Raw genomic sequence first — 40,905 nt, 5'->3', positions numbered from 1 at the left:
GACAGCGGCGACAGCGGCGACAGCGGCGACAGCGGCGACAGCGGCGACAGCGGCGACAGCGGCGACAGCGGCGACAGCGGCGACAGGATTGTGCTGGCCGTGGTGGAACCCCGGCCCTCGCCCGACGCCGAGGGCGCGCGGGCTGCCGTCGGCGACATCCTGGCCCTGCTGCAGTCCTGGCTCGCCAACGAGGACCACGCCCGCTCCCACCTGGTGATCGCCACCCGGGGTGCCGTCGCCGCCCGGCCGGACGAACCCGTGGCGGATCCCGTCGGCGCCGCGGTCTGGGGTCTCGTCCGCACCGCGCAGCTCGAACATCCCGGCCGGCTCGTCCTCCTGGACCTCGACGATCGTCTCGGCCTCGGCGCCGCGGTCACCCACGCCGTCGCCGCTGCCCTGGCCAGCGGCGAGACCGGCCTGGCCGTGCGCGACGGCCGCCCGCACGCGGCCCGACTCGTCCCGCTTCCCGAGCCCGGGACACCCGCCCTCATCCCACCCAGCAGGGACATTCCGGCCGCCGAGGATGCCCCGTCCACCACGGACACCCCGGCTGTCGACAGCGCCGTGGACGACAGCGACAGTCTGCTGCCGGGCGGCTGGGATCCGGACGGGACCGTTCTCATCACCGGTGGGACCGGCCTGCTCGGCGGGCTGCTGGCCCGGCATCTGGCCGACGTGCACGGCGTGCGTCACCTGCTGCTGGTCAGCCGGCGCGGGGCCGCCGCGGATGGGGCATCCGCGCTGGTCAGCGAGCTCGCCGCGCGGGGCAGCCAGGCCAGGCTCGCCGCCTGCGACGTCAGCGACCCGGCCGCGCTGTCCGCACTGCTCGCCGGGATCGCGGCGGACCGCCCGCTGCGGGCGGTGATCCACGCCGCCGGCGGCCTGGACGACGCCCTGCTCGGCTCGCTGAGCGCCGACCGACTCGACGCGGTGATGCGCCCCAAGGCCGACGCCGCCTGGCACCTGCACCGGCTGACAGCCGGACTCGACCTGCGCGCCTTCGTGTTGTTCTCCTCCTTCGCCGGCGTCGCCGGCAGCGCGGGCCAGGCCGGGTACACCGCGGCGAACGCGTACCTCGACGGGCTCGCCGCCTGGCGCCGCGGCCAGGGCCTGCCCGCGACCTCGCTGGCCTGGGGGCTGTGGGAGACGCGCGGAGAGATGACCGGGGTGGTCGACGACGCCCGCCAGGCCCGCCTCGGCCGCGAGGGACTGGCGACGCTGGCGACCGCATCGGGGCTCGCACTGTTCGACGCGGCCCTCGCGGCGGATCGTGCCCTGGTGGCGCCCGTCCGGCTCGAACTGCCGGCCCTGCGCCGCCGGGCCCGCGCCGGTCTGCTGCCCGCGCTGTTCACCGCCCTCGTGCCGCCCGTCCCGGCCGGGGCAACGCCTTCCCCTGACGGTGCGGCCCGGGCCGCGCTGTGGGACCTGGGCCGGCTACCCGAGGCGGAGCGGGACCGGGCGGTGCTCGACCAGGTCCGCGCCACGATCGCCGCGGTGCTCGGCCATGTCAGTGCTGCCGCGGTCGGCGCCCACCGCACCTTCACCGAGCTCGGGTTCGACTCGCTGACGGCACTCGAACTGCGCAACCGGCTGGCCGCCGCCAGCGGCCTGACCCTGCCGGCGACGCTCGTGTTCGACCGTCCCACCCCGACCGCGATGGCCGACTACCTGCGCGAACGCCTACTGCCGGCGGCCCCCGCCGACCCGGCCGACCGTCCGCTCGACGAGGTCGAGGCCGTGCTGTCCGCGTCCTCCGACGCGGCCCGTCGGGACGTGCTCGCCCGGCTGCGGGCGATCGTCCACCGCTGGGACGGTCTGGAACCGCACGCGGCCGATCCCACCGGGATCGCCGAGCAGCTCGCCTCCGCCGACGTCGGCGCGATCTTCGAATTCCTCGACAACGAGATCGGCCGCGGATGAACCGCGCCTCCCGCGTCCCCTCGGCCCGGCGATCCCTCCCACGGCGATCCCTCCCACGGCGGCGTCCCGCGTGGCGATGCCACGGCAGGGCGACGCCACGCCTGGCCACCGCACGGCGAAGGTCCGCAAGGCTGCTCAGGAAGGCGAAGCCGGATGCCCAGTGAAGATCAACTCGTCGACTACCTCAAGCGTGCCGCCAGTGAGCTGCACCAGACCCGCCAGAGGCTGGCCAGGCTGGAGGCCGCCCAGGGCGAGCCCATCGCCGTGGTGGCGATGAGCTGCCGGTTCCCCGGCGGGGTGCGCACCCCGGAGGACCTGTGGGAACTCGTGCTCGCCGAGCGGGACGCGACGAGCGAGTTCCCGGTCGACCGGGGCTGGGACGTCGAGTCGCTGCACTCCCCCGACCCCGACGCGCCCGGCACCTCGACGACGCGCCGCGGCGGCTTCCTGCACGACGCGGCGGAGTTCGACGCGGGCCTGTTCGGCCTGAGCCCGCGCGAGGCGACCGCCACCGACCCGCAGCAACGGCTGCTGCTCGAGATCGCCTGGGAGGCCTTCGAGCGGGCCGGGATCGCCCCGATGTCCCTGCGCGGCAGCGACACCGGTGTGTTCACCGGCGTCATGTACAGCGACTACGCCTCCCGGCTGCCCCGGGTGCCGGCCCAGTACGAGGGGTTCGTCGGCAACGGCAGCGCGGGCAGCGTCGCCTCCGGCCGCGTCGCGTTCACGTTTGGCCTGGAGGGGCCGGCGGTCAGCATCGACACCGCCTGCTCGTCGTCGCTGGTCGCCGTGCACCTGGCCGGCCAGGCGCTGCGCCGCGGGGAGTGCACGCTCGCCCTGGCCGGCGGGGTGACGGTGATGTCCACGCCGGGCCTGTTCGTCGAGTTCAGCCGGCAGCGCGGGCTGTCCGCCGACGGCCGCTGCCGCTCGTTCGGCGCCGGCGCGGACGGCGCCGGGTTCGGGGAGGGCGTCGGGCTGCTGGTGCTGGAACGGCTGTCCACCGCGGTGGAACGCGGTCACCGGGTCCTCGGCCTGATCCGCGGCTCGGCCGTCAACTCGGACGGTGCGTCCAACGGCCTGACCGCGCCCAACGGCCCCGCCCAACAGCGGGTGATCACCCAGGCGCTGGCCGCCGCGGGCCTCGCCGCCGAGGACGTGGACGTCGTCGAGGGGCACGGCACCGGCACGGCCCTCGGTGACCCGATCGAGGCGCTGGCCCTGATCGAGACCTACGGCCGCCGGCACAGCGCGGCCCAGCCGCTGCGGCTGGGCTCGGTGAAGTCCAACCTCGGCCACACCCAGGCCGCCGCCGGCGTCGCCGGGATCATCAAAATGATCATGGCGATGCACCACGGCACGATGCCCCGCACCCTGCACGCCGAGCAGCCCTCGCCGCACGTCGACTGGTCGGCGGGAACAGTCGAGCTGCTCGACGCGTCGGCCCCGTGGCCCCGCACCGGGCGCCCCCGGCGGGCGGCGGTGTCCGCCTTCGGCATCAGCGGCACGAACGCCCACGTCATCCTCGAACAGGCACCGCTCGCCGGTCGCGGCACGGAGGTGACCGGCGACGGGTCCGACGGCACGCGCGGCGGGCCGGAGGGCGGCGACGGCGGGGCGGCCGAGCACGGCGGGGCGGCGCAGGACGGCTCCGCGGTCCGCAACGGCGCCGCGGCCCTGGACAGCCCGGCGGTTCCGGACAGCCCGCCGGCACCGGTGCCGGCGTTCGCCCTGTCCGCGCACGGCCGCCCCGCGCTGGCCGCCCAGGCCCAGCGGCTGCACGACACCCTCGCCGCGCACCCCGGGCCGTTCGACCTGGGCGCCCTCGCCAGCACGCTGGCCACGGCCCGATCCCCACTCGGCGACCGGGCGGCCGTCGTCACCGCGGACGCCGACCGGCTGCGATCCGCCCTGGCCGCGCTCGCCCGCGGGGACCATGCGCCCGAACTGGTCGGACCGGCCACGGCACGCCCGCCGGGACGCGTCGCGTTCCTGTTCACCGGCCAGGGCAGTCAGCGTGCCGCCATGGGCGCCGAGCTCTACCAGTCCGAGCCGGTGTTCGCCGCCGCCCTGGACGAGGTGTGCGCCCGCTTCACCCCCCATCTCGACCGCGACCTGCGTGAGATCATGTTCGCGCCACCCGGGTCCGCGGACGCGCCACTGCTCGACCAGACCCGCTACACCCAGCCGGCGCTGTTCGCGCTGGAGGTGGCCCTCTACCGCCTGCTGGCCAGCCGGGACCTGCGTGCCGACGTCGTGGCCGGGCACTCGATCGGCGAGCTGGTGGCGGCGCACGTGGCCGGCGTGCTCGATCTGGACGACGCGGCCACCCTGGTCGCCGCCCGAGCCCGCCTGATGTGGGAGATGCCGGCGGGCGGATCGATGGTCTCGGTGCGCGCGGGTGAGCATGAGGTCCGGCCGCTGCTGGCCGCCCACGAGGGTCGCCTCGACATCGCCGCGGTGAACGGCCCGGCGACCGTCGTCCTGTCGGGCGACCGGGACGCGGCGACCGAGGTGATGCGCACGCTACGCGGGCTCGGCCACCGCACTCGACGGCTGCGGGTCAGCCATGCCTTCCACTCCCCGCACATGGACGGCGCACTCGACCGCCTCGCCGCGGTGGCCCGCGACCTGACCTTCCACGAGCCCGTCCTTCCCGTGGTCTCCACGGTGACCGGCGACCTCATCTCCGCCGAGCGGCTGCGCTCCCCGGCCTACTGGTCGCGCCAGCTTCGCCAGGCCGTCCGCTTCGGCGACGCGGTCATCCACCTGCACGGATCCGGCGTCACCGGCTTCATCGAGATCGGCCCGGCGGCAGTCCTGACCCCGCTGGCTCAGGAGACCCTCGCCGCCCACGCCGACCGGCCAGGAACGGACGACCCGGTGTTCCTGCCGGTGCTGCGCGCCGACCGGCCGGAGCCCTGGTCGCTCGCCGCGGCCCTGTCCCTCGCGCACATCCACGGCCTGCTCGCCGCGGCGCCGGTCCCCGGTCCCTCGGGCGCCGGGCCGTCAGGCGCCGGGCCGTCAGGCGTGCCGGCCGCCGAACCAGGCACGGGCGCCACCGGCCACCTGGCCGCACCGGCGGCCCCAGCGGGTTCGACAGCCCCGGCTGGCCAGGCGGGCGGGCCCATGCTGGAGCTGCCGACCTACGCCTTCCAGCGACAGCGTTACTGGCTGGACGCCGAGGACACCTTCGGCGGTATCGACGTCGGAATGGCCGAGCACGAGCGGCCCTTCTGGGAGGCGGTCGCCACCGGAAACCTCGCCGGACTCGCCGACGCACTGGCCGCCGACGACGCGCAGCACGCCGCCTTGCAGACGCTGCTGCCGGCCCTGGACGCCTACCGGCGAGCGCCCGCCTGGTTCTACCGCGTCGCAGCCTCTCCCACCGGCGGCGACGATCCGGCCGGCGGGACCCTCGCCCGCGCCCGCTCCCAGCCCGGCGCCGAGCGCGGCTGGCGGCCGCGCGGCACCGTCCTGGTCACCGGCCCCGACAGCGCTCTCGCCGGCCAGGCCGCCCGCTGGCTCGCCCGCAACGGCGCACGGCACATCCTGTTCGCCGCAGGCCCGCGCCGAACCCCGGCACCAGTCCCGGACCACGCCGCGGCCGAAGCCCTCGCGGCAGCGGTCGCCGTAGCCGGCTGCCGCCTGACCGTCCTGCCGACGGCCGACGGCCCCAGCGCCGACGACCCCAGCGCCGATGGTCCCAAGGCTGCGGGCCTGGCCGACCAGCTCGCCGCGCTGCCCGACGACGAACCGCTCACCGGCGTCGTGCACGCCACCGACGGGACCGGCACGGGCCTCGACCAGCTCGACGCGCTCACCCATGGACGGGAGCTCGACGCGTTCGTGGTGTTCGTCCCGCTGCCCGCCGACTTCGCCGCCACCGGGCGTCTCGTCGCGCCTCCGGTGGCCGAGCGCATAGCCGCCCGGGCCACCGCCGGGCAGCCGGCGCTGTGCGTCGCCTGGGGTCCATGGACGACCGACACCAGCGCCGGCACCAACGCCAATACCGGCGCCAACGTCAATACCAACGTCAATGGCAGCGCCAACGTCGATGCCAGCGCCAACGTCAGCATCGATACCGATGCCGATGCCGGCGGCGACCCGGCCGCGACGCTCGCCGGGGATCGTGCGGGCCTGCGCCCGGTCACCGCCGCCACGGCGATGCGGGTGCTGGGCGCGGCGGGCACCACCAGCAGCCCGTTCCGCCTGGTCGCCGACGTCGACTGGCCGAGCTACCTGCCCGCGCGACCGGCCGCGTTCTTCGCCGGGGTTGCGGCCCAGGGCCCGCTCGCGCCAGCGGATCTCCCCCCGCTGCTGGAACACCTCGCCACGGCGGACCCGGCCGAACGGGAAAACCTCGTCCTGGCGACCCTGCGCAGCCAGGCCGCGGGCGTGCTCGGCCACAGCGAGCAGTCGATCGACGAGGCCGCGAGCCTCATCGAGCTCGGCTTCTCCTCGTTCACCGCCCTGGAGCTGGCGGGCCGGGTGCGGGCCGCGACCGGCGTCGAGGTCCCCGCCACCGTGGTCTTTGACCATCCGACCCTCGTCCAGCTCGCCCGGCATGTCAGCGATCTGCTGGCCGCGGGTCCCGCCGCCAGCACCCGGCACGCCCCGGGCGAACCCGTCACCGCGGAGGTTGTCGCACCGTGAAACAGACCGTGATCGTGGTGGGTGGCGGCCCCACCGGCCTCATGCTCGCCGGCGAGCTGCGCCTGCACGGCGTGCCCACCATCGTGCTGGAGCAACGGACCGAGCCCGCCCGGGCGTCCGCGGGCCAGGCCGTGCACGGTCAGACGCTGCGGGCGCTGCGCCTGCGCGGCCTGCGTGACCGGATCCGCCCGCAGGAGATTCTCCCCTGGCCGCGCACACCGTTCGCCCTGATGTGGCTCGACATGACCGGCGCGGACGCCGACGACGTGACCTATGGTTACCCGCAGTGGCGCCTGGAGCGCCTCCTCGAGGAGCGGGCCGTCGAGCTCGGCGCCGAGATCCGCCGCGGTCACACCCTGACCGGGCTGCACCAGGACGCGAGCGGCGTCGTCGCCGAGGCCCGCACGCCGGCGGGCGACCTTGAGCGCCTGCCCGCCGCCTACCTGGTCGGCGCAGACGGGCAGCACAGCGCGGTACGGCGGCACGCGCAGATCAGCGTGACGTCGTTCGGGCAGAGCCACCACGGCCTGTTCGGAGACCTGGAGAAGACCCGCGGCGAGCACGTCGAGTTCGCCTCCGAGGTCACCGCGGGCGGCATGTTCGGCCTGGTGCCCCTCACCGCCGACCGGGTCCGGGCGATGACGATCGAGTTCGGCCGCAGCCCGTCCACGAGTGAGCTGCCCGTGACCGACGCGGAGCTCGCCGCGGCGGTCGAGCGGGTCACCGGCGGGCCGCGGCGGCTCGGCCCGATCCGCTTCGCCGGCCGCTTCGGCGGCCCGGTCACCCTCGCGGACCGGTACCGGTCGGGCCGGGTGTTCCTCGCCGGCGACGCCGCCCACGCGCTGTTCATCTCCGGCACCCAGAGCGTCAACGCGGGCGTGCACGACGCCGTCAACCTCGGATGGAAGCTCGCCGCCACGCTCGCCGGACAGGCCGCCCCCGACCTGCTCGACAGCTACCACCAGGAGCGCCACCCCGTGGGCCGGCGGGTATGCCGGCACGCCGAGGCCTCGATGGCGCTGCTGCACCCGCTCGACCGGGTCGGCGTGCTGCGCGAACTGGTCGGTGATCTGCTGCGCTTCGAGGACGTCAACCGCCACCTGCTACGGATGGCCTCCACGGTCCGCTACCCCCTACCCGCCCCGGACCGCGGGGACCCGGCGGCGGCGCTGGTGGGCCAGCCCGTCCCAGAGGCACTGACCGACGAGGCCGCCGACGACGGCCCCGGCGCTCTCGCCGAGGCGCTACGTGCCGGCCAGGGGGTACTGGTCGACCTGGCCCCGGTCGAACCCGCGGGCGACGACCCCGACCCGGTCGGCCTCCAGGCTCTCGCGGACGCCTGGCTGCCACGCGTCCGCCTGGTCCGGGCCCCCGCGCACCCGCAGATCCCGGCCCGGGTCCTGCTGGTCCGTCCCGACGGCCAGGTCGCCGAGGCCCTCCCGGACCCGGTCACCACCGACGCTCTGCGCACCGCCCTGGCCACCTGGTTCGGCCGCCCCGTCACCGCCGCGGCACACTGACACCTCCGCGGGCCCAATCAAAGCCACCCAATCAAAGCCATAGGTGGGTCTCTACACTTTCGCAAGAAGGTATCGACGAGCGGACGCCGGTCCAGTATCGGGGCGTATGTCGAACATTCTTGCCGCGATAGCCGCCAGCCTGTCCCCGACGCCCGTCACCCGCTCACTGATCGCCTACGACCACGGAGCCGTCAGGACTTACTCGTCTAGGAGAGCTTGCGGCGGTAGGCCACCATCGCGAAGGTGGCCGCGACGATGAGAATGCCGACGCACCAGGCGAGGGCGGTCCAGATGTTGGTGCCGACCGAGCGCTGTGCGAGCAGGTCGCGGATCGTGTTGACGATCGAGGTTACCGGCTGGTGTTCGGCAAAGGCGCGCACCGGGCCGGGCATCGTCGCGGTGGGCACGAATGCCGAGCTGACGAACGGAAGGAAGATGAGAGGGAAGGAGAACGCGCCCGCGCCGGCCTCCGTCTTCCCGGCGAGACCGGCGATCACCGCGATCCACGTCAACGCCAAGGTGAACACGAGCAGGCTGCCCGCAACCTCGAGCCAGTCCAGCACTCCCGCCCCCGAGCGGAAGCCCATGAGGAGAGCGACGCTCACAACGATCACGAGCGAGATCAGATTGGCGACGAGCGAGGTCAGTACGTGCGCCCACAACAGGGCCGACCGCGCGATGGGCATGGACTGGAAGCGCGCGAAGACCCCGCTCTTCAGGTCGGTGAAGACGCGGAGCGCGGTGTAGGAGACACCCGACGCGACCGTGATCAACAGGATACCCGGGAGCATGTAGTTCACATAGTGACCCGACCCAGTCCTGATCGCGCCGCCGAACACGTAGACGAACATCAGCATCATGGCAATCGGCATGATCGCGGTCGTGATGACGGTGTCCAGGCTACGCATGACGTGCTTGAGGGATCGTCCCAGCAGGACGGCGGTGTCGCCGAAGAAATGTTTGTTCATGGTCGCTCAATCACTCGTCCGAGCCAACGTCTCGGTCGTCTCAGCGTCGCTGTCCTCGCCACTGTCACCGTTCTCGTCGTCGGCACCGACGATGGCGAAGAAGACGTCCTCGAGTGTCGGCTGCTTCTCGACGTACTGAACCTTGGCTGGTGGGAGCAGCTGCTTGAGTTCGGTCAGGGTGCCGTCCACGATAATCCGGCCCCTGTGGAGGATCGCGATGCGGTCGGCGAGCTGCTCGGCCTCTTCCAGATACTGCGTGGTGAGCAGCACCGTCGTGCCCTGATCAGCGAGCTTCTTGACGGCTTGCCACACCTCGATGCGCGCCTGGGGGTCGAGCCCGGTCGTCGGCTCGTCCAGGAAGATGATCGGCGGATTCCCGATGAGGCTCATCGCGATGTCGAGCCGGCGGCGCATTCCGCCTGAATACGTCGACACCTTCCGCACGCCCACGTCGACCAGCGAGAAACGCCGGAGCATGTTGTCGGCGATCTTTCCTGGGTTCTTGAGATGCCGCAGCCTGGCGATCAGGACGAGGTTCTCCTGCCCGCTGAGCATCTCGTCGACGGCCGCGAACTGCCCGGTGAGGCTGATGGCCTCACGTACCTTGGCCGGGTGCGTGGCCACGTCGTGGCCGTGGACGTTGACACTCCCCGCGTCGGCCTTGAGCAGGGTGGACATGATTTTCACGACCGTCGTCTTGCCCGACCCGTTGGAGCCGAGCAGTGCGAAGATGCTGCCTCGCGCCACGTCGAAGCCCACGCCGCGCAGCACGTGTAGGTCCTTGTACGACTTCTCCAGATCCCGGACCCGGATCGCCGACTCAGGGATCGCGCTCACGGTCATTGTCCCTCCTCCGCGCGCGTGATGTCGGCGATAAGTCGCTTCCGCGAACGGTCAGGGACGTAGCCTCCGGAGGAGTAGTTCTGGACGAATGTCTCGACGAACTCCACCGGGTCCTTCCCGACGATCTCGCGGATCGGCGTTTCGTCCGCCGCGGCTCGCTCGAACAGGTCCGCGAGGTCTTCGAACTGCAACGCCACACGTTCGCCGTCGGACGGCACGAACAGCATCATGTAGCGCTCGATCGCCGCGACCGCCGCGCGATAGTTCGGCGGGAGTTCTCGGACACGCGCCCTGTACTGCCGCCACCGTCGCTTAGGGCCGATAAGCTTGCCGATGAAGCCGCCCTTGTCATCGCCAGGCATGGTCACTTGCCTCCTTTGCGGAGCTCTTCGAGCCGTTCTGCGAGGAAGCTCCAGTTACTCCAGAATCCTTCGAGGTATTGCTGCCCAGTAGCGTTGAGGGAATACACCTTGCGCGGTGGCCCCTTCTCGGACGGGACCTTGACCACGTCGACGAATCCGCGCTGCTCGATCCTGACCAGCAGCGCGTAGACGGTGCCCTCGGCGATGTCGGAGAAGCCCTGGTCCCGCAGCCACGCTGTGATCTCGTAGCCGTACGCGGGCCGACGAGAAAGGATCGCGAGAACGATGCCTTCCAGCGTCCCCTTGAGCATCTCCGTCATCTGCCTGCCCACCTGGCACCTCCACCCGGGCTACCTAGCGCTACTGGCTACCAGTACATAGTAACGCAGACTAGCGAGGGTGCAAGTCCCAACGCGCCGACGACGGGCCGTGTCAACGCCTCGACGCCGTCGCCGACCGCGTCGAGGCCTTCGCGGATGTGGTCACCCGCCGCGGCGGGGACGGCCTGACAACTGGACCGCCGCAGTCGGCCACAGGCTGAGCACCGGGGTGAACTACGAGGTCAGAGGACCTCGCCGTGCTGCGTCCTCCTGCGCAATGCCGGCGTGCTCGGCCGGGCGAGGTCCTCCCACATCTCAGTCAGACCCGCGATGGTGCGCGCCATGAGCAACGTGCGGATGGACACCTCGTGGTGCAACTCCGTCCGGATCAGACCGACTAGCCTGATCGCCCGCAGCGAGTCTCCGCCGAGGTCGAAGAAGTCCTCGTCGATGCCCACCCGGTCCAGCTCAAGCACCTCGGCGAACACCTTGGCCAGCACCCGCTCGGTGCCGTTGCGCGGTGGCCGGTATCTCTCGTCCTCGAACTCGGGCGCCGGAAGCGACGCGCGGTCCACCCTCCCGTCGGCCATCAACGGCAGGCGTTCCACCGAAGGGCGGACGGCGACCACACCCATGCGGACCATCGCCCGCGCGCGGCCCCAGGAACGCCGGGCGGTGATGCGGCCTGGGGTCCGCGGCCAACCCATCAGGAGCCGTTCGACGCGCCGCCGGACATCCACCGGCAACTTCCGCAGTTGCCGCAACTCCAGCAGCAGGCGCGGCACAACCTTGTAGACCGCCTGCGACAGCTCAGGAGGCAACAGATCGGTATCACCGAGCTCGGCCAACACCGCTTCCAGCGGAATGTTGTCGCCCGCCTCGGCCATGGCACACAGATCCGCGTCGAGCGTGATCTGGCAACGGCGGCAGGGCGTCCGCCGCGATCGGGAGAGATGGGCGCACGGTTGGGCCCGGCTGCCGTCAGTCGCGTTCGAGGGCGAAGCCGGCCTTGATCCACTTGCTGGACTCGACGGCGACGGCGACGGCCCGGTCACCGGGAGCCATCTCGGCGAGCAGTCGTTCGAGCTGGAGGAACGGCAGGGCGTTGCCGGTGTTCCCGGTCTCGGTGACGCAGGAGATCTCCTCTGCTGTCGGCAGACCGAGATGCGCGACGATCCGAGGGGTCATCCGGCCGGAGAGCTGGGGTGGGAGCAGATAGTCGACGTCGGTGTCCTTCCACCCGAGCTCGTCTAGCAGGGTCCGCAGCGTCTGCGCGGCCATGTCGGGCACGGACTGTTCGATCGCCTTGTAGTTCTCCCCGGCCGGTGGTCGCTCACGGCCACGGTCGGCGAGGCCATACCACTCCAGGGTCTGGCCCGGCTCCCGGCCGAGCCCCGTCAGCGTCGTCGACACCCGGCGGATCACCGCGCCCTCGCGGTCATCCGCGGTGGTGAGCACGACCGCTCCGGCGGCGTCCCCGAACAGGATGAGGTTGACCAGCTGGGCCGGCGGCATCGTGGTGATGTCCAGGCCGACGTCGAAGTGCTTGGCCGTGGTGTCCCCGCCGAGCACCAGCGCGGTGCGGTAGCCGCCGGCGGTCAGGCAGTGATGGGCTACCTCCAGGGCCTGCACCGCCCCCGTGCAGCCGGACTGGAGCTGGAAGGTGGGGACGTTGTTCACCCCGAGCCGGTCGGCCACCAGGTTGAGCGTCGTCGGCATGAGCATGTCCGGGGTGGACGTGCCCATCACCATCAGATCGATGGACTCGGGGCCGAGGCCCGCGCCGGCCAGCGCCCGCGACGCCGCGGTGGTGGCCAGATCCGTGAGTGTCGCGTACTGCTCACCGGTGTCCAGGTCGCGGGCGAGATGGCGCTGGCGGGTGCCGATGAAGGCGTCCACCCACTGCTCCCAGACGGAATCCATCCGAAACAGGCGGGCCAGGCGCGCGTTGTCCACGGGACTGCCGGGCAGCGCGGTGCCGACAGAGAGAATCCGGATCTCGGGGGCGTTCATGAGGCCATGGTCAGGGCGCCCGCTTAACGCCGGCATAACTGAGCCCTGCGACGACCGGCCGCCACGGCCGCCGGCCAAGCGTCACTCAGGCCTGCGTTTAGGCGCCGCGCGCAGCATGACGCGCACGGACCGTCTCACGGGAGGCCCTACGACATGGCGTTGCCTGACCTGGCGCGTGCCGACATCTCGCTGTCCCCCCCAGCACCATCCGACACCACAGCACCATCCGACACCACAGCACCATCCGACACAGCACCATCCGACACGGCGCTGGCCGACACGGCGGCCGGTCCGGCGCCGCGTCCGCCCGCGGGCGACCCGCTCGCCCTGCTGCGCACGGACGCGGCCGTCACCCGGTATCCGCAGGTGGCAGCACTGCTCACGACGCTGTCCGAGCCGGAGCTGGCCCGCGCCGGCCAGCTGCTGAGCCGGGTGGACCCGGGCCGGGTCCTCGCCGAGCATCCGAGCGTCCCGGTCGTCTCCGTCGCGATCACCGCGCACGGCACCGTCGACCCGCTCGTCCCCGCGCTGACCGGGCAGGCGGCCCGGCATGGAGTCCTGGTCCGGCCGGTGCGCACGACCTTCGACTCCTACGTCTTCGAGCTGTCCGACCCGGGCAGCTCGCTGTACGAGGCACACACCGACCTGACTCTGTGCCTGCTCGACCCCCGGATCGTCTTCGACGAGGTCGGCGCCGTCTGGCGGCCCCAGGACGTCGCCGCGGCGCTGAAGGCCAAGCTGGCCCTGCTCACCCGCCTGGTGGAAACGTTCGAGGCGACGAGCCGGGGCACCCTCGTCCTCAACACGCTCCCGTTGCCGCGTCACTACCCGGCCCAGCTCGTCGACCATCGCTCGCGGGCCCAGCTCGGCGCGGTGTGGCGGGAGGCGAACGCCGCCCTGCTGCGACTCACCGAGAATCATCCCGCGCTCGTCGTGCTCGATCTCGAGCCGCACCTGGGCGAGGGCGTCGGGGCCACCGATCCACGGCTGGACGTCTACGCCCGGGCACACCTGTCGCCCGCCCTGCTCGCCGCCTACGCCCGCGAGGTCGGCCATCTCGTCAAACTGGTCGCCGGCCGGGCCAAGAAGACGCTGGTGCTCGACCTGGACGGGACGGTGTGGGGCGGCGTGCTCGGCGAGGACGGCGTCACCGGCATCGAGGTCGCCGGCAGCTATCGAGGCGAGGCGTTCCGGGCGTTCCAGCGGGTGGTCAAGCAGCTCGGCTCGCAGGGGGTGCTCCTCGCCGTGGCGAGCAAGAACGACCAGGAGCTGGTGCGCCGCGCGCTGCGGGAACACGCCGAGATGACGCTGGCCGAGGACGATCTGGTCCGGGTGACCGCGACCTGGCGGCCCAAGCACGAGAGCCTGCGGGAACTCGCCGAGCTGCTCAACCTCGGCGTCGACAGCTTCGTCTTCGTTGATGACAGCGCACACGAGTGCGCTCTGGTACGCGCCGAACTGCCCGGGGTCGCGGTCGTGCACGTCGACGGCGACCCTGCCCTCCATGTGAGCCGCCTGCTGCGCGACGGCTGGTTCGACACCCGCGAGCTGACCGCGGAGGACCGGTCCCGGGTGAGCACCTACCGGCAGGAGGCGGAGCGGGCGGACTTCCTGGACTCCTTCTCGTCCTTGCAGGACTACCTGCGCGAGCTCGACGTCACCGTGACACTGGCCGACGCCAGCGAGGCCGACGTCGCCCGAGTCTCCCAGCTCACCCTGCGCACCAACCAGTTCAACCTCACGACCCACCGCCTCCAGCAGGCGGACGTCCAGGGGCTGCTGCGCGACCCGGCCGCCCAGGTGTTCGCGATCCGTTCGGCGGACCGCTTCGGCGACAACGGGACGGTCGGCGCGGTCCTGCTGCACCGCGAGCGCGAGACCGTCGTCGTCGACAACTTCCTGCTCAGCTGCCGGGTGTTCTCCCGCGGCATCGAGCAGGCCTGTCTCGCGGCCGTCCTCGACCACGCCCGCAGGGCGGGCGCGCGGGCGGTGGTCGGGACGTACCGGCCGAGTGCGCGCAACGGCGTGGTGCGCGACTTCTACCCCCGCTACGGCTTCGAGGAGGTCGAACCGCCCGGCCGGGACGGCAACTCCGGCAACTCCGCCGACCAGACGGGCGGCGGCGCGCACCCGGAGGCCATCCCAGGGGGGACCACCGTCGTCTTCCGGCACGACCTGCGCCAGCCGCTGGCCGTACCCGACCACCTCACCCTGCACACCAGCATCACCGAGCACACCAGCCCTGCCACCGGGCAGGGCGACACCGCCGGCAAGGAGGACCCGCAGTGAACGACCTGGACGACTTCCTCTCGCTCATCCGGGACGAGCTGGGCATCGAGGTGGGCAGCGAGGACAGCGAACGCAGCCTCGACGAGATCCCCGGATGGGACTCGGTGCACCTGCTCTGGCTGCTCTCGATCGTCGAGCAGCGCACCGGGCGTTCGGTCTCCCTGCCCGACGTGCTGGAGGCCTCGACCCTCGGTTCCATCTACTCGGCCGTGGCGGGCTGAGTTCGGATCCGCGGCGATCGGATCCGCCGCCGGACCCGTCGACGGCCCCGAAGCGACGGGAACCAGAACCGACGGGAGACAGGGCGGGGCCGCCGGCCGCGGATGCCTGCCAGATCCGCCGCCGACGGCCCCTGTCACCTGCAGCGGCCGGGTCAGGTTTGCCGCCTCAGGTGCCCAGCGTGGCGCCGGCGTCGTCCTGGCGCCCGGAGCCGGACGCAGTCGGGGCGTCGCCGTTGGACCGCTCCCAGTCGGGAGCCGTCGTCGCACCGGACACGCCCGGGTGGGCCGCACCCTGGTCCGCGGCGTCCCGGCCGGCGGCGTCTCCGCCCTGGGGCCCCGGGGCGCCGGCGGCCTCCGACGGGGCGTTCCCCAGCCGCAGCGGCCGGGTCACCAGCACCAGCACGAAGATGACGCCCACCATGATCGCGCCGACGACGAACGCGCGTGCGATCCCGTGCGCCAGCGCGTAGCGGGTCAGCTCGGCCCGGGAAAGACCCGCCGGTGCGTGCGTTTGGGCGTGCCGGCTGGCCGAACCGAAGATGGTGACGAGCACGGCCACACCCAGCGCGCCGCCGACCTGCTGGACGGTGACCATCATGCTCGCCGCCGAGCCGGACAGCCGCTGTTCGACCCCCGCGACCAGGCTCACGCTCAACGGCACGAACAGCAGCCCGAGACCGAAACCGAACAGCAGCAGCGGGCCGAGCATGACCGACGCGTAGCTGCTGTCCACCGACACCTGGGTCAGCCACACCATGCCGCCGGTCGCCAGCGCCGAGCCGAGCAGCATCAGGGGCTTCGGGCCGAACCGGGGCAGCAGCTTGGAGGCCCGGGAGGCCGAGATCAGGATGCCCAACGAGAGCGGAAGGAACGCGAGCCCGGCCCGCAGTGCGCTGAAGCCGAGGATCTCCTGCAGAACCTGGGTTCCGAAGAAGAACATGCTCAGCATGCTGCCCGTGAGCAGCAGCATGAGCAGGTAGGTCCGCACCCGGTGCAGCTCGGTGATCAGAGGCAGCGGGACGACCGGCTGCACCGCCCGCGACTCGATCACCGCGAAGGCGGCGAGCGCCACGACGGCGAGCACGAAGGCGATGATCGTCTGACTGTCGCTCCACCCGTCCGACGAGGCGCGCAGGAAGCCATAGACCAGCGAGGCGAGCCCGACCACCGAGGCCAGCGCGCCGGCGGCGTCGAACCTGCCCTCGTGCCGTTCCGGCGAACGCAGGACCCGCGGCGCCAGCAGCACGATCACGACCCCGAAGGGCACGTTGATGAACATCACCCAGCGCCAGGACAGCCAGGTGGTGAGCATGCCGCCGATGATCAGCCCGATCGAGCCGCCCACCCCCGACACCGCGGCCCAGGCGCCCATCGCCCTCGTCCGCGCCGGCCCCTCCGGAAAGTTGGTCGCGACGAGCGCCAGGGCGTTCGGCGAGGCGAGCGCGGCCCCGGCACCCTGGGCGACCCGGGCGGCCACCAGCATCCACGACTCGGTGGCGAGCCCACCGAGCAGCGAGGCGCTGGTGAACAGGATGATGCCGCCCAACAACACGTTGCGACGACCGAGGATGTCCCCCGCCCGCCCACCGAGCAGGAGCAGCCCACCGTAGGTGAGCGTGTAGGCGTTGAGCACCCAGGCCAGGTTCGTGGTCGAGAAGTCGAGGGTCTGCTGCACCTTCGGCAGGGCCACGTTCACGATCGTGATGTCCAGGACCAGCATCAGCTGGGTGGCGACGATCGCGAGCAGGGCGAGCCGGGCGCGCCGCGCCTCGTGCGGCGGTGGCCGGTCGGCGGTACCGCCCTGGGGCGACGGGGACCTCGTTTCGCCCTGGGGCGACGGGGACAGGGCTTCGCCCTGGGGCGACGGGGACATAGTGGCCTCCCGGCCGATTTAGGGAACTTTTCCGTACCCTAGCGAATACTAGCACCGGGTCGGTCACCGCGCGCAACGGCGATCAGACGGTCAGATCGGACCCGTCGGTGTCTCCAGCCGGGCGTCCTCGACGAGGATGGAGTGGTAGAGCTCCTGTAGCCCCCGGCCCGGTTCCAGCCCGACGGAGTCCTGCAGGCACCGGCGGAGGGAGTGGTACGCGCGTAGCGCGTCCGCCTGCCGTTCCGAGCGGTACAGCGCGAGCATGAGCTGACGGTGAAGCTTCTCCCGGGTCGGATGCTCGGCGGCCAGGCTGTACAGCGAGCCGACCACCTCGCGGTGGCGCCCCAGCGCGAGCTTGGCTTCCATCAGCGTCTCGATGCCGGCGAGCCGGGACTCCGCGAGCCGCCCGACGTACCCGTCGACCACGGCAGATCCGTGCAGGCCGTCGAGCGCCGGTCCCCGCCACAGACCAAGCGCCGATTCGAGCAGCTCGGCGGCCCGCTCGTGGCTGCCCCGCGCCGCGTGCTCCCGACCGTCCCACAGCAGTTCGTGAAAGCGGTCGGCGTCGACCTCGTCGGTGCCCAGGGTCAGCCGGTAGCCCGGGGCCCGGGTGACGATCTGGCTCGCCGCGTTCGCCCCGGCGAGAAACCGGCGCAGATGGGAGACATAGACATGGACGGCGGCGGTTGCCCGCGTCGGCGGGTCGTCGTCCCAGATCTCCGTGATCAGTCGCTCCATCGGGACGACCTGACCGGCGCGGATCAGGAGTACGGCGAGCGCCACGGCTGTCTTGCGGGCGCTGAGCGAGTGGGCCTGGTCCGCGTCGGTCACGCGCAGCCGGCCCAGCGTCTCGTACCGCATGCCCCTCCCAGGGTGGTCGTGGACCGATGAGCGCCGTGCTCCGATCCGCCCGGCGACGCGCCATGCCGAGCCGGGAAAGCGTCCACCTCAGAAAAATGCCACACGGCCGCCGAATGATGCGACCACCCGGTGGACCACCGGTTTTTACCGACTGTCATGATAATGCAGTCCGCCCGCCGAAAGTCGGCCCGAAACTCCGGGTTCACCAACGCGCCATGTGGCTCGTCGGACGCACCTCCCACCGGGCCCCGCGCGTTCTTCAGTTTCCCCCAAGGCTCGCTTTAGGACGGGCCCGCAAGGTGGCATGACATGCGGATCCGGGCGCAGGCGCCCACGATCCCGGACGTGCCGGTGCAGGCGGACAACGTCCGGGCCCACCTCTGCCCGGTCGGCCCGGACACCCGCCCACCCGACCGGGCCGCGCCGAAGGAGTCCTGCCCATAATGAGGTACGAAATCCTTGGGGAAATACGAGTCACGGACGGCGACGGGGAATTCAGCCTGACCGCGACCAAAGTCGAGATTCTTCTCGCCACCCTGGTGGCCCGGGCGGGACAGGTCGTCTCCGCCGGCCAGATCTTCGGTGAGCTCTGGCCGGGGGCACGCCCCCGGCAGGCCGCCGCCGGGGTACACGTCTACGTCTATCACCTGCGAAAGTTCCTCCGCCAGCCGCGCGGGGCGTCGATGCCGGTGGTCACCCGCGCCCCCGGCTATCTTCTTCAGCTCGGCGACGACCTGGTCGATGTCCGGGAGTTCCAACGGTTGCGGCAGGAGGGACGCGCCCGGCTCGGCGCGGGGCGCCATGGCGAGGCGGTGGAACTGTTCGAGGCCGCGCTCGGCCTCTGGCGCGGGCAGGCCTTCGGCGGGCTGCGCGGCGGCCCGATCATCAACAACTACGCGACCTGGCTGGAGGAGTCCCGCCTGGAATGCCTGGAGTTCTCGATCGAGGCGAAGCTGTTCCTCGGCCGCCATCACGAGTTGCTCAGCCAGCTCTACGAGCTGGTCTCCGAGCATCCTCAGCGGGAGAGCTTCTACCGGCACCTCGCCGTCGCACTGCACCGCGACGACCGTCGGGCGGACGCCGTGCGCGTCAGCCGGCGCGCCGCGGAGGTCTGCGGCGCGTACCCGACGACACCGCCCACGCTGGGAGTAGCGCCCGCGCTGGGGACACCGCCCGCGCCGACGACCGCGCTCATCCCGGTGACGTACCCCGAGCTGGCGTCATGCTGATCCGCCGCGGATCGCGAGGCGCCGAGCCGGACGACGCGAGCAGGAGGACCTCGCCATGAGCACAGCCGTGCCGCCGTCAACCCGCACACCCGTACGCCGGCAGTGGACCGGATCGAGCGGCCTGCCCCTCGTCGGTGACGACTGGGGCGGCCCGGGCCAGCCCGTCCTGTTGCTGCACGGCGGGGGGCAGACGCGGCACGCCTGGGGCGGCACCGCCGCGGCCCTCGCCGCGCTCGGGTACCGGGCGATCGCCCTGGACGGGCGCGGCCACGGCGAGAGCGGGTGGGATCCCGGCGGCGACTACTCCCTGAACGCCTACGTGGCGGATCTGCGGGCGGTCCTGGCCACCATCGACGGTGCGCCCGTCCTGGTCGGCGCCTCGCTCGGCGGGATGACGTCGCTGCTGGCCGTCGGCGAGAGTGGTGCGGCGCTCGCCACGGCCCTGATCCTGGTCGACGTCGCGCCACGGATCGAGTCCAGCGGCACCGACCGCATCAAGGCCTTCATGACCGCGTACCCGGACGGTTTCGCCAGCCTCGACGAGGCCGCCGACGCGATCGCCGCCTATCTGCCGGGACGGCGCCGTCCCCGGGACACCGGCGGCCTGGCGAAGAACCTCCGGCTCGGGCCCGACGGCCGCCACCGCTGGCACTGGGACCCGGCCTTCATCACCGGGGGGCCCGAGGCCGAGGTGCGCACCGACCGCGCCGCCCGGGCCACGGCCGGCGTGCGGATTCCGACCCTGCTGGTCCGCGGAATGCTCAGCGACGTCGTCAGTCCGCGCGGCGCCGCCGAGCTGCTCGAGCTCATCCCGCACGCGCGGCACGTCGACGTCGGCGGCGCGCGGCACATGGTGGCCGGGGACCGCAACGACGCGTTCACCGCGGCGATCATCGAGTTTCTCGGCGAGCTCGGACCGACACCGCTCCCCCGGCCGGCGGACTGACCCGGCGGGCACCGCAACGACCGCACCAAGGAGGTTGGACGTGTCAACACGCGAGGTGTACACGAAGCCGGTCAGCGAGTGGTCGACGGCCGTCCCCGCGACCGGCGCCGCCCGGTTCGCCTGGGACTACGACGACGGCCGGGCCCAGCTGCTGGCGCTGTACCAGAAGGGCAAGGATCGGCAGTGGGACTCGGCGCGGCGCATCGCCTGGGAGACCGAGGTCGATCCGCACGACGCCCTCGGCATGCCGGACCAGTCGATCGCCATCCACGGCACCGAGATCTGGCAGAAGATGAGTGAGCGGGAACACCGCGAGGTCCGGCGGCACGTCGCCGCCTGGCAGTTCTCCCAGTTCCTGCACGGCGAGCAGGGCGCTGTCGTGTGCGCCTCGCGGGTCGTCGAGTCCGTGCCCGACCTCGACGCCAAGTTCTACGGCGCCACCCAGGTGATGGACGAGGCGCGCCACGTCGAGGTGTTCTCCCGATTCCTGCACGAGAAGCTGGAGCTGGTCTACCCGATCAACGACCAGCTCTGGCAGCTGCTGGCGGCGACGCTCGCGGACTCCCGCTGGGACCTGCCCTACCTCGGGATGCAGGTCCTGGTCGAAGGCCTCGCCCTGGCCGCCTTCGGCCTGATCCGTGACCTGACCACCAGGCCGCTGGCCAAGCAGGTGCTCGCCTACGTCATGCAGGACGAGGCCCGCCATGTCGCGTTCGGCCGGCTGGCGCTGCGCGACTACTACCGGCAGATCAGCGACGCCGAGCGGCGCGAGCGCGAGGATTTCGTGATCGAGGGCTGCTATCTGATGCGTGACCGCATCCAGGGAATCGAGGTGTGGGAGAGCTTCGGCATTCCGGCCGCACGCTCGCGCCCGCTACTGGCCGCGTCCCCGCACGTCACCGCCTTCCGCAGCCTGCTGTTCAGCCGGCTGGTTCCCTGCGTGCGCGACATCGGGCTGTGGAGCGAGCGGGTGCAGCAGGCCTACACCGACCTGGGCGTCATCGACCTGGCCCGGCAGGACCTCGAGGCGCTGATGCGCCAGGACGAGCAGGTCGCCGAGGACCTCGACGGCGCGCTGTCGGCGCAGGAGGCCGCCCGCCGGACCGAGGTGGACGCCGTGATCGCCCAGGCCGCCGAGTGAGCCGCCGCCGGCTCCCTCGGCCGGCGTCGGCGCACGGCGAGCCGATCGCCCGCGAACGTCGGCACACCCTGTTCTTCCTGAACGAGATCCGCGCCTTCGCCCCGGTCTTCCTCGACACCGAGGTCGACATGACGGCGGTGCTGGCGCACCGGGCCGCGGCGCTGGCCGCGGGGCGGCGCTACTCGCTGGTCAGTTACGTGCTGTGGTCCGCGGCCCGGGTGCTCGTGCGCCATCCGGAGGCCAACGCCGCGATCCGGGGTCGCCTGCGCCCGCGGGTCCAGCGCCACCCCTTCGCCAACGGCAAGATCACACTTGACCGGACGCTCGGCGAGCGGCGGATTGTCCTGTCGTTCGTGTTGCGCAACCTGCACCGGGCTACGATCGACGACGTGCAGAGTCAACTCGATCACCTGCGGGAGGGCGATCCCGAGCGGATGCGGGAGTTCGCCGGCGCGCGTGCGCTGCACCAGCCACGGCTTCCGGTGGCGCTGTACCGCTTCCGCCAGGCGGCCCGCCCGCTGCCGAAACGGGCCTATGTCATGGGCACGTTCGCGGTGACCTCGCTCGGCCATCGCGCGGTTGACGGGTTCCACTCGGTCGGTGGTACGACGGTCACGCTGGGGGTCGGCCGCGTGCTGGAGCGCCCGGTGGTGCGCGCCGGCGCGGTCGAGGTCGCCCCGCTCCTGCGGCTGAACCTCGCCTTCGACCACCGGGTGATCGACGGCGCCGAGGCGGCCGATGTGCTCACCGAGGTCAGGGACCTGCTGGAGGCGTTCCCGGCCGATGCCGGTGTCCGTGTGGCGCCCCCGCTCGGGGCGCGGGCGCGATGAGCGTCGGGGTTTCCCTGCCATCCCGGCCCGAGCCGGGCGACCAGCGTGATCCGCTCGACGCGCTGGTCGAGCAGGCCCGCGAGGCCGCCGAGCTCGGCGTCGAGGAGGTCTGGCTGTCCCAGGGCCTCGACCTCGACGCGATCGCCGTGGCCGCGATCCTGGGCCGGGAGGTGCCGGGTGTCCGGGTGGGCACCGCGGCGGTGCCGATCTACCCGCGTCACCCGCTGGTGCTGGCGAGCGCGGCCCGCACCGCGCAGCTGGCGGCCGGCGGGCGGTTCACGCTGGGTGTCGGCATGGGCAACCACCAGATGATCGAGCGGATCTACGGCGTCCCTTACCATCGGCCCGTGCGCCACCTGCGCGACCACCTGCGCGTCCTGCGGTCCGCACTGGCGACGGGCGGTGCCGACGTGCAGGGCCCGACCGTGACCGCGCGCCTCGACGCGTCCTCCCCTGGGCTCGCCCGCACCGCGGTGGCGCCCATCCCCCTGCTGGTCGCGGCGATGGGACCACAGACGCTGCGGGCCGCCGGCGAACTCGCCGACGGAACCCTGCCGTTCCTTGCCGGCCCCCGGGTCCTCGAGGAGCTCATCGTCCCGACGATCACGGCCGCCGCGCGCGCGGCGGGCCGGCCGGCGCCGGTCATCGGTGCGGGAGTGCCCGCCGTTGTGACCGCCGACGTGGCCGCGGCCCGGGTCCAGGCCGAGCGCGCCCTCGCCCACTACGCCGCGATCCCCTCCTACCGGGCGGCGCTCGACCGGGAGGGGGTGGCCGGTCCCGCCGACCTGGTTCTGATCGGCGACGAGGACACCGTCGCGGTGGGCCTGCGGCGCTACCTCGACGCCGGCGCCACCGACCTGCGGATCAGCCCGGTCGCCTTCCGATCGGCCGCCGAGCGGACCCGCACCTGGCGCCTGGCGGCCGAGCTGTCCGCCGATGTCCGCGCCCGGGTGGTCTAAGCGAGCGGATGGTCCGGCCCGGGTGTCGTCCACCCAGAGGGTCCGCGGAGCCCGACGCGCCCCCGCCCGCCCCGGTAGGCTCGGATGGGGACCGGTGAGCCGGCCGCCGGACGGAGGTGGCTGATCGTGACGGTGATCCCCGCCCCCGCCCCCGCCCCCGCCCCGACCGCGGGGCGCCGCCGCGGCGACACCCTGCGCAGGGCGATCTACGACGCGGTGTTCGACCAGCTTCAGACCACCGGCTACGCCGGCCTCACGATGGACCGTGTCGCCGCCGCCGCCCAGACCAGCAAGGCTGTCCTGTACCGCCGCTGGGCCTCCAAGGAGGAGATGGTCGGCGAGGCGCTGCGGCACACGCTGCCCGCGCCGGCCGATGTGCCGCTCACCGGAGACCTGCGCGCCGACGTCCTGGCGCTGCTGGGCTGCATCCAGGCGGCGTTCACCGCGACCCGGGGCACGGCGTTCCAGCTCGTGTCCGCCGAGGCGGGCTGCGACCGCCCCCTCGTCCGGCAGTCGATCATCGACCATGTGGTCGAACCGTGTATCGCCCTGATCCTCGACGTGCTGCGGCGTGCGGCGGACCGCGGCGAGATCAGCCCCGACGCGGCCAACGAGCTGGTGGCCGCGAGCGGGCCGGCCATGCTGGTGCAGTACTCCCTGGTCCGCGAGCCGATCGTGCCCGACGAGTACGTCCGCTCGGTGGTCGACCAGATCGTCGTCCGCCTCGCCCTGCCACCGCGGTGAGCAGGCTCGCCTAAGCCACGATTAAGCGGCACCCCGGACGGTACCTCCAGCCAGCCGAACGCCCATGGCTGGCAGCCCTCGAGCGCAGGAGGTGCCGGCCCCGGTGAACGACGTCGCCGAGCTCGCGCAGTACATCACCGTGCACGCGGGGGCCCAGGGCATCCCGCCCGCGCGGTACCGCCCCCTGCTGGCCGCGATCACCCACGACGGGGTGGGGCCCGGATCCTGGGTCCACGAGTGGAGTACCGCCGCGGCCGCGCTCGAACGCGACGGACGCCTGCTGGAGGCCTCCCGCTACCACAACATGGCCCGCTTCCCCTTCGTGGACGGCCCAGCCCGCCGGGAGGCCCTGGACCGATGTGTGGACGTGTTCGCCCGCTGGGCGCGCGAGCACACCCCGCTGCGCCGGGTGGACCTCGATCTGCCGGGCGGCCCGCTCGGCTGCTGGACCGTCGGGCTGGAACCCGGTGCGCCGCAGCCGCTGCTGCTGGTCTGCGGCGGGATCGTCAGCGTGAAGGAGCAGTGGGCACCGCTGCTGCTGAGGGCCCGCGCACTGGGCATGGCCGGCCTGGTCACCGAACTGCCCGGTGTCGGCGAGAACACGGCGAGCTACGGCCCGCACAGCGTGCGGATGTGGCCGCAGATCCTCGATGCCCTCGCCGAGCGCGGTGTGGAGGTCAGCCGGGCGTACGCCTGCGCGCTGAGCTTCAGCGGTCATCTGGCGCTCGCCGCCGCGCCGACCGATCGACGGCTGCGCGGTCTGGTGCTGGCCGGCGCGCCGGTCCATGACTTCTTCACCGACGCCGCCTGGCAGGAGCGACTGCCCCGGGTCACCGTGGACACGCTCGCCCACCTCACCGGCAGGCCCGCGGACACGGCGCTGGCCTCGATGCGCGGCTGGGCGCTGCCGGCCGAGCCGCTGCGCACGCTCACCATCCCGGCACACGTCCTGGTCAGCCGCCGGGACGAGATCATCCCACCCGGCGACGTGCGGTACCTGCGCCGCAACCTGCGTCACCTGCACATCCGCAGCAATGACGACGTGCACGGATCGCCCGGCCACGTCGCCGAGAGCGGCCTGTGGCTGGTGCTGTCCCTGCTGCGCATGCTGCGGGCCGACCGGCGCCAGCGTGCCGCCCTGCGCTGGCAGCTCGGGATGGCCCGGGCTCGGCGCGGCCTGTCCGCCCGTCCCGCCTGACCCACCCGTCCCGCCTGACCGACTGACCCGCCTGACCGAGATCGGCCACCGCCGAACGGGACTTCGACTCCGGTGACGTCGTGAAACCGGTGCTGCTCCCCGCGGCGGCCCGAGGAGGAGACGCATGAGCGACATCGAGCGGACCGAGTTGACTGATCGGACCGAGTTGACTGGGCCGACCGAGTTGACTGGGCCGACCGAGTTGACTGGGCTGGCCAGGTTGACCAGGACCTGGACGATCGGTGGCCAGGCGGTGCCCGGGGAGCGGCATTACGAGGTGACGGACCCCGCCACCGGCAAGCCGCTCGCCGACGCGCCCGCGGCCGCCGCCCGCGACCTCGACGCGGCGATGGCGGCCGCGCGGGAGGCGTTCCCGGCCTGGCGGCTCGACGAGGGCCGCCGCCGGGGCGCTCTGGCCGCGGCCGCCGACGCGATCACCGCCGCGCTGGGGGACCTTGCCGCGATCCTCACCGCCGAACAGGGCAAGCCCCGCGCGGAGGCGCAGGCGGAGATCGCCGGCGGCGTGCTGTGGCTGCGCTACTTCGCCGGGCTGGAGATCCCGCGGGAGGTGGTGCAGGACGACGAGCGCGGTTTCGCCGAGGTCCTGCGCCGTCCGCTCGGCGTGGTGGCCGCGATCGTCCCGTGGAACTTCCCGGTCGCACTCGCGCTGTGGAAACTCGCCCCGGCGCTGCGGGCGGGCAACACCGTCGTGCTCAAGCCGTCACCGTTCACTCCCCTGACGACCCTCGCGCTGGGCGAACTCCTTCGTCCCGTGCTGCCGCCCGGCGTGCTCAACGTGGTGTGCGGACCGGAACCGCTCGGCGCGCTCACCGCGGCCCATCCGGTCCCGCGCCGACTCAGCTTCACCGGCTCGACCGCGACCGGCCGCGAGGTGCTCCGTGCCGGGGTCGACGACCTGCGCCGGGTGACCCTCGAGCTCGGCGGCAACGACGCTGCCCTCGTGCTGGCCGATGCCGACCCGGCGGCGATCGCCGAGAGCCTGTTCTGGGCGGCGTTCCGCAACAACGGGCAGTTCTGCCTGGCCGTCAAGCGGGTGTACGTACCCCGTTCCCGGCACGACGAGCTGGCCGAGGCGCTCGCGGCGCAGGCCGCGGCGGCGGTCGTCGGCCCTGGGGCCCACCCGGACACCCAGCTCGGCCCGCTCACCCTGGACCGCCAGCGCACCCGGGTGGCGGACCTGGTCGACCACGCGGTCGCCGGGGGTGCGATCGCGCTGTGTGGCGGCGTCCCCCTGGACCGGCCCGGCTACTTCTATGCCCCCACCGTGCTGGCCGGTGCGCGCGACGGCACCCCGATCGTCGACGAGGAACAGTTCGGCCCGGCGCTGCCGGTCATCCCCTACGACGACCTCGAGGACGCGGTGGCCGCCGCGAACGGCACACCGTTCGGACTCACCGCTTCGGTGTGGTCCGCCGACCCCGAGCGGGCGGCCGAAGTGGCGACCCGGCTCGATGCCGGGCAGGTGTCCGTGAACGCACACGGCTCCGGGCTACGGCCGGATCTGCCGTTCGGCGGGCACAAGGCCAGCGGACTTGGCGTCGAGAACGGGCGCTGGGGCCTCGAGACGTTCAGCGAGCCGCAGGTGCTCATCACCGCGTCCCGCCGCCGGCCCGAGGCCCCCCCGCGCGAGGCCGCTCCACACTAGGCGACGCCGGGCCTGGGACCCGGGCCTCGGGCCTCGGGCCTCGGGCCTCGGGCCTCGGGCCTCGGGCCTGGCTAGGCGACCCTGCGCGGCACGACGGACGGCAGCACGTCGTCGGCCAGAATCGCCTGGTGCACCTCGCGCAGCGCCCGGCCGGGTTCCAGGCCCAGCTCGTCGACGAGGATCCGGCGGGTGTGCTGGTACTGCCGCAGCGCGTCGGCGGCCCGGTCGGCGTGGTAGAGCGCGAGCATCAGCTGACGGCAGAAGGTCTCCCGCAGCGGATGCTCGGCAATCAGCCGCCGAAGGGGCGCCACCACCTCACGGTGGCGCCCAAGGCGCAGCTTGACCTCGACCATCATCTCGAAGCATTCCAGGCGGCACTCCTCGAGCCAGGTCGCGAAGCCGTCCACCACCGGCCCGCCGCGTAGACCGTCCAGCGCGGGTCCGCGCCACAGCCCCAGAGCGGACTCGAGCAGGCCCACCGCGTCCTCGTCGCGCCCCTGCCGTTCCCGCTCGCGACCGAGCGCGACGAGGCGCTGGAAGGCGTGCAGGTCCAGCTCATCGGAGCCGAGAACCAGCCGGTATCCCGGCGTCACGGTATCAATGGCGCTGGTCGCCGAGCACGCGCCGAGGAGTTTCCGCAGCTGCGAGATGTAGACATGCACGGCAGCGCTGGTCCTGCGCGGAGTGTGCTCGTTCCAGACCTCGGTCACGAGCCGATCGATAGAGACGATCTGGTCGGCGCACACGAGCAGGACTGCGAGGGTGACCGCCGACTTGCGGGCATTGATCGAGCCGTAGTCGTCCTTGCCCATCATACGCAGTGGGCCCAGTACCTCGTACCTCACGAACCACCTGCCATCATCGGATGTCGACCGGTACCAGGCGTGGCCGGGACGCCAGGAAATACCGGCATCGGTGATACTGGTCAGCCACGAGGTTAGGCAGGCACCCCACCACGGGCCAACCCCAGATATCGGTCGGCGTCTTCTACCGGGCCCATGCACGCCAGCCCCTATCGGGAGCGCGCGCCGTTCCGGGGTTGGCACCGCCGACCCGCATCCGACAATCGCATGGCCGATGTCCCATCGCACCGTACAAAGGACGGTCCGGTTCGGATCAGGAGAGCTGAAATGCGATCTTGCCAGCACCGCTCCCCATTACCCGGCGCAGTTCGGCGCGCCGGTGCACCTTCAGCTTGCGGTAGACCTGGGTGAGGTGCTGCTCGACGGTGCTGACGGTGATGTGCAGCAACGCCGCGATCTCCCGGTTGGTGCTGCCGCCGGCGGCAAGCAGCGCCACCCGCCGCTCGGCGGTGCTCAGCCGGGACGCGTCCCCCGCGGCGAGCGACAGTGTCACCGGCAGGTCGCCGGGCACGACGCCGAGCTCGCCGATCGGGCGGCCCGGCACCGCGACGCCGCACTCGCGGGCCAGGGCCCGGGCCCGGCGGGCAGTCGCCCGCGCCCGCTCGTGCTCGCCGAGACCGTGCTGCGCGTCGCTCAGGTCGGCCAGCGCACCGGCCAGTTCGTACCGGTCGCCGCTGGCCTGCAGCTGCTCGACGGCGGCGGCAAGGACATCGGTACGCCGGTGCCGTTCGGACGTCGCGGCGAGCACCCGCAGGGTCAGCCCACCCGTGCGTCCTCGGGCGCCACCCGGGCGGCCCAGCTGCGCGTCGACCAGCTCGCGGGCGGCGTCCCGGTCACCGATGGCCAGCCGGGCCAGCGCCGTGTCGCTGCGCCACGGCACCAACGCGGGCAGGTCCAGGCCCCAGGAGCGCATCATCTCCCCGCAGGCCAGGAAGTCGTCCAGGGCGGCGTAGGGCCGGCCGGTGGCCAGGTAGTGCCGCCCGCGGGCGCGCAGGTAGGCCAGGCCGAACCTGGTCGAGAACATCGCGGCGGGGATCGGGGCGCGCAGTTCCTGGTCGGCCTCGGCATGCCGGCCCACCGCGGAGGTGGCGGCGACCAGGCTTCCCAACGGCAGCCCGACCGCCACTCCCCAGCTGGGCGTCGCGATGTGGGTCAGCGCGGCCTGCGCGTGCCGGATCGCCTCGGGCAGTGCGCCGAGCCGGAAGGCGATCTCCGCCCGCAGCCCGCTCAGCAGCCCGATCCAGGAGGACACCCGACGTTCGTGGGCTTCCGCCAGCAGGCCGTCGCACAGCACGACGGCCCGCTGCGCGCAGTCGGCGTAGACCAGGACACACAGCGCGGCGTGCGCCGCGTCGATGGTGGTGTCGTCGAGCCGGATCGTCTCCAGGACCCGCTCGGCGCTGCTGATCGCGCGCTCGTCCGCGCCACTGGAGAGCACGTCGACCAGGGCGCAGGTGCTGCGGGTCAGCTCGTCGACCGTCACCGCACTGCCGTGGTCGGCCGGCAGGACCGTGTCGAGCTGCCACAGCAGCGGCGGGGACCACGTGCGCAGCCAGGGCCGCAGCCAGAGCGTGCCGCCGCCCGCCCCGGCCGTGGCCGCGGGCCCGGTGGCGTCCGGCAGCCCGCCGACCGCGGCCACCGCGTCCTCGAACCGGCCATGCCACATCAGCGGCCCGATCAGGGCCAGCCGCTGGTCCGCCGGCAGGTCAGCGGCGGGCGACGAGGTCAGCGGGAGCAGGTGCCGCATCGCCACCGCCGGGTCGGCCCGCCACTCGGCGCGGGCCCGGCGCAGGGCGATCTCCTGGCGCTCCGCCTCGTCGCCGGCCGCCTCGCGGGCGGCACACAGACAGCGGACGGCCAGCTCCACGTCGTCGCGGCGCAGGGCCTGGTCGGCCGCGGCCGTCAGCACCCGGGCCGCCCACGGGTCGGCACTGAGGTTGGCTTCGACGAGATGCCAGGCCACGCTGGGGGTGGCCTCGTCCTGTTCGTAGCGCAGCTCGGCCGCCCGCCGGTGCAGCCGGGCCTGCAGGTCGGGCGCGGTCTCACCCAGTACCGCCCGGCGCGTCGCCGGGTGCCGGAACCGCCAGCCGTCCAGCACCCCGGACTCGCGCAGTGCCCGCACCGCACCGGCCAGCACCGCGTGGTCCAGGCCGATCAGCTGCCCCAGCAGGGTCGCGAGGCTCTCGTCGTCCCGGGCGGCCGGGGCCGTGCCGCCCGGCTCGCCCAGGATGGCGATGCCACGGGCGACGGCGAAGGCCACCGGTTTCATCCGGTGCAACAGGGTGACGACCGCCAGGTCGAAGGTCTCGCCGGCTTCCCCCGAACCACCCGTCGAGAATCCGGGGCCGCCGGTTGCCGGGTGCAGGTCGTCGAGCATGGCGCGGGTCAGCAACGGGCTCCCCCCGCCGCATTCATACAGCCGGTTCACCAGCTCCGCGGACACGAAGGTGTCAGAACGACTGGCGGCGAGGGCGGCGACGCCGGCACGGCTGAGCGGCTCGACGACCAGAACGCGGGAATGTGGCTGGCTCAGCAGCTCGGCGCGGCAGTGGAAGGTGCGCCCCGAGGCGGTGAGCACGAGCATCATCGGACGGTTCCTGAGCCGCTGGGCGAGATACAGCAGAAAATCGACCGAGCTCCTGTCCGCGTGGTGCACGTCGTCCACCATGAGGACGACCGGGTGGGTGTCGGCTATCGACAGCAGGGCCTGGCTGAGTTGTTCCAGCGCCCCGATGGGCAGGGTCCGCCCGGTGAGCTGGTGGGCCGCACCGGCGGTGGCCGCGACCACCGGCGCCGCGCTGGCCGCGGCCACCGTCTGGGCGCACTGGGCGAGCTGGCGCAGCAGGCCGAGCTGCAGTGCGCCCTCGGCCTGGGTGCCCAGCGCGGTGATCACCCACGCCCCGCGCCGTCTCGCCTCCTCCGCCAGCACGGCGCACACCGCGGTTCGGCCGGCGGACGACGGCCCGGTCAGCGCCACGAAACGCCCGCGCGAGGCGCAGGCGTCCGCGAGAAGTGCCCGGAGTTCCCCCAGCACCGCGTCTCGTTCTACCAGGACCAGACCCGCTGCAGGCATCGAACGTACCCTCCACTATCGGCAGGATGCTCGGAATGGGTTGGACCAGGACGCCGACGCGAGGCTCGGACCGGAGCCCGCACGGCTGCGCCACCCAACGAATCGCCGTGGGTCGCTCCGTACCGGGCAGCCCCGCACGCTCCCACTCCATACAGAAAATAGAAACAGCCGCCCGTTGTTGTTTGCTGCCGATAATAGCCGCCGGAATCGACACCGCCAACCGTGATCGGAGCGGCCGGCCGACGTCGCGCCCATGCACACCATCCGCCGGATTGTCACGCCGCGCACGCCGTGTGACCCTCCTCACGATATTTGTCGGCCAGAATAGAGCAGAAATGATCCACAACACCTGGCGTCACCGCCGAGGGATTCAGCCGGGAATAGGGACGACAGTAGGCGGACCTGGCAATGGATGCGCGGAATGCATACCTGGACGACGGTCGATCATCCCACGGATCGACCGCCCGAGCCGCGCCGCCACCTGCGTCAACCCCGCCATCAGGGCATTCTCCACCGGCAAGGCCCACCCCGTTGCCGGAGGCAGCCCGCGACCACCAGGGCCAGCGCCGCCGACAGCGGCACCCGCCACTGGCCACACCTCGTGGCGGACCGCGCCTCGTGGCGGACCACACCTCGTGGCGGACCGCACCCCGCCGCACGCCGCGCCCCACACGAGCAGCACCCCTCTCCACCGTAGGACACGCGCGAGCCAGAACCGATAGTCACTTCTCATTTTCATGATAGCGTTCCGCTCGCGCGATTACGATGGGTAACCGTTGGAGGAGTTCGGAGGAGGATCGTCATGACCGAGGAAGCTGATATTCCGTTGCAACTACAGCGGAATGGGTTTGATCCGTCGGCGGGACTGTCCCGGGCCCGCGAACAGGCAGGGCTCGCCCCGGTCACGACCACCTTCGGCGCGGCGGCGCTCCTGGTCAGCCGCTACGACGATGTCCGCGAGGTGCTCGGCGCCTCGGCCCGGTTCGGCAACGACGTCCCCCTCGAGGGGGATCCGAGCCTGAGCCCCGCGGAACGCACCCGGCTGCGCACCGGCAACCTGCTCACCAAGGATCCGCCGGAGCACACCCGCCTGCGCCGGGTCCTCACGCCCGAGTTCACCCCAGGGCGGATGCGCCGGCTCGAAGCGCGGATCGTGGACATCGTCGACGACGCGCTGGAGAGCATGGCGAAGTCCGGTCGCCCCGTCGACCTCGTCACCGCGTTCGCCCTGCCGGTGCCGTCCCTGGTGATCTGCGAACTGCTCGGTGTGCCGTTCGCCGACCGGGACGAGTTCCAGCACCGCACCGGCCGCCAGGTCGACGCGTCGCTGCCGGTCACGCAGCGGATGAAGTACCAGCGCGAGAGCCGCGCGTACATGGCGACCCTGGTGGAGCGGGCGCGCGCGGATCCCGGCGACGACATCCTGGGCATGCTGGTGCGCCAGCACAGCGACGATCTCACCGACGAGGAACTGGTCGGGATCGCGTCTCTGCTGCTGCTCGCCGGGCACGAGACGACGGCGAACATGCTGGCGCTCGGCACGCTGGCGCTGCTTCGTCATCCCGACCAGCTCGCCCTGGTGCGGGACGACCCGGACGCCATCGGGCCCGCCGTCGAGGAGATGCTGCGCTGGCTGACCATCGTCCCTTCCGGCGCCACCCGGATCACCCGGACCGACGTGCGGATCGGGGACCGGAACCTCGCAGCCGGCGAGAAGCTCCTGGTCTCCCTGCCCGCTGCCAACCGGGACCCGGCCCTGATCGATGCCCCCGACCGGTTCGACGTCACCCGAGGAACGACCGGTCACCTGGCCTTCGGCCACGGCCTGCACTACTGCCTGGGTGCGCCGCTGGCCCGGATGGAGCTGCGCACCGCGTTCCCGGCGCTGTTGCGCCGCTTTCCGTCGCTCGCACTCGCCGTCGACTTCGACCAGGTGCGGTTCCGCTCCTCCCATCTCGTCTACGGGCTGCGGGAGCTTCCCGTGACCTGGTGAGTGCGCCGATGCCACTGGTAGCGTGCCCCGATGACGGCATCTGGGCGCCCCACGCTGCGGGTCGACGCCGCCCGCAACTATGACCGGATCATCGCCGCCGCGGACGACGCCTTTCAGGCCGACGGGTCGGCAGTGACGTTGGAGCAGGTGGCGCGCCGCGCCGGCGTGGGCGTGGCCACCGTCTATCGGCACTTCCCCAGCCGGGACCACCTGCTCCAGGCGGTCTTCGAGCGTCTCGTCACGCGACTGCGGCGCGACCCCGCCCAGGACGGCGACGACCCGTGGCGTGACCTGGCCGACGCGCTGGCGGCGACGGTCGAGGCGCTGGCGGCCCGCCAGGTGATCCTCGCCCTCGTCCACGAGAGCGGCGGTGTGCGGGCCAGTGGCATCCGCAGCTACTACCTGTCGATGGAACGTCTGTTGCAGCGCGCTCAGGCAGCCGGGCGGGCGCGGCCCGACGTCGAGGCCCGCGATCTCGGCGCGCTCGTGGTGATGGCGCTCGCGACCGTCCGTTCCGACGACCCGGCCGGCCTCGACTGGCGACGGTACCTCTGCCTGCTGTTGGATGGGCTGCGCCCGGCGCCGACGCCCCTGCCGCCGCCCCTGCGCCACGACCTCCCGACCTGATGGTGGGGCCGCCCTGGCCCAGCGCCCGTCCCCGCGCGACCGACGGGATCCCCACGCCTACCCAACGGCGGGGTCCCCGCCCGGTGAGCGGCGGATGCTGGCAGGCGTGCGGATGGCCGGCGATGACCTCTCCCTGGCCGCGGGTGTCCTGCGCGTCGCGGCCGCGCTGCCCTCGAGTGGCCCGCGGGCAGGTGATCTCACCCCGCTGGCAGCCTGGCTGGGTCCTCGGATCGGCGCGCGCGAGGTGGTGATCCGCGTGCATGGGCCGCAGCTCGCCCGCGAGCACGCCTGGTCCGCACCACCGCCGCCGCCCGCCGGGGGCGGGACCGGGACCGGGACCGGAGGCGGAAGCGGAAGCGGGACGGCGAGCGGGGACCGGGCTGGCGGGCCGGGTGTCTCGCTGGTCCGTCCCGTCCTGCGGCTCGGCGCGCAGAACGGCACGCTGGCGGTGCACCTGCCGTCACCGCCGGACGCGGCGCTCACCGCGCGGGTGACCCAGGTCGCCGCCGTCCTCGGACCGGTGCTCGGGGAGGCGGCGGCCCGCGAACAGGCGATCGGTGCGCGGCTCCGGCACCAGCAGACGCTCGCCAGAATCGCCGACGCCCGCTACCGGACCGCGTCCCAGATGGAAAGCGAGCGCCACGGGCTGGAACGCGACCTACACGACGGCGCGCAGCTGCATCTCGTCTCCCTGCAACTCGCCCTGGCCGTACTGGCGCACCGGATGGAGACCGGCGAGGCGGGTCCGGCCGTGCTGGCCGAGGCCACGGCTGATCTACGGGCCCGACTGAACCGCACGCACCGCATCCTCGCCGAGACCGCCGCCGGTGTCCCCCCCGGGCCCCTGCGGGACGAGGGCCTCGCCGCGGCGCTCACCGCGAGTTTCCAGGAGGCGCCCCGGGTCACCCTCGACATCGATCCGCGGGTGCGGGCCCGCCGCTACCCGAGCGCCGTGGAGAACGCGATGTACCTCGCCTGTCTGGAGGCCGTGAACAACGCGCTCAAACACGCCTCCGGTACCACGGTTACCGTCACGGTGAGCCAGAACTATCAGGGGCTGCGCTTCGAGGTGGTCGACGTCGGCCCCGGCCTCGACGATGCCGCCGCCACGGGTCCGGCGGGTGTGGAGGGTCCGACGGGCATGAAGGGTCCGACAGGCAGAGGGGGCCCGAACGGCACGGGGAGTCTGACCGGCCTGGGGGGTCTGCGGGCCCGGCTGGAGGCGGTCGGGGGCACGCTGCGGGTCTCCTCCGAGCCGGGCACCGGGACCCGTCTGACCGTCCTGGTGCCGTTCTGACCTCCTGGTGCCGTTCTGACCAGCTTCGGCGGGCACGATCACCCCTGCGGGACGGCGGTGATTTCACCTCTGGCTGCCGGAGAGCCGCTCCGGCAGCCAGAGGTGAATCTCCAGCCCGCCGGCCGCGTCGACCTCCACCCGCAGCCCGCCGCCGAGCGCCGCCAGACGCCGGGCGTCGGGCGCGAGCGCGGCCCGAACCGCTGACGCCACGCCGACCGGGTCGGTCACCCGGACGGCGAACCGGCCGTCGGACCGGGTGTAGTGCACCGCAAGCTCCGGGCCGTCGCCGGCCGGCAGCGCATCGAGCACTGCGGCGACCGCGTGGTAAACGCCGGACTCGACCTCCCAGCCGACCCGCCTTCCAAGATCGCCGCTGCGCCGCACCGGTCGGGCGAGCCGGCCCTCCAGGTCCCGCAGGGCCTCACTCGCCCCCCAGGCGCGCAGGGCTACCGGATGCACCGCGCGCACGACCTCGCGGAACTCCTCGATCAGGACGTCGACAGCACGCCGCAGATCGGCCAGCACGGCCGCGAGCCGCCCCGGATCCGCGTCAACCCTGTCAACCCTGTCGACCCCGCCAGCCCCGTCGACCGCGTCGGCGAACGCCTCGTAATGCCGTGTGACCTCCTCCAGCCGCCGGGTCGCGCCGGTCAGCATCCAGCCGGCGAGCCGCAGCCGCTCAGCCTCGAGCACCTCGACGAGATCGGACTCGATCCGCACCGCGTCCGCCACCAGCGCCTGCGCCTCGGCGATCCGCTCCTGGGCCGCGCTCACCGCGCGGGCCTCGCGCAGCAGCACCGTCACGCAGTCCGCCGTCTGGTCCAGCAGTTCGCCGGGCACCCGGGCCGGCGGGTGCCCGCTGTGGTTCCCGATCAGCAGGGCACCGGTCTGCCCCTGACCGTCGTGGACCGCGACCGCCCGCGCGGTGCCGGCCCGGATCGCCGCCGTGGGCACCGCGTCCACCGGTGCCCACGGTTGCTCCGTGGGGCTGTCCGCCTGCTCCGGAAGCCACAGGGATGCCCAACCCGTCCCGGTGGCCAGCGTGAGGTTGCGCAGCAACGGCGCGACCTGCCGGCCCAGGGGCGTTCCCGCTGGCAGTGGGACGACGTCCTCGGCCACCACCCGCCAGGCCGGACGCACCACCGGTGCGTTCAACGGTGCACTCACCGGAATCCACGCCGCGCGCACGCACACCACGCGCACGCACACCACGTGCGGTCACTCCGCCTGCACGCCGGGCGCTCGAACACCGCTCGGGGGCTGCCGCTCAGCGTGCGGCCTGGCGGGCGTCAAGGTAGCGCAGCACGGCGAGCACCCGCCGATGGTGTGAAGTGGAATCGGCGGGCAGGTCAAGCTTGGTGAAGATGCTGGCGATGTATTTTTCCACCGACTTCGCCGACAGGCACAGCGTGGCCGCGATGCCGCCGTTGGAGCGCCCCTCGGCCATGAGCCGCAGCACCTCCGTCTCCCGTGGGCTCAGCGACGCCAGCGGGCCGCCGGCGGCGCCGTGGCGCTCGAGTAGCCGCCCGGCCAGCGCCGGTTCGAGGACGATCTCGCCGGCGCGGATGCGGTCGAGGGTGTCGCTGAGGACCTGGACGCCGGCGATCCGGTCCTTGAGCCGGTACCCGATCCGCTCCGTGCCGATTTCGAGGAAGCGCACCAGGTAGAACGTCTCGGCATAGTGCGAGAGCAGGAGCAGCCCGACGCCCGGGCGGCGGGCCCGTACCCACGCCGCCGTCGTCAGCCCACCCTCCGGGCCCGGCGGCATCCGGATATCGAGCACGACGACGTCCACCGGTTCGGCCTCGAGCAGGGCGAGCAGTGCGTCGCCGTCCGCGACACATCCGACGACCTCGTGGCCCGCGGCCTCGAGCAGCATCACCAGGCCCTCACGGAACAGCGCCCCGTCGTCGGCGACCGCTACCCGCACGACACCCGACCGGGCAATGCGGAGCGTGTCTCAGACACCGACTCAGGCACCGTCTCAGGCATGGCCGAAATGCTGTCACGCCGCCACTCGCCGGTGCAGCTTATTCGGGAATGCCGGCGCGCTGAGCTCCAGCGTTATCGCGCCGCTGCGGCGGACCTCACCAGGCGAAGCCGGCCACCGGCGGTCAACGCCAGCACGGTGGCAGGCGCGGGTGGCAGCGTGGCGGGCGCGGGTGGCAGCGTGGCGGGCGCGGGTGGCAGAGCGGCCGGCATCGCCCGCGTCTGCACCGGATCCGTTCGCGGCGAGGAAATCTCGGGATCGTCTTCGACATCGCCTTTCACCGCGTCCCGCGGAAAGACTTCCGTACAATTCACCGAGAGTTCACGGATATCTGCCGGGGAAGCGTTTTCGCGCAGCGCACCAAGCCCGTCCGGCGGCTCCGGCACCTCCGGCGGCTCCGGCGACCGCGGTCGATCGGCCGCGGCGGGCGGCACGGCCCGCTGCGGTGCCGGGATCGCCCACCGTATGCGCTGAGCCTCAGCGACGGCGGTCCCGGCCGGCGGGCGGATCCGCAGCCGCACCCGGACGGCGGCCGGCAGCGCGTCGGCCAGCCGTCCCAGCGCGGTGAGCACCCCGTCCGGCAGCCCGCCTGGCACCGGCGGACCAATCCAGAACTCACACCAGCCCGGATCGTGCTCTGCCGCAAGCCAGGGCGCCTCCAGATGCCCGTGCGGCGGCTCATCCGCACAGTGTGCCGAGGACGCGCCGGTGCCGGCGCGGGACAGGGCCAGCCCGCTCGGCACGATCCGCACGGTCCACCCCTCCACCAGGTGATATCTGCCCTCGCCCAACGGGGCCAGGTCGGGTGCCGGAGCCCGCCAGCGGGCCGGACGGGGTGGGCCGGCCGGGGGATACACCGTCCACACGGCGAGCGGCTGCCACCGCCCGCCGCGCCCGACGTCCACGCAGGTGACGACCGGCCGTCCATCGACATCGTCGAGCAGCAGCCCGTGCTGCACCAGCAGGGGTGCGTCCAGACAGTCCGCCAGCGGCGCCATCGGCACGTTGCCGTAGCGCGCAACCACCGGCGTGGGATGGCCGTCCACGGCCAGCGCCCGCAGCAGCCCGGCGAGTGGTTCGGCCCCCGGCACACGCTCGCCCGGCGCACCGACGATCACCGTGAGCGCCCCGTCCGGTTGGGCCATGGCATGCAGCGCCGGATCATCCACGTTCGGCCGCGGCCCACCCGGCGCCCGCGCCCACAACCCGGCGGGCACCTCCACGACCTCGAGCACCCCCGGGTCGATCCCGCCCGGCACGTCCACCGGCATCGCCCGCACCACCGGCGCCGCCCGCACCGACACCGGCCGACGCCCCCGCACCTGCCTCGACGCCACCGCGCTTCCTCCTCCGCCCTCGGTCGGCACCCGCCGTCGGCCCCGCTGTCCGGGGCGGACTGGCTCACCCCTCCGATCCCCTCCCGATCACGTCGGCGGCGGCGAGGGCGGTTCACCTCCCGTCCGCCGCTGCCTCGCTCGCCGCACCACCGACCGGTCCCGCATCGCTGATGCGAGCCACCGGAGCCGGGTCGACGGGTCGGGGCTGCCCGATCGCCCCGCGGACATCACGCGATCATGAGGTTCCGCGGAACCGCCCACGCACCGGACCAACCCGCCTAACCCGCCCTCGTCACGGCTACCCAGGTCCGGTCAGACCCCTTCCTCGAGATCGTCACTTGAAGTGACCGCGAACCGGGTGGCGATCCCACTCCGCGGTGTGTCATGCGGGCCTCGGCGGGCATCGGCGGGCATCGGCGGGCCTCGGCGCGGTCATCGCGCGCTCGCGGGCGACCGCGGCTCGTCGTCGGCGGTCAGGGAGGGCTCGTCGGGGGCGGACAGACTCAGGACCGACTGCACGACGGCCGGCGAGGCCATCAGCTTCGCCTCGACCGCGCGCAGCCGCACCGCGACGCTGGACTCGTTCTCGTCGCCGACCAGGTCAACGTCACCGACGACGCTGACCATGCGCGGTCCCACCACCTCGACGCGCAGCTTGGAGATCCGCTCGACCTCGGGCAGCGCCAGCAGCGCACGCAGGGTGGCCGCACGAACCCGCGGGTCGGCCTCCTGGCCGACAAGGAAACGCCGGTTGCGCCCGATCAGCACGAGCGCGACCAGCCCCAACAGCACCCCGACCAGAATCGACCCGATGGCGTCGAATGCCGCCGTGCCGGTGGCCTGGTGCAGCCCCAGGCCGAGCGCCGCGATCAGGACGCCGCCGAGTGCCGCGGAGTCCTCGGCGAACACGGCCCGCAGCGTCGGGTCGGACGTGTCCAGCACATGCTCGATGACGTCACGGTCCATCGACGCCGCTTCCCTGCGGGCCTGCCGCGCGGACTGCAGGAACGAGGTCCCCTCCAGCGCGAACGACACCGCCAGCACGATGTAGCCGATCAGGTAGTCGCCGCTGTCCTTGGCGGCGAACAGCTCCTGCACCCCGTGGGTGACCGAGACCGCGCCGCCGGCGACGAACAGGCCCATCGCCGCGAACAGCGACCACACGTAGGCCTCCCGCCCGAAACCGAGCGGATGTCCCGGTTCCGGCGGACGCCGCGAGCGCCGCTGCGCCACGACCAGGAAGATCTCGTTACCGGTGTCGGCCCAGGAGTGCGCCGCCTCGGCCACCATCGACGCCGACCCGGTGATCAGCGCCGCCCCCGTCTTGGCGATGGCGATCACCAGATTGGCGACGAAGGCGATCGCGACGGTCAGCCCGCTCTCGCTCTTCTCGGCCCCGCCGTCCTGTTGCAACGGGATGGCACTGCGCGCCTCGACGGGCAGCTGACCTGGATCGGCCACCGCCTCGGGCGCCAGCCCGGCGGCCTCGGCCACCCGCACACTGCGTGCCGACGGCGTCCCGTCCGCCCGCCGGGACGGTTCGAGGCCGTCCATCTGGACGGTCGTCTCCGGCGAGGTGGGCTCCGCTGGCAACGGGGGCGGCTCGGCTCTGGGCGGGTCGGTCTGCGGGGACATACCCCACTGCATCGCCCGCGAGGACCATCCGCTAAACCGCTGGTTGGGAAAGTCTCGCCAGGTACCGACGGATCCCGCGGTGCCGACGGATACTGGCGCGGGCGCGGCCCGACGCTGGCGGAGTACCCGGTGATGGTTACATGATCGGGTGCCCGCCTCGACCGGACGCGGCGGATCTGCCGGCGAGGTGAGCACCAGCGTCGGCCCCTACCCACCCGGGCGCCCACGGCGGCGCATATACGCGCCCGAGTACGGGTGCCCACGTGAGCGCCGCACACACCGAACGTAACGGATGCATCAGACAGACCAGGTAGAGCGGGTGCCGATCACGTCAGGCCTGCCTGACACACCATCTCCGCACCGCCCGCTCGCCGCACCGCCCTGCCCCGCCCCGCCCTGCCCCGCCCGCCGCGCCCTGCCCCAGCACCGCCCCGCGGCGGTGGCCCCCCATAGGGGATCGCTTTCAGCTACGCCCCTTCGCCCCGAGCACCAGGGCGCCAACCCCGAACACCTTCGACCGTAGGAGACCGTCATGAGCACCGTTCGGGACAAGGTCGCCGTCATCACCGGAGCGGGCTCCGGCATCGGCCGGGCGCTCGCCCTGGGCATCGCCCAACGCGGCGGCGTCCTCGCCCTGTCCGACGTCGACGATGCCGCACTGGCCGAGACCGCGGCGCAGGTCAAGGCCCTCGGTGTGGACGTCCACACCGGACACCTGGATGTCGCGGACCGGGCCGCCGTCGAGGCGTACGCCGCGGACATCCGCGCCTGGTTCGGCCAGGTGCACCAGCTCTACAACAACGCGGGCATCGCCGGCGGCGGCGGCACGATCCTCGACGCCGACTGGTCGATCTACGACCGGGTGCTGGCGGTGAACCTCTGGGGTGTGCTGCATGGCACCCGCGCGTTCCTGCCGCACCTCATCGCGTCGGGCGACGGCCATGTCATCAACATCTCCAGCCTGTCCGGCCTCATGGCCCAGGCGGAACTCGGCCCATACTGCACGTCGAAGTTCGGCGTGCGCGGCTTCACCGAGACGCTTCGGCTGGAAATGCTGCGGGCCGGGCATCCCGTCCGGGTCACCGTCGTCCATCCCGGTGGGGTCAGGACCAACATCGCCAATGCGGCCCTGGACGAGACCCGCCGCCGCAGCGGCGGGGTCACCGACCGGGATCTGAGGAACACCCGCCTGTACAACGAGAAGCTGCTGAAGCTCCCGCCCACGCGGGCCGCCGACATCATCCTGCGCGGCGTCGAGGCGGGTCGCCCCCGCATCCTCGTCGGCACCGACGCCCTGGTCGCCGACCTCACCGCCCGCCTGATCCCCCGCCACTACCCGCGCATCGCGAGCCTGTTCCTGCGCGCGTTCGACCGCCAGGGCGAGCGCCCCTGATCCGCCGACTCGACGTACCCATCCCCGGCGACCCGGCCCACGGATCGCGTGCGGGCCCGACCGGGTCCGGGTCCGACCGGTGTCCGGGTCCGACCGGTGTCCGGGTCCGACCGGTGTCCGGGTCCGACCGGTGTCCGGGTC

The 40,905-nt window shown here is 72.9% G+C and carries 32 protein-coding genes; 18 read left to right on the top strand and 14 right to left on the bottom strand.

Annotated elements, in window-relative coordinates:
- The 3 genes from MXD95_RS27710 to MXD95_RS27695 all read left to right on the top strand — a co-directional run.
- A partial coding sequence (locus MXD95_RS27710; RefSeq protein WP_250643688.1) for a type I polyketide synthase occupies positions 1-1,920 on the top strand: 1,920 nt, incomplete at its 5' end.
- Between the two features lie 153 nt (positions 1,921-2,073).
- On the top strand, positions 2,074-6,573 hold the full coding sequence (locus tag MXD95_RS27705) for a type I polyketide synthase (protein ID WP_285223802.1): 4,500 nt from the start codon (positions 2,074-2,076) through the stop codon (positions 6,571-6,573).
- Complete coding sequence (locus MXD95_RS27695; protein WP_250643687.1) at positions 6,570-8,093, top strand: FAD-dependent monooxygenase; 1,524 nt, start codon at positions 6,570-6,572, stop codon at positions 8,091-8,093. The genes MXD95_RS27705 and MXD95_RS27695 overlap by 4 nt, the downstream gene beginning before the upstream one ends.
- A 206-nt stretch (positions 8,094-8,299) precedes the next feature.
- Here MXD95_RS27695 and MXD95_RS27690 read toward each other — a convergent pair whose 3' ends face one another.
- The 6 genes from MXD95_RS27690 to MXD95_RS27665 form a co-directional block, all read right to left on the bottom strand.
- Positions 8,300-9,061: an ABC transporter permease gene (locus MXD95_RS27690; protein ID WP_250643686.1), complete on the bottom strand. Its 762-nt coding sequence runs from the start codon at positions 9,059-9,061 to the stop codon at positions 8,300-8,302.
- 6 nt (positions 9,062-9,067) lie between these two features.
- Positions 9,068-9,898 carry an ABC transporter ATP-binding protein gene (locus MXD95_RS27685; protein WP_308301597.1) on the bottom strand — a complete coding sequence of 277 codons (831 nt, stop codon included), beginning with the start codon at positions 9,896-9,898 and terminating at the stop codon, positions 9,068-9,070.
- A gap of 2 nt (positions 9,899-9,900) precedes the next feature.
- Complete coding sequence (locus MXD95_RS27680) at positions 9,901-10,266, bottom strand: DUF1048 domain-containing protein (RefSeq protein WP_250643685.1); 366 nt, start codon at positions 10,264-10,266, stop codon at positions 9,901-9,903.
- 2 nt (positions 10,267-10,268) lie between these two features.
- Positions 10,269-10,586 (bottom strand): PadR family transcriptional regulator, encoded by a 318-nt coding sequence (locus MXD95_RS27675; protein ID WP_250643684.1) that lies wholly within the window; start codon positions 10,584-10,586, stop codon positions 10,269-10,271.
- A gap of 242 nt (positions 10,587-10,828) precedes the next feature.
- Entirely contained in the window at positions 10,829-11,473 is a 645-nt protein-coding gene (locus MXD95_RS27670; protein ID WP_250643683.1) for a phosphopantetheine-binding protein, read from the bottom strand.
- A gap of 94 nt (positions 11,474-11,567) precedes the next feature.
- Positions 11,568-12,599, bottom strand: coding sequence for a 3-oxoacyl-ACP synthase III family protein (locus tag MXD95_RS27665; protein ID WP_250643682.1), 1,032 nt, complete (start codon positions 12,597-12,599; stop codon positions 11,568-11,570).
- 153 nt (positions 12,600-12,752) lie between these two features.
- On the opposite strand from MXD95_RS27665, the gene MXD95_RS27660 reads away from it, so the two are divergent.
- Together MXD95_RS27660 and MXD95_RS27655 are read left to right on the top strand one after the other, a co-directional pair.
- On the top strand, positions 12,753-14,888 hold the full coding sequence (locus MXD95_RS27660; RefSeq protein WP_250643681.1) for an HAD-IIIC family phosphatase: 2,136 nt from the start codon (positions 12,753-12,755) through the stop codon (positions 14,886-14,888).
- Positions 14,885-15,109 carry an acyl carrier protein gene (locus MXD95_RS27655; RefSeq protein WP_250643680.1) on the top strand — a complete coding sequence of 75 codons (225 nt, stop codon included), beginning with the start codon at positions 14,885-14,887 and terminating at the stop codon, positions 15,107-15,109. The genes MXD95_RS27660 and MXD95_RS27655 overlap by 4 nt, the downstream gene beginning before the upstream one ends.
- A gap of 166 nt (positions 15,110-15,275) precedes the next feature.
- Here the strand turns inward: MXD95_RS27655 and MXD95_RS27650 are convergent, their stop codons facing one another.
- Both MXD95_RS27650 and MXD95_RS27645 read right to left on the bottom strand, forming a co-directional pair.
- On the bottom strand, positions 15,276-16,982 hold the full coding sequence (locus MXD95_RS27650) for an MFS transporter (protein ID WP_250643679.1): 1,707 nt from the start codon (positions 16,980-16,982) through the stop codon (positions 15,276-15,278).
- Positions 16,983-17,072: 90 nt separating this feature from the next.
- Positions 17,073-17,843: an AfsR/SARP family transcriptional regulator gene (locus MXD95_RS27645; RefSeq protein ID WP_250643678.1), complete on the bottom strand. Its 771-nt coding sequence runs from the start codon at positions 17,841-17,843 to the stop codon at positions 17,073-17,075.
- A gap of 309 nt (positions 17,844-18,152) precedes the next feature.
- On the opposite strand from MXD95_RS27645, the gene MXD95_RS28760 reads away from it, so the two are divergent.
- From MXD95_RS28760 to MXD95_RS27605, 9 genes are all read left to right on the top strand, one after another.
- Complete coding sequence (locus tag MXD95_RS28760) at positions 18,153-18,287, top strand: hypothetical protein (protein ID WP_285223800.1); 135 nt, start codon at positions 18,153-18,155, stop codon at positions 18,285-18,287.
- Positions 18,287-19,072, top strand: coding sequence for an AfsR/SARP family transcriptional regulator (locus MXD95_RS27640; RefSeq protein WP_250643677.1), 786 nt, complete (start codon positions 18,287-18,289; stop codon positions 19,070-19,072). Before MXD95_RS28760 ends, MXD95_RS27640 begins: the two co-directional genes overlap by 1 nt.
- Before the next feature lie 55 nt (positions 19,073-19,127).
- Entirely contained in the window at positions 19,128-20,018 is an 891-nt protein-coding gene (locus tag MXD95_RS27635; RefSeq protein ID WP_250643676.1) for an alpha/beta fold hydrolase, read from the top strand.
- Between the two features lie 40 nt (positions 20,019-20,058).
- Positions 20,059-21,159, top strand: coding sequence for a ferritin-like domain-containing protein (locus MXD95_RS27630; protein WP_250643675.1), 1,101 nt, complete (start codon positions 20,059-20,061; stop codon positions 21,157-21,159).
- Positions 21,156-21,989, top strand: coding sequence for a 2-oxo acid dehydrogenase subunit E2 (locus tag MXD95_RS27625; protein WP_250643674.1), 834 nt, complete (start codon positions 21,156-21,158; stop codon positions 21,987-21,989). The genes MXD95_RS27630 and MXD95_RS27625 overlap by 4 nt, the downstream gene beginning before the upstream one ends.
- Entirely contained in the window at positions 21,986-22,948 is a 963-nt protein-coding gene (locus MXD95_RS27620; protein ID WP_250643673.1) for a TIGR03564 family F420-dependent LLM class oxidoreductase, read from the top strand. The genes MXD95_RS27625 and MXD95_RS27620 overlap by 4 nt, the downstream gene beginning before the upstream one ends.
- 126 nt (positions 22,949-23,074) lie before the next feature.
- Positions 23,075-23,692 (top strand): TetR/AcrR family transcriptional regulator, encoded by a 618-nt coding sequence (locus MXD95_RS27615; RefSeq protein WP_250643672.1) that lies wholly within the window; start codon positions 23,075-23,077, stop codon positions 23,690-23,692.
- A 103-nt stretch (positions 23,693-23,795) separates the two neighbouring features.
- A complete protein-coding gene (locus MXD95_RS27610; protein ID WP_250643671.1) occupies positions 23,796-24,890 on the top strand; it encodes an alpha/beta hydrolase in 1,095 nt (364 codons plus the stop codon).
- A gap of 124 nt (positions 24,891-25,014) precedes the next feature.
- Entirely contained in the window at positions 25,015-26,556 is a 1,542-nt protein-coding gene (locus MXD95_RS27605; RefSeq protein ID WP_250643670.1) for an aldehyde dehydrogenase family protein, read from the top strand.
- A 71-nt stretch (positions 26,557-26,627) separates the two neighbouring features.
- On the opposite strand, the gene MXD95_RS27600 is transcribed toward MXD95_RS27605, so the two are convergent.
- Entirely contained in the window at positions 26,628-27,401 is a 774-nt protein-coding gene (locus MXD95_RS27600) for an AfsR/SARP family transcriptional regulator (RefSeq protein WP_250643669.1), read from the bottom strand.
- 271 nt (positions 27,402-27,672) lie between these two features.
- The gene (locus MXD95_RS27595) at positions 27,673-30,492 is read right to left on the bottom strand and encodes an AAA family ATPase (RefSeq protein WP_250643668.1); all 2,820 of its coding nucleotides are present in this window, start codon (positions 30,490-30,492) and stop codon (positions 27,673-27,675) included.
- A gap of 802 nt (positions 30,493-31,294) precedes the next feature.
- On the opposite strand from MXD95_RS27595, the gene MXD95_RS27590 reads away from it, so the two are divergent.
- The 3 genes from MXD95_RS27590 to MXD95_RS27580 all read left to right on the top strand — a co-directional run bounded on the left by MXD95_RS27590 (position 31,295) and on the right by MXD95_RS27580 (position 34,409).
- The gene (locus MXD95_RS27590; protein WP_250643667.1) at positions 31,295-32,485 is read left to right on the top strand and encodes a cytochrome P450; all 1,191 of its coding nucleotides are present in this window, start codon (positions 31,295-31,297) and stop codon (positions 32,483-32,485) included.
- Between the two features lie 30 nt (positions 32,486-32,515).
- Positions 32,516-33,112, top strand: coding sequence for a TetR/AcrR family transcriptional regulator (locus MXD95_RS27585; RefSeq protein ID WP_250643666.1), 597 nt, complete (start codon positions 32,516-32,518; stop codon positions 33,110-33,112).
- A 94-nt stretch (positions 33,113-33,206) separates the two neighbouring features.
- Positions 33,207-34,409, top strand: coding sequence for a sensor histidine kinase (locus MXD95_RS27580; RefSeq protein WP_250643665.1), 1,203 nt, complete (start codon positions 33,207-33,209; stop codon positions 34,407-34,409).
- 63 nt (positions 34,410-34,472) lie between these two features.
- Here the strand turns inward: MXD95_RS27580 and MXD95_RS27575 are convergent, their stop codons facing one another.
- The 4 genes from MXD95_RS27575 to MXD95_RS27560 all read right to left on the bottom strand — a co-directional run bounded on the left by MXD95_RS27575 (position 34,473) and on the right by MXD95_RS27560 (position 39,371).
- Positions 34,473-35,576, bottom strand: a complete 1,104-nt coding sequence (locus MXD95_RS27575) for a sensor histidine kinase (RefSeq protein WP_250643664.1) — start codon at positions 35,574-35,576, stop codon at positions 34,473-34,475.
- A gap of 100 nt (positions 35,577-35,676) precedes the next feature.
- Positions 35,677-36,339, bottom strand: coding sequence for a response regulator transcription factor (locus MXD95_RS27570; protein ID WP_250643663.1), 663 nt, complete (start codon positions 36,337-36,339; stop codon positions 35,677-35,679).
- A gap of 134 nt (positions 36,340-36,473) precedes the next feature.
- Positions 36,474-37,736 carry a hypothetical protein gene (locus MXD95_RS27565; protein WP_250643662.1) on the bottom strand — a complete coding sequence of 421 codons (1,263 nt, stop codon included), beginning with the start codon at positions 37,734-37,736 and terminating at the stop codon, positions 36,474-36,476.
- A gap of 432 nt (positions 37,737-38,168) precedes the next feature.
- On the bottom strand, positions 38,169-39,371 hold the full coding sequence (locus MXD95_RS27560) for a cation diffusion facilitator family transporter (RefSeq protein ID WP_250643661.1): 1,203 nt from the start codon (positions 39,369-39,371) through the stop codon (positions 38,169-38,171).
- Between the two features lie 532 nt (positions 39,372-39,903).
- Between MXD95_RS27560 and MXD95_RS27555 the strand changes: the two genes are divergently transcribed.
- Complete coding sequence (locus MXD95_RS27555) at positions 39,904-40,764, top strand: SDR family NAD(P)-dependent oxidoreductase (protein ID WP_250643660.1); 861 nt, start codon at positions 39,904-39,906, stop codon at positions 40,762-40,764.
- Positions 40,765-40,905 lie beyond the last annotated feature (141 nt).

The sequence above is a fragment of the Frankia sp. AiPa1 genome, assembly GCF_023243075.1.
Lineage (GTDB): Bacteria > Actinomycetota > Actinomycetes > Frankiales > Frankiaceae > Frankia.
This window is presented reverse-complemented; position numbering and strand designations above follow the sequence as displayed.

Excerpts from the sequence above, each read along its gene's own strand:
- MXD95_RS27555 (WP_250643660.1), top strand. The coding sequence starts at position 39,904 with ATGAGCACCGTTCGGGACAAGGTCGCCGTCATCACCGGAGCGGGCTCC.
- MXD95_RS27675 (WP_250643684.1), bottom strand. The coding sequence starts at position 10,586 with ATGACGGAGATGCTCAAGGGGACGCTGGAAGGCATCGTTCTCGCGATC.
- MXD95_RS27580 (WP_250643665.1), top strand. The coding sequence starts at position 33,207 with ATGCTGGCAGGCGTGCGGATGGCCGGCGATGACCTCTCCCTGGCCGCG.
- MXD95_RS27585 (WP_250643666.1), top strand. The coding sequence starts at position 32,516 with ATGACGGCATCTGGGCGCCCCACGCTGCGGGTCGACGCCGCCCGCAAC.
- MXD95_RS27605 (WP_250643670.1), top strand. The coding sequence starts at position 25,015 with ATGAGCGACATCGAGCGGACCGAGTTGACTGATCGGACCGAGTTGACT.
- MXD95_RS27560 (WP_250643661.1), bottom strand. The coding sequence starts at position 39,371 with ATGTCCCCGCAGACCGACCCGCCCAGAGCCGAGCCGCCCCCGTTGCCA.
- MXD95_RS27665 (WP_250643682.1), bottom strand. The coding sequence starts at position 12,599 with ATGAACGCCCCCGAGATCCGGATTCTCTCTGTCGGCACCGCGCTGCCC.
- MXD95_RS27595 (WP_250643668.1), bottom strand. The coding sequence starts at position 30,492 with ATGCCTGCAGCGGGTCTGGTCCTGGTAGAACGAGACGCGGTGCTGGGG.
- MXD95_RS27690 (WP_250643686.1), bottom strand. The coding sequence starts at position 9,061 with ATGAACAAACATTTCTTCGGCGACACCGCCGTCCTGCTGGGACGATCC.
- MXD95_RS27635 (WP_250643676.1), top strand. The coding sequence starts at position 19,128 with ATGAGCACAGCCGTGCCGCCGTCAACCCGCACACCCGTACGCCGGCAG.
- MXD95_RS27620 (WP_250643673.1), top strand. The coding sequence starts at position 21,986 with ATGAGCGTCGGGGTTTCCCTGCCATCCCGGCCCGAGCCGGGCGACCAG.
- MXD95_RS27640 (WP_250643677.1), top strand. The coding sequence starts at position 18,287 with ATGAGGTACGAAATCCTTGGGGAAATACGAGTCACGGACGGCGACGGG.
- MXD95_RS27705 (WP_285223802.1), top strand. The coding sequence starts at position 2,074 with ATGCCCAGTGAAGATCAACTCGTCGACTACCTCAAGCGTGCCGCCAGT.
- MXD95_RS27645 (WP_250643678.1), bottom strand. The coding sequence starts at position 17,843 with ATGCGGTACGAGACGCTGGGCCGGCTGCGCGTGACCGACGCGGACCAG.
- MXD95_RS28760 (WP_285223800.1), top strand. The coding sequence starts at position 18,153 with ATGCGGATCCGGGCGCAGGCGCCCACGATCCCGGACGTGCCGGTGCAG.
- MXD95_RS27670 (WP_250643683.1), bottom strand. The coding sequence starts at position 11,473 with ATGGCCGAGGCGGGCGACAACATTCCGCTGGAAGCGGTGTTGGCCGAG.
- MXD95_RS27680 (WP_250643685.1), bottom strand. The coding sequence starts at position 10,266 with ATGCCTGGCGATGACAAGGGCGGCTTCATCGGCAAGCTTATCGGCCCT.
- MXD95_RS27590 (WP_250643667.1), top strand. The coding sequence starts at position 31,295 with ATGACCGAGGAAGCTGATATTCCGTTGCAACTACAGCGGAATGGGTTT.
- MXD95_RS27660 (WP_250643681.1), top strand. The coding sequence starts at position 12,753 with ATGGCGTTGCCTGACCTGGCGCGTGCCGACATCTCGCTGTCCCCCCCA.
- MXD95_RS27650 (WP_250643679.1), bottom strand. The coding sequence starts at position 16,982 with ATGTCCCCGTCGCCCCAGGGCGAAGCCCTGTCCCCGTCGCCCCAGGGC.